37 protein-coding genes (1 of these 37 running past the window's edge) are annotated in these 57671 nt (G+C 61.8%); 15 read left to right on the top strand and 22 right to left on the bottom strand.

The features are described from left to right. From B5G16_RS05145 to B5G16_RS05125, 5 genes are all read right to left on the bottom strand, one after another. Positions 1-2347, bottom strand: the 5' portion of a protein-coding gene (locus B5G16_RS05145; RefSeq protein ID WP_087261896.1) for a SusC/RagA family TonB-linked outer membrane protein. It extends 1025 nt beyond the left edge of the window; 2347 of the gene's 3372 nt are visible here — the first part of the coding sequence; it begins with the start codon at positions 2345-2347; the stop codon falls past the left edge of the window. A 128-nt stretch (positions 2348-2475) separates the two neighbouring features. Further along, entirely contained in the window at positions 2476-3444 is a 969-nt protein-coding gene (locus B5G16_RS05140) for a FecR family protein (protein ID WP_087261894.1), read from the bottom strand. Between the two features lie 115 nt (positions 3445-3559). Then, complete coding sequence (locus B5G16_RS05135; protein WP_239405979.1) at positions 3560-4153, bottom strand: RNA polymerase sigma-70 factor; 594 nt, start codon at positions 4151-4153, stop codon at positions 3560-3562. Between the two features lie 484 nt (positions 4154-4637). Beyond that, the gene (locus B5G16_RS05130; protein ID WP_087261892.1) at positions 4638-5099 is read right to left on the bottom strand and encodes a hypothetical protein; all 462 of its coding nucleotides are present in this window, start codon (positions 5097-5099) and stop codon (positions 4638-4640) included. Between the two features lie 64 nt (positions 5100-5163). After that, positions 5164-6630 carry a ligand-binding sensor domain-containing protein gene (locus B5G16_RS05125; protein WP_162612021.1) on the bottom strand — a complete coding sequence of 489 codons (1467 nt, stop codon included), beginning with the start codon at positions 6628-6630 and terminating at the stop codon, positions 5164-5166. Between the two features lie 484 nt (positions 6631-7114). Here B5G16_RS05125 and B5G16_RS05120 point away from each other — a divergent pair, with 484 nt between their 5' ends. Both B5G16_RS05120 and B5G16_RS05115 read left to right on the top strand, forming a co-directional pair. Continuing rightward, positions 7115-8932, top strand: a complete 1818-nt coding sequence (locus tag B5G16_RS05120) for an IdeS/Mac family cysteine endopeptidase (RefSeq protein ID WP_087261888.1) — start codon at positions 7115-7117, stop codon at positions 8930-8932. 52 nt (positions 8933-8984) lie between these two features. Next, entirely contained in the window at positions 8985-9863 is an 879-nt protein-coding gene (locus B5G16_RS05115) for a fimbrillin family protein (RefSeq protein WP_087261885.1), read from the top strand. Between the two features lie 178 nt (positions 9864-10041). On the opposite strand, the gene eptA is transcribed toward B5G16_RS05115, so the two are convergent. Both eptA and B5G16_RS05105 read right to left on the bottom strand, forming a co-directional pair. Further along, on the bottom strand, positions 10042-11580 hold the full coding sequence (gene eptA, locus B5G16_RS05110; protein ID WP_087261883.1) for a phosphoethanolamine--lipid A transferase EptA: 1539 nt from the start codon (positions 11578-11580) through the stop codon (positions 10042-10044). Further along, positions 11574-12779, bottom strand: coding sequence for a hypothetical protein (locus B5G16_RS05105; protein WP_087261881.1), 1206 nt, complete (start codon positions 12777-12779; stop codon positions 11574-11576). The genes eptA and B5G16_RS05105 overlap by 7 nt, the downstream gene beginning before the upstream one ends. Positions 12780-13020: 241 nt before the next feature. Here B5G16_RS05105 and B5G16_RS05100 point away from each other — a divergent pair, with 241 nt between their 5' ends. The 11 genes from B5G16_RS05100 to B5G16_RS05050 all read left to right on the top strand — a co-directional run bounded on the left by B5G16_RS05100 (position 13021) and on the right by B5G16_RS05050 (position 32001). Next, on the top strand, positions 13021-13248 hold the full coding sequence (locus B5G16_RS05100) for a hypothetical protein (protein WP_087261879.1): 228 nt from the start codon (positions 13021-13023) through the stop codon (positions 13246-13248). Further along, positions 13245-16091 (top strand): beta-L-arabinofuranosidase domain-containing protein, encoded by a 2847-nt coding sequence (locus B5G16_RS05095; protein WP_087261877.1) that lies wholly within the window; start codon positions 13245-13247, stop codon positions 16089-16091. The genes B5G16_RS05100 and B5G16_RS05095 overlap by 4 nt, the downstream gene beginning before the upstream one ends. Before the next feature lie 9 nt (positions 16092-16100). Beyond that, positions 16101-17648 (top strand): glycoside hydrolase family 16 protein, encoded by a 1548-nt coding sequence (locus tag B5G16_RS05090; RefSeq protein WP_087261875.1) that lies wholly within the window; start codon positions 16101-16103, stop codon positions 17646-17648. A 14-nt stretch (positions 17649-17662) separates the two neighbouring features. Continuing rightward, a complete protein-coding gene (locus B5G16_RS05085) occupies positions 17663-19600 on the top strand; it encodes a glycoside hydrolase family 97 protein (protein ID WP_239405977.1) in 1938 nt (645 codons plus the stop codon). A gap of 263 nt (positions 19601-19863) precedes the next feature. Beyond that, entirely contained in the window at positions 19864-21378 is a 1515-nt protein-coding gene (locus tag B5G16_RS05080; RefSeq protein ID WP_087261873.1) for a glutamine synthetase family protein, read from the top strand. Positions 21379-22113: 735 nt separating this feature from the next. Next, positions 22114-24948: a TonB-dependent receptor gene (locus tag B5G16_RS05075; RefSeq protein WP_087261871.1), complete on the top strand. Its 2835-nt coding sequence runs from the start codon at positions 22114-22116 to the stop codon at positions 24946-24948. Positions 24949-24994: 46 nt separating this feature from the next. Beyond that, positions 24995-26179, top strand: coding sequence for a DUF4876 domain-containing protein (locus tag B5G16_RS05070; RefSeq protein ID WP_239405975.1), 1185 nt, complete (start codon positions 24995-24997; stop codon positions 26177-26179). A 95-nt stretch (positions 26180-26274) separates the two neighbouring features. Then, a complete protein-coding gene (locus B5G16_RS05065) occupies positions 26275-27840 on the top strand; it encodes a DUF6850 family outer membrane beta-barrel protein (protein WP_087261869.1) in 1566 nt (521 codons plus the stop codon). Between the two features lie 21 nt (positions 27841-27861). After that, a complete protein-coding gene (locus B5G16_RS05060) occupies positions 27862-30036 on the top strand; it encodes a HEAT repeat domain-containing protein (RefSeq protein ID WP_087261867.1) in 2175 nt (724 codons plus the stop codon). Continuing rightward, positions 30036-31580 (top strand): thiol protease, encoded by a 1545-nt coding sequence (locus tag B5G16_RS05055; RefSeq protein WP_087262091.1) that lies wholly within the window; start codon positions 30036-30038, stop codon positions 31578-31580. The genes B5G16_RS05060 and B5G16_RS05055 overlap by 1 nt, the downstream gene beginning before the upstream one ends. A 7-nt stretch (positions 31581-31587) precedes the next feature. Continuing rightward, entirely contained in the window at positions 31588-32001 is a 414-nt protein-coding gene (locus B5G16_RS05050) for an HmuY family protein (RefSeq protein ID WP_087261865.1), read from the top strand. Between the two features lie 190 nt (positions 32002-32191). Here B5G16_RS05050 and B5G16_RS05045 read toward each other — a convergent pair whose 3' ends face one another. After that, on the bottom strand, positions 32192-33013 hold the full coding sequence (locus B5G16_RS05045; RefSeq protein ID WP_162612020.1) for a helix-turn-helix domain-containing protein: 822 nt from the start codon (positions 33011-33013) through the stop codon (positions 32192-32194). 256 nt (positions 33014-33269) lie between these two features. Here B5G16_RS05045 and B5G16_RS05040 point away from each other — a divergent pair, with 256 nt between their 5' ends. Then, the gene (locus B5G16_RS05040; RefSeq protein ID WP_239405973.1) at positions 33270-34919 is read left to right on the top strand and encodes an ATP-dependent metallopeptidase FtsH/Yme1/Tma family protein; all 1650 of its coding nucleotides are present in this window, start codon (positions 33270-33272) and stop codon (positions 34917-34919) included. Positions 34920-34983: 64 nt separating this feature from the next. Here B5G16_RS05040 and B5G16_RS05035 read toward each other — a convergent pair whose 3' ends face one another. The 5 genes from B5G16_RS05035 to B5G16_RS05015 all read right to left on the bottom strand — a co-directional run bounded on the left by B5G16_RS05035 (position 34984) and on the right by B5G16_RS05015 (position 42617). Then, a complete protein-coding gene (locus B5G16_RS05035) occupies positions 34984-36204 on the bottom strand; it encodes a permease (protein WP_087261861.1) in 1221 nt (406 codons plus the stop codon). Positions 36205-36465: 261 nt separating this feature from the next. Further along, entirely contained in the window at positions 36466-37026 is a 561-nt protein-coding gene (locus B5G16_RS05030; RefSeq protein WP_087261858.1) for a helix-turn-helix domain-containing protein, read from the bottom strand. 211 nt (positions 37027-37237) lie between these two features. Next, positions 37238-38557, bottom strand: a complete 1320-nt coding sequence (locus B5G16_RS05025; protein WP_087261856.1) for a TolC family protein — start codon at positions 38555-38557, stop codon at positions 37238-37240. Further along, positions 38557-41607, bottom strand: a complete 3051-nt coding sequence (locus tag B5G16_RS05020) for an efflux RND transporter permease subunit (RefSeq protein WP_087261853.1) — start codon at positions 41605-41607, stop codon at positions 38557-38559. Before B5G16_RS05020 ends, B5G16_RS05025 begins: the two co-directional genes overlap by 1 nt. After that, positions 41604-42617 (bottom strand): efflux RND transporter periplasmic adaptor subunit, encoded by a 1014-nt coding sequence (locus tag B5G16_RS05015; protein ID WP_087261851.1) that lies wholly within the window; start codon positions 42615-42617, stop codon positions 41604-41606. Before B5G16_RS05015 ends, B5G16_RS05020 begins: the two co-directional genes overlap by 4 nt. Positions 42618-42777: 160 nt before the next feature. Here B5G16_RS05015 and B5G16_RS05010 point away from each other — a divergent pair, with 160 nt between their 5' ends. Then, entirely contained in the window at positions 42778-43707 is a 930-nt protein-coding gene (locus B5G16_RS05010) for an AraC family transcriptional regulator (protein ID WP_087261849.1), read from the top strand. A 155-nt stretch (positions 43708-43862) separates the two neighbouring features. Here B5G16_RS05010 and hutI read toward each other — a convergent pair whose 3' ends face one another. From hutI to B5G16_RS04965, 9 genes are all read right to left on the bottom strand, one after another. Next, a complete protein-coding gene (gene hutI / locus B5G16_RS05005; RefSeq protein WP_087261847.1) occupies positions 43863-45107 on the bottom strand; it encodes an imidazolonepropionase in 1245 nt (414 codons plus the stop codon). Further along, a complete protein-coding gene (hutH, locus tag B5G16_RS05000) occupies positions 45104-46585 on the bottom strand; it encodes a histidine ammonia-lyase (RefSeq protein ID WP_087261845.1) in 1482 nt (493 codons plus the stop codon). The genes hutI and hutH overlap by 4 nt, the downstream gene beginning before the upstream one ends. A gap of 15 nt (positions 46586-46600) precedes the next feature. After that, complete coding sequence (locus B5G16_RS04995) at positions 46601-48622, bottom strand: urocanate hydratase (protein ID WP_087261843.1); 2022 nt, start codon at positions 48620-48622, stop codon at positions 46601-46603. Positions 48623-48776: 154 nt separating this feature from the next. Further along, positions 48777-50477 carry a glutamate formimidoyltransferase gene (ftcD, locus tag B5G16_RS04990; protein WP_087261841.1) on the bottom strand — a complete coding sequence of 567 codons (1701 nt, stop codon included), beginning with the start codon at positions 50475-50477 and terminating at the stop codon, positions 48777-48779. 211 nt (positions 50478-50688) lie between these two features. After that, positions 50689-52701 carry a TonB-dependent receptor plug domain-containing protein gene (locus B5G16_RS04985; protein WP_087261839.1) on the bottom strand — a complete coding sequence of 671 codons (2013 nt, stop codon included), beginning with the start codon at positions 52699-52701 and terminating at the stop codon, positions 50689-50691. A 257-nt stretch (positions 52702-52958) separates the two neighbouring features. After that, positions 52959-54254 carry a cysteate synthase gene (locus tag B5G16_RS04980; protein WP_087261837.1) on the bottom strand — a complete coding sequence of 432 codons (1296 nt, stop codon included), beginning with the start codon at positions 54252-54254 and terminating at the stop codon, positions 52959-52961. Between the two features lie 45 nt (positions 54255-54299). Beyond that, positions 54300-55439 (bottom strand): carboxynorspermidine decarboxylase, encoded by a 1140-nt coding sequence (gene nspC / locus B5G16_RS04975; RefSeq protein ID WP_087261834.1) that lies wholly within the window; start codon positions 55437-55439, stop codon positions 54300-54302. A gap of 167 nt (positions 55440-55606) precedes the next feature. Next, complete coding sequence (locus B5G16_RS04970) at positions 55607-56029, bottom strand: hypothetical protein (protein WP_143260831.1); 423 nt, start codon at positions 56027-56029, stop codon at positions 55607-55609. A gap of 338 nt (positions 56030-56367) precedes the next feature. Next, entirely contained in the window at positions 56368-57558 is a 1191-nt protein-coding gene (locus B5G16_RS04965; protein ID WP_087261830.1) for a saccharopine dehydrogenase family protein, read from the bottom strand. Between the last annotated feature and the right edge of the window lie 113 nt (positions 57559-57671).

The following is a 57671-nucleotide window of genomic DNA, read 5'->3' as shown; positions in this document are numbered from 1 at the left end:
ACTGCGTCTGGGTGTTCCACGACAGGCCGCTCTCGTTCCACGAATAGAGCGGGTTGGCAATGTAGCGCTCGAAGGCCACGCCCACCGAGGCGAACGATCCGCGCAGCTTGATGTAGGAGAGGTTCTCGGGCATGTCGGGGATGATCTGCGACAGCACGACCGACAGACCCACCGACGGATAGAAGAACGACTTGGCGTTCGAGTGGGGGCCGGCCAGCTGCGAGGGCCAGTCGTTGCGGCCCGTCAGCGTGAGGTAGTAGGTGCCCTTGTAGCCGACCTCGGCAGAGGCGAAAACCGACTGCGTCTGCTCGCGCCAGCCCTCTTCCAGACGGGTGGTCTTGGTCGAATTGCTCAAATTCTGAATGTTGAAAACATTCGCCAGACCCTGCTTCTCCCCGGAAGAACCGTCCGAGATCGGACCCCGGATCTTCATGGCATCGTTCTTCATGTCGGAGAACGAACCGCCGATATTGGCCTGCAACGACCAGTCGTCGCCGAAGGTCTTGCTGATGTTCACCAGCGCATCGCCGTAGACCTGCCGGTCCATGGTCTTCGTCACGCCGTAGAGACCGTTCGACGACTGCTCCGTCAGCTGCACGTTCGATGAAGCGTACATCTTCTCGGTGTAGGTGTTGTGCGAGTTGTCGAGGCGGATGCGGCCCGAGACATTCAGCCAGTCCAGCACGTCATACGACAGCGAGGCGTTGAGCATGTAGCGGTCCTTGCGGTTGCCGCGCAGGTTGCGGTAGTTGGCCCAGTAGGGGTTCTGCATCGTGATGCTCCCGTCGCCCATCGGCCAGTACTGCTTCGAAAGCTTGTCAACTGGATCGTAGCGCTCGTACATCTTGATGTCCTCCCAGTCGCCGCTGCGCGCAAAAAGGTAGGCCCCCGTCAACGGATTGTTGTACGTCCCCTGATTGATCATGTTCAGATCCTTCTGCAAAACGTAGTTCGCCCCGACGTCGAGACGCATACGGTCGCCGAAAAACGACGTCGTGTTGCGGAACGTGAAGTTGTAGCGGTCGTAGGTGTTGTTCGGCACGATGCCCTGCGAATTGATCGCACCCGCAGACAGATAGCTCTGGTTCTTCTCCGTTCCCGTCGACAGCGAAACACTCTCGGTGTTGGCAACGCCCGTGCGGAAGTAGTCCCTGCGGGGTTCGTAGCCCTGCCGGTTGGCGCGGTTGAGACGCTTGCCCCAGCTGTAACTGTCGACGTTGATCGGAGTCGTGAGGTTGCCCGTACCGTAGCGGTTCTGGAAACGCGGAAGCACGAACGGGGACATGAGCTCAACGCCCGACGTGGCCGTCACCGTCAACTGGCCGGACTGGCCCTTCTTCGTCGTCACAACTATGGCCCCGTTCGCCGCATCAGACCCGTAGAGGGCCGCGGCTGCAGCACCCGTCAGCACCGAGATCGACTCGATGTCCTCGGGGTTGATGTCCGCAATGGGATCGGTCGTGCCCTGCGACGAAAACTCCGTACCGCCGTCCCGCGCCTTGGTGAACATCGGAACACCGTCGATCACATAAAGCGCGTTCGACGACTGTGAGATGGATTTCGTACCGCGCATGACCACCTTCGTGGCTCCGCCAACTCCCGACGACGAGGCGTTGATCGTAACACCTGCGACCTTTCCGTTGAGCGAATTGATGAAGTTGGCATCCTTGTTCGACGTGATCGACTCCGAGGTGACCTGCTGGACATTGTACGACAAAGCCTTCTCCGAACGCTTGATACCCAGGGCCGTAACAACAACGGATTCAACCTCGACAGACTCGGGTTTGAGCTCGATGTCGAAGGTCGAACGAGTGCCGACAGATAGCGTGACGCTCTGGTAACCGATAAAACTGACCTGAAGTTCGGGCTGCGGAACCGAGGACGGAAGCGACAGCGTGAAAGAACCGTCAAGACCGGTCGTCGTACCGACCGTCGTGCCTCGGACCAGTACCGTGGCACCGATAACCGCTACACCTTCGGCATCCTTCACTACACCCGAAACCGTCGTCGGACGGGAGGATGCCGGACGTTTCGAAAGCACGATGTTCGGAAGCGTGATCTTGTAGGCGATGTCCGTATTGCGGAACAGCAGCGCCAGAGCTTCGTCCAACGGACGCGAATCGAGGCGGATCGAAACCGGACGAGCCGTGTCGATGTCATTGGTATAGAGGAAGAGAAATCCGGTCTGTTTCTCGATCTCGGTCATGACGCTTTTCATCGGAACATCCGTCATGTCGAGCTTCACCGTAACTTCCCGGGTCTGCGCCCACGACACGGTTTCGCAGAAAAGTACGGCGACAAGTAGAGTAATCAGGCATTTGATTTGCCCGATACCTGTTTTTTTCATAACTTTGTTCAAAGGATAAATAGGTTAGCTTTCGTAAGACTGTTTGTCCTCGGGTCCGCAGATGTGGCAGCATCTGCGGACTTTTCGTTGCAACGGACAAACAGAGGCTGTAAAATCGGATCTCGGGTTCAATTCATAGGCAAACTTTTTCGGCTTTTGACATAAATGGTATTGGTTTCACTGTCGTGCATGTAGATGAAATCCGAAGTCATCATCTGCAACAGATCCAGGGCGTGGTCGATGCCGTAGGAGACCCGGATCTTGCCGTGATAACGCCGCTGCGAGATCGCCTCCGGATGTTCGACGTCGATCCGCACGCCGTAGTAGCGTTCGAGTTTGGCGATGACCTCCCCGAAGGTCAGTCCGTTGAGGTTCATCAGACCGTCGACCCAGCGGAAATCGTCCGGATCGGTGATCCGCTCCAAGTGCAGATGACCGTCGACGAGATGCACCTCTTCGTCGGGTGAAAGGATCAGCCGCTCGCCGGCATGTTCCAGATTCCGGATTTCGAGCCGCCCTTCGAGCAGCGTCGCCGAGAAACTCCGCGTCGCAGCATCGGCCAGAATGTTGAACTTCGTACCCAGAACCTCGGCCTCGCAGGCGAAAGTCTCCACAACGAACGGCCAGTCGGCATCGTGCTCCACCTCGAACATCGCCTCCCCGGAAACCTTCACCTGCCGCCTGCGGCTCGAAAAAAGGGTCGGATATTCGAGTTTCGAACCGGCATTGAGCCACACGACGGTTCCGTCGCTCAACGTGACGGAGATGCTCTGTCCGCTCGGAGCCGTGAGGGACATGAAGTCCCGGGCATGCCGCTCGACAGCCTGCCGCGTCAGGAAGAGTGTCGCTCCGACACAGAGCAGAACTCCCGCCGCGAGACCCGCACCCCAGTGCAGGGTGCGCTTCCAACCGGACATCGGGCGGGGAAAAACCCGGCTTCCGGCCTCACCGAAGAGAATTCCGATGTTCGACACGTAGTCGAGCCGGTCAAGCCGCTGCCGGTTTTCAGCCGAAGCGTCCAGCCAGTCGAGCACCTCGACAAGCTGCTGCTCGGAGAGCTCGTTGCGCAAGTATTTCCGAAGGGTCAGATCGTCCATCTCGTCTGCTTTGTACTATGATAACAAACAAGCGAGACGGGTAAGTAGTAAAAAAACGGATTTTTTTCAAAAAAAATGGAAAAACGCCCTCCGGAGGCCTCCGGAAGGGGGGGGGTCAGAGCCGGTGGGTGAAGAACCAGACGATCAGCGTCACGGGAAGATAATCCTTCAACGCATCCCGCAGCAGATCGAGGGAGCGGCGAATCTCGAAATTCACCCGGCTGACCGTGATGCCGAGCTCCTCGGCGATCTCCTTGTAGGTCTTGCCCTCCTCGCGGCTCAACAGAAAGACATTCCGCGTCGTGGTGCCCATCCGGGCAAGGGTCGCGCTCATCAGAATCCGGATCTCTTCCGAAAAGATCATATCCGGATCGCACGCCGTGAGCGAACGGATATCGGCCTTCATCAGCCGCTGATGCGTCGAATGCAGATCCATTTCGGCCTGCCGATGGCGGACCTCGGCATTGAGGTAGTTCAGACAGCGGTTCTTGACCGAAGTGAAAATATAGGCCGGAATATTGATCTCTGCGGGAAGGCTGTCCCGGATCTCCCAAAAGGAGACGAAACTGTCGGAGACGATATCCTCGGCTACGACCGCATTACGCACATAACGACACGCCACCGAGACGAAACGGGGCTTGAGCTCGGAAAAGAGTTTTCCAAATTCGGCGGCCGTGATGATCGGACACGGCCGTTCGTTCTCCATCATAAATCTCACAAGTTCGACACGCCCGATCCCGAAACGGCCCGGAACCCCGCCGATCCGCACGATGCGGAAAGCATACCCGGGGCCCGATGCGTTGCAACCGGCATAAATCCGTGTCCTACAACATCATTCTACCTCAACAGAAAAACCTCCGCCGGCCGCTTCCCGGAACCGGAGAGACTTTTTCATCGAGCAAAGATACTCTTTTTTCGACAATTACAACCATTTGCCGCTTTACATCGAAAAAGAACACCTGACGAGCCGATCTGTTTACCTGCACGCAAGGCCCGGATCGACAGGGAGGGAAAGCGCCGTTTTTGGCGCCTCACGGTAAACGGCCAATGCGCCGAAGCCCGGGCCGCCTCTCGCCCCAGTATCGGGTCCGACTCGCGGAAAGACGGCGGAAAACGGCCCGGAACGCCCGGGCAACAAAAGAGACGATTTGACCGTGATCAAATCGTCTCCGCACACCGAAAACCGGACTTCACTACATCTGCTCGATATCCGAGCCGTAATCGGCATACTGGACCGATTTCCGAAAAATACCCGACGAGCAGTCTGCCGTCGTGAAGGGATTGCTCGCAACCTTTTCCAGCGTATTCGTGTCCGGCATTACCGCCGATCCGCTCGCCGCAACCGCCCAGTTGACGCCCGCATCATAGAGAATATTATCGGCAACCGTCGCGGTGGAGGCATCGGATTTCAGCTTGTAGAGGTACGACGAGTAGGAGCTGTCGAGCGTCACGCAGAAAATATTCCGCTCGTAAACCACATTCGCACGGTTCAGAACCAGGAAGATGTTCGTTCCCCGCAGATTGACGAAGCTGTTGTTGCGGATCGTCACCTCCACCGGAGTCTCGTCACTCGTTACCGTGTCGAAATTCCAACCCATGAGTTGGATCCGCTCCACCGTCGTCTTGTGGTACAGCAGGTTGTTTTCCAGATACAACGATCCGAAAACCGACGGATTCGCGGTCGTCCCGATATTGAAGAAGGCGATGCTCTTTGCGTTCTCAAACTCGAAAACCGAACTCTGGAAACGGATCGAACCAATTCCAACCGTCGTCTTCGACGTATAGCAGCGACGATACGGCCCGTATAAGATTCCCGGGCGGATCCTGGAACAACTGCCGGGACTCTCCCGTATCGGGATCGAATTCGCAGACTCCGTCCTGTGTGGCAATGATCAGTTTTTGGTCATGCAGGACGATATCGCGGACTATGTCCGACGGAATCGTCCGCGGATTGCCCGGAATGGACCGGTAATGGGTGAAGCGATTCGTTTTCGGATCGAAACGATTCAATCCACCCAGGTGGGTCCCGACCCAGACGACACCCCGTTCCGGATCGTTGCAGATGGCCTTAACGTTGTCATGCGAGAGGCTGTTCGGATCGCCCGAATGGCGATAATGGCGGAATTTCCCGGTCCGGCGATCCAAAATGTTCAACCCGCCGCCCTCGGTGCAGATCCACAGGTCGTGCGATCCGTCCTCCACGATTTTCCCGACAATAGGCGACGACAACCCCTCGCCGATTCTGTCGGATGTCCCGTAACGGGTAAAGATTTCGCATTCGGGATTGAAATAGTTGACTCCCCCGAAATAGGTTCCCACCCAGACCGTACCCTGCCGGTCGCAGATCATCGCCCAGATCGAATCGTGCGAAAGGGATCCGGCCGATCCGTCGGAGACGTAGGATTTCAGACTCCCCTGCTCCGGGTCGAGACGGTTCAGCCCCAGGAAGGTTCCGATCCAGATCTTCCCGGCGGAGTCCTCGGCAAAACAGCGCACGAAATCCGACCGCAAACCCCGAGACGACGCCCGAAGGTTGTCCCAACGCCCCTCGGCACTCCGGAAGTAACAGCCCTGATTCCAGGTCCCCACCCACAGCCTATTCCGCGAGTCTTCATAGATATTCGTGATGTTGCAACCCGCAATCGGCTGCGTGAAATTTCCGTCCGGGGCGTATTCGAAAAGCCCGGTGTTCGTTCCGATCCACCACGTGTCGCGGGAGTCCCGCAGCATCCACGTTATTTCGGTGGCCTTCCCGGCGGGAAGTTCGTGGAGAAGGCTCAATTCCCCGGTCTCCGTGTCGCAACGGTAAATCCCGGTTCCGCGGGCGACAAAAAGCCCCTCTTCGTAGCAGATTGCCGAAACGTTACCCTGCAACAGCGTGCCGAACTTCTCCCGAGTGCTGTCGTAACGGGCGATTCCCTCGCTGCACAACAGGTACAGATTGCCTGCACCGTCTCCCGTTATGCGCTGTACGGCGTTGTAAAACAAACTGTTGGGATCGTCCTTATGCCATTTGAAGACCCGGATGCCGTTGCTGTTGTAGCAGTTCAGCCCTTCCCGGGTACCGATCCAGATGAATCCCCGTTCGTCGCAGTACAGGGCATTGACCGAGACATGCGAAAGCCCGTCATCCGGAGTCAGATGACGGAACGTGATATCCTGTGCGGAAACACGCTGGAAAAACATTCCCAAACAAAACAAGCAACAACACAGACGACGGAGCAAGATGGCAAAAGACATAAAACAGTGGTGTATATCGATAAAACAATCACTCTTCCGGCTTTGAACAACATCCAAATTTATCGTTTTTTTCCGAAAAAAAGCGCCGGGTCGGGTCAAAGCGCCTCATTTCTCCGAAAAATTCCGGCCATGCCGAACGGTTCCACCTTGTAACAAACTGTCCTTGAAGTCTTCCCGTTTTCACATCGGCCGGGCCAGACCCCGAGACCCCGCCTTCCTCCGCAGACTCTCGACCCGCAAAAACGGCTCCCGCCGGGCTCCAATTTGCATAATCCAAAAGAATAGCCTATTTTTGTGCCGATTTTCCGGGCAAAAAGCCGACGAGCGGACCCTACCCTCAATCCGTCGACCACCCCATACGGGTCCCGTGCCGGCCAAAAATCCAGGAAAAGACGGAGAAAACACGATCGAATGAAAAAAGTATTTATGGATGGCTGCAAGCTTTCTGACCTGCATGTCAGCAGCTTGTACGAGTGAGTTGGATGAATCGATCTCGGAACTCAACGGTATTTACCTCGATTTGAATTTTACAACGGCCGAAACACGCGCCAACTTGAATCCCGACGGAACGGGAAGTTTTTCCGAAGGCGACAAAATCGGTCTCTACATCAACAACAACACTTCCGTCGAATATCGGGAAGTAACCCTCACAAACGGAATCTGGCAGCCCCGGCTGCGGCGAAGCGATTTCGGAGAAGGTCCGCTGACGCTTTCGGCGCACTACCCCATCCTTCCGGACGACGGGTCGGAAGGAACCGAAAGGGTGATTCCGATCGCCGCCGACCAAACCGCCGAAGGGTATGCGGCAAGCGACCTGCTCTTTGCGCGCAAGGAACTCGCCGCGGGAGACAACCGCGCGGCAATGACCTTCACGCATGCCCTGCACCGGCTCCGGCTCGAATTCACGAACGGCGGGAAAGAGCTTACGGTGCAGCTCCGCAGCCGGATGGCGGGGCGTGTGAACCTGCTGACGGGAACAATTACTCCGGAGGATTCGTTCGGCGAGATCGCTCCGCGCCGGAATACGGACGGATCTTTCGAAGCGTTGATCCTCCCGCAGGCGGCCGACGACTACCGCAGCGACGAGGGGCTTCTGCGAATCACCACTCCGGAGGGCGAAAGCATCTACCGGGCCCCCGAGACGCTCGACGGCAAGGCGTTCACCGAATTCCTGGCCGGGGCACAGCTGACGATCCGCCTGTCCGTCAAGCAGAGCAACCCGGATCTGGCGAACAAGACGCTGTGGGTCTACGGTCTGAACGTCCCGGAGTTCCCGGGAGAGGAGAACCTGCCGACCTACAAGCTTTACGACAAGGTTCCGGCCGGAATCTGGTTCCGCCGGGATCGGGACTACGAGGAGGTGCAGAACCTGACCTGGGAAGCGGGCTGCGGGTGGTACGACTGCAACAAGTCCCCGAGGTACACCGAAGACGATGCCAACACGTGCTGGGCCGCTTCGGCCTCGAACCTGGTGCTGTGGTGGATGAACAACAACCGGGACTACATCGAGGCCTACAACGCCGATTACGGCACGACGGTCTCCGGAGGCGACGGGAATTATGTGTATACGTTCACCCAGCCGTCGATGGAGTTCCTGCCGCTGCTTCCCAACGGCGGAACCGGGGATGACGACCCCGACCAGGAGCAGAACCGCAATGCGGTTTTCCAGTTCTTCAAGGATTACGCCCAGAACAAAGGATCCTGGAATTCGCGGGGCGTGCGGTGGTTCATCACGGGCGACAACACGGGCATTCCGAGTGAAAACGGGAGCGTCTATTTCCCGGGGTTCTTCGCCGAGGTATTCAAACAGACGGATGTGATCGCCACGGACTCGAAGCGTTCCCCTACGGAAGAGGAGTTCAACGAATTCATGGTGAATGCCCTCCGGAACCGGCAGGCAATCGGATTCACGGCCCACGACATCGCCGGCACGAATACGGGAGCCCACGCGATGGTGATCTGGGGTGCGGAGTTCGATGCCGAGGGAAAGATCGCCTACGTGTATTTCTGCGACAACAACTATGCGGATCAGGATGTGAACGGTGCGGTCATCACCCGCCGCGGCATCTGCTATGTCCCGGACCCCACGACGTCGTCCGGGCGGAAGCGGACCTATCTGCAACACCTGCCGCCGAAGAACGGGAGTTCGGTGGAAAACAAAAAATACCTGATATCGAGTCTGTGCGCCGTGGATCTGCGGCAGGATATCTGGGCGAAGAAATACCCGTCGGTGAAGCCTGTGCAGTAATGCGGGATCCGGCGACGGAGAGAAGAGGGAACGAAAATAAAAAAAGACCATTATGAGACGAATGATATCGAGTGCGGCCCTGATGCTGGCCCTGACCATTGCTGGATGCGACAAGAACGAGGAACCGAAGGTTCCGGCAAATCCGGAGACTCCGGGAACCCCGACGGCGCCGGCCGACCGGCCAATCATCTTCACGACGGCGATTGCCGCGACCCGGTCCCCGCAGCTGGAAGCGGACGGCAGCGGAACATTCACCGCAGGCGACACCTTCACGCTCTATGCACACGACGGAAACGGAGCCTCCGCAGCGCTGGACTATACCATAGGCGCCACGGCTCTCTACTGGCGGGAAATAGCGTTCGCACAGGAGGGTGAACGGATCAACCTTGCAGCCTGCTATCCGAAGCAGACGCTCGACAAGGGGGCATTCGACTTCACGGTGACACAGTCTCCGGACGGAGACCTGCTTCTGGTCACCGGAAAGGAGGCTGCGGTCGGTTCGGAACAACCGGTGGAATTGACGTTCCGGCATGCGATGCACCGTTTGACGGTGCAGGTCGAGATCGAGGATGAATCGGTGGATGCCGCGTCGGTCGAGATACTGTGCTCGGCCCATGCCAGCGGCCGGTTCGACCTCGCCACCGGAACATGCAGCCTCCACGACTCGAAAGAGACCTTCTCGGTCACGAAGCCGGAAGGAAATATCCTCCTCTATCCGCAACCGACGGACAGAGTATCGCTGGAAGTACATGCCGGAGAGGCGACCAAGCAGTGGACGCTCTCGGAGTTGGCGCCGAAACAGGATGAATTGGAATCCGGCAAGGAACTGACGGTCAAATTGACGGTCAGGGATGGAAAAATCCTGTTTGCCGGCATGACGATCGAAGGCTGGGGCAATCAGGGCACGGTCGACGGCGAAATCATCCTGTAAAGCGAGTCCGAACACTCCGAACGGAATACGGGGACGGGAAGAGGTCCGGACGCCTCGCCCCGATCCGGCATCCGGCGGCCCGGCTCCGACAGGGCGGCAAGCCGATCCGAATCACGAACCGACGGCAACATCGGCGCCGTTGTCCGGAAACCTCCGGCCGGTTCCGCGAAGAAAAGCCCTACCTTTCGCCGCCCAAAGCGAAAATATCCAGCGATGCGTCGTAGACCGGGCTTTCGATTCCCAGAAAGTGCAATACGCTGTGGAATACATGATACTGGCCGACCTTTTCGTCGGGGTTGACCGCCATCGTGCGGTCCGACGTCCAGACGATGAACGGAATCTCGATCTGCTCCTTCGGGGCCGCGAACATCGGCACGCCGTGCATGTAGAGGTTCCCCTCGCCCAGCGACTCGCCGTGATCCGAAACGAAGATCACACATCCCCGACGTTCGGGAATCTCCCGCAGCAGGTCGATCACCGAATGGATCAGGTAGTCCGTATAGACGATCGTGTTGTCGTAGGCGTTCATGAGCTCCTCCGGATCAGCTTTCGACATCTCCACCGTCCGGCATACCGGGCGGAACACCTCGAACTCCGGAGGATATTTCTTGTAGTAGGTCGGACCGTGGCTCGTACTCGTATGGAGCACAATCAGCAGCTTGTCCTTCTCCGTCGCGAGAATCTCCTCTTTCAGCCCCGCAAGCAGGATACCGTCGTATTGCGGATCACCGTCCGGGTACAGATCCCTGATGTTCCCCGCTTTCAGGTAGCGGCCGATATGCACCGGAGGCTCGCCCCAGTTGTTCGTCCGCCAGATGACCTCCACACCGTTGCGGTAGAGGTAGTTCGGCAGGATCTCGTACAGTTTGTTCGTCGGCTTGTGGTCCAGGATGGCCTTGACGCCCGCCGTGGTGTAGGTCGCCGAAGCGTCCGCAACCAGCGCGGTGACGCTGTCCCGCTCCAACAGCGGATTGGTCGGCTTGTCGTAGCCGTAGAGCGAGAAATTCGCCCGCCGCGCCGACTCGCCGATGATCAGCACGCAGACGTCCCGGCTCTCGGACATGCGCTCCACGTCGGGCAGCAGGATCTCCTTCCGGTTGCGCTCACGCTCCGAATTGTAGTAGCGGACGGTGTTGACCGTATAGGACCACGGCATGATCAGACTGCCGAGTTTCGGGATGTGGCGGTCGATCCACGGCCAGTTCTGCATGTTGACCAGCGCCACCGCCACGATGACGGCCAGCGCAAGACCCGTCCGGGCGAAGAAGCGCCGCCAGCTTCCGTAATCGAACTTACGCGCGAAGAGGTAGATGCAGGGCACGACCCCCAGCAGGAGCAGGTACCACACGACGGCCCACGAGAAGAAGCCCGAAGCCTCGGAATACTGCGTATTGAAGACATTGCCCATCATCTTGTCGGTGATGAGCACATGGTACGTATTGATGAAATAGAGGGTCAGGGCATCGGCGAGGAACGTGAACGCAAGGATGCACTTGCCCACGAACCGACCGAGAAAAAGCACCAGATAATAGAAGAAGAAGTTGAGCCCGAGCATCACAAGGGCCAGGCTGCCGATGATCAACGCGCCGTTGAAGCCCCCCTCGATGTTGTCGAGCGCCAGCCGGAAGAACGGCACGTGGTAGGCCGCAAGCGTAAAAAGACTCAATACGAGAGCGACCCGCGTCAGATCGGTCTGCGATTTCAGGAATTTTACCATTTCACAACCACTTTACGGAATACGAGGATCACGCCTGCGCACAGGACGACGATCAGCAAATTGAAAAGTATCGTCTGCGGAATATGGACCCGATACGAGGGTTCCGCATAGGGCGTCGCCGACACCGCGGCGTCGTAGCGCGCAAACGGATTGGAGTAGATCACCTCCCCGTCGGGGAAATAGGCCGTGATGCGGGCATACGGGTCACCGGGCTTCATGACGTATTCGGCGGCCGTGGTGTCCCGCACCAGCGACAGGGTCGTGTGGTGCTGTCCCGTCACCTTGATGCTGTCGGCCCGCTGCGTCAGCGCAATGCGGATCGTGTCACCCCAGAGCCCGATCGTGCGGATCGCCGGAAGTCTTCGGTTGCGGGCATATTTCGTCTCCCAGTCGCCGTGTCCGTAGTCGGGAACCCGCATCGCATAGTAGTCGCCGCGCAGCAGCGTCGCTTTCAGATCCTCGTACCGCGCCGACGGGGTGTGCAGGAAGTTGCAGCGCACGGCAATGCAGTTCGACCGGTCGGGATGGTGCAGGTCGTCGTTCGCCAGCCCGAAGCTGTAACGCCCGGCACTCAACGCCCAGTCCCAATACTCGTTTTCGGTGCTCTTCCCGCTGTCGAGCTCCATGATCCGGTAGCCTTCGAGCCGCTGCATGATCCGCTTCGAGGTGAAGTTCGTCCGCAGGGGATGGTTCAGCTGGATGAAATCCGACTCACGTCCGAGCAGTTCCAGCTGGAACTGCCGTTGCGAGGCGAAGAACGGAATCAGGTGGTCGAAACGGTTCACCGACCGGCATCCGAACACCAGTTTGTGGTATTTGAACAGATTGATGCCGTGCTCGTAGACATTGACCTGCAACGTCGAGTCGTACGGATGTACGGTCAGTTCGTTGTGATTCGAGAAGGTCACGATGTCGTAGCCGAACCGGCGGTAGCGTTCGTCGGTCTCCGCCGGCCAGTATTCGCACTCGTTCAGCGGGCCTTTCACCCGGGTATGGGTATGGAAATTGGCGCGTTTCCAATATTGGAGCGTATCGGTCTCCGCCCTTTTGTAGGGGTTGAAGATGTCGGGTCCGCTGAACGGCTTCGCTTCGGCGAAATCGTAGATCGGGGTCACACTGGTCACCAGAAGGGCCAGCAGAAAGATCAGAAGAAGCGCCGCAAGGCTCTTGGAGAGGATTTTCGCTGCTTTTTTCAACATGTTTTTCCGCTGAATTTACGTTGTTATGCTATAAGGTCGAATCTTCGTCCGGAGCTATGGTTCTTTCATCAACAATTCGGAGTTTCGGGATTAACGGCGCAAAAATAACGAAAGGCAAGCGCCGGGGCAAACGAAAAACGAAGTTTTTCCCTTTGGCTCCGCGCGCCGCGTGCTGCTTCGTTGCGGCCAAAGATAGTGAAAAAAGAGAAAAATCGCATATCCGCGTGACCGAAATACGGAAATGGGGCGTTTTCACACCTCCCGAAGGCCGGGCATCGTGGGCACGGAGCGGCGAAAAGCCTCGCCCGAGCGGCTCGACCGCCGGATCCTCACGACCGTCACGGGGGCCTGCCGCCTTCCCGTTCCCGACGCCGACGCCGACTACTTCCTACGGATCCGCAAACGCCTCCGCTACGGCTATGCCGGCGATTGGAGTCCCGTTTATCCCGTAAAAAAGATGCTGCCATGAGAAAGATCCTGCTGCTGTTTCCCGCGCTTCTGGCGCTGGCCGCCGCGGGCGCGGACGCCGCACCCCGGGAGCCGCAGACGATGACCGTCACGCCGGGCAAAGGCTCCGTGACGATCACCAACGGCAAGGCCCGCTTCACGTTCCGGGCCGACTTCCGGCTCTTCCGCACGGAGAAGGACCCGCAGATGGAGCTCCGGACGCTGCCCGACTGCCGCTACTTCGCCCCGTCGTGGGTCGCCGACAACCTCCCGCCCGGGAAGGCCATCGCCGAGATCCGGAAGAGCCGCACGATGGGCGGCGACGGCATCGACGACTCGGCCAACGGCTCCGTACAGGGCCGCACGTTCGACCTCTTCGCCGCGGCGCCCTTCGTCGACCTCCGCCCCGAGGAGACGCTCCGCTCGGGCGACACGATCCGCTTCCGTTATCCCGAGTCGGCGTGGGGACGCCTCGAATGCCGCATCGTGCCGGTCGAGGGATCGGCTCCCTGCATGGAGTTCCGCTTCACGCCCTCGCAGCCAGGCTACTACTCGGTGGGATATCTCGGAGCCCCGGCCTGCGACCTCGCACGGGTCGACGCCCTGTGGCAGCCGATGGTCTGGCAGCGGCGCATCTTCCCCGCGCAGCCGTACATGACGCTGGCCTACACCTGTCCGATCCCCGCGACGCTCGTGCAGGTCGGCGGCGCGACGGCAGGCGTGGCGGCCGACACCTCCGAGATGCCGTTCGAGCCGCTGCCCACGCGCGACAACAACCGCTTCGGCGTGGCACTGCACAACCCTGCGGGCGAAGTGCAGCCGATGCTCTTCGCGCCGGTGCTCGGGCACGTCGGGTCGCGGATGGAGTCCGGCGGAGAGTTCGCCTTCCGGATGCGGCTCTGGGTCGGGCCGGGCCCGCTGAACATCGCCTTCCAGAGCATGGCCCGCAACCTCTACGACTTCCACGACTACCGCAGCAACGCCATCTCGACGCTCAACAACACGATCGACAACATCATCGACTACACGTTGAGTCCGTACAGCAACTTCATCGACAGCCTGAAAGGGTGCTCCTACTCGACCGACGTGCCGGGATCGACGAAGAACGTCAGTTCGCTCAACCCGCTGTCGGTGGCGCTCGTCGCCGACGACGAGGAGATCTACCGCCGCCGGGCCTACCCGATCGTGGAGTACATGCTCTCGCGCAAGAACACGCTCTTCTGTCTCGACACGACCCAGAAGGTGCAGTCTCCGTCGCGCGAGCTGGCCGGGCCGTGCGCTCCGGTGAGCGAGCTGGCCGAACTCTACCGCCTCTCCGCCGGCAGGAGCCCCGTGCTCCGCTACCTGGCCGAGGAGAAGTACTACAAGCGCAAACCCGCCGCACAGCGCACGCCGGGCGTCGGGGGCAGCTGGTACGACGCCCTCGAAATGTACCGCGCGACGGGCGACGCGGCCTACCTCGACCATGCGAAGAAACAGGCCGACATCTATATTGAAAAGTACATCCGCACACAGCCCGAGAAGTTCCAGAACGCCTTCTTCTGGAACCGCTACGCACCCTTCTACGTGAACCTGCTGGAACTCTACGAGGAGACCGGCGAGCGGCGCTATCTCGACGCCGCACATGAGGGAGCCCGCGAATACGCCATGTTCGTGTGGATGGTCCCGACCATCCCGCAGGACTCGGTGACGGTGAACCGCGGCGGGCTGGCCCCGTGGTACTGGTACCTGAAAAGCCGCGGCATTCCGCAGCAGCGCTGCCCCGAAGAGCGGGTTCCGGCGTGGCGCCTCTCCGAAATCGGGCTCGTGCCCGAGAGCTCGACGACCTGCATCGGCCACCGCGCGGTCTTCATGGCGCACCACGCCCCCTACATGCTGCGCATTGCGGGGCTCACCGGCGATCGGTTCCTGCACGACATCGCCCGCAGCGCCATCGTGGGCCGCTACGCCAACTTCCCGGGCTACCACATGAACATGGCCCGCACGACGGCCTACGAGAAGCCCGACTTCCCGCTGCACCCGCACGACAGCATGAGCGTCACGTCGTTCCACTACAACCACCCCTTCCCGCTGCTCTCCGTGCTGTACGACTATCTGGTGACCGACGCCTCGGTCCGCTCGCAGGGAGCCATCGCCTTCCCCGGAGACTACATCGAGGGCTACGGTTATCTTCAAGCGAAGTTCTACGGCAACCGTCCGGGACGCTTCTACGACCGGGAGGGGGCGTGGCTCTGGATGCCGCGCCGCCTGCTGCGCACCTCCGATGTCGAGCTGAACTACCTCTCCGCCCGCTGCGGTGACGAGCTGCTGATCGCCTTCACGAACCAGAGCCGCCGCACGGTCACATCGCAGGTCGAACTGAACCGCGAACTGCTGCCGATGCTCGCCGGGCGGGAGATCCGGGCCGAGGTCTGGACCGACAACCGCCGGAGCGGCGAGACGACCCTGACCGACGGCCGCACGGAGGTCACGGTCTCCCCCGAGGGCATCACGGCCCTCATGCTGCGCGGCGTCCGCATCGAGCCCCGCTTCCAGGAGCGACTCACGGAGCACGATGCCCGGGGCTGGGCGCACGACTACGGCGAACTGGACTTCGGTCGCGCCCGTGCCATGGTTCTCAACCTGGGCCGGGATCTGAAAAGCTGCTACATCTACTTGCAGGACGACGACAGCCGTTTCCGCCACGTCTCGATGACGTACAGCATCGACGGCAATCCGCCGCAGGCGCTGAACGACACCTCCTATCCCTATGAATTCACCGTTGCGCTGCCGTCCGACGCCCGGCAGATCGTCGTTGCGCTCTCGGGCATCACGACCGACGGACGTCTCGTGCGCAGCCAACCCTTCAAACTCTCGAAAAACTGACATACGACCATGAAACTGAAAGCATTGCTTCTGATTGCGGCCCTGCATTTCGCCGCGCTGGCCTCCTGCGCCGGAGAGACCGCGGAGAGGCCCGGGGCCTCCGCTCCGGACGGCAACTCGGGCGACACGGGCGGCGGCACGACCATCGACCTCACCGGCTACCGGCTGATCTTCGCCGACGAGTTCGACGGCCGCCGCATGAACTGGGACCTCTGGGCGGCCGACGACCCGAACAACATCAAGAACGAGACCAGCCGCGGCCCCGAAGCCGTGGAGGTACGCGACGGCGAGCTTCGGCTGAACGTGCGCCGGGTCAACCGGAGCGAGAAGGTCAAATGGATCTCCGGATACGTCTATCTGAAAGAGCCGCTGGAAAACAACGTCTACATCGAGTGCCGCTTCCGTTCGGGACAGTGCCCGGGGGTGAACAACGCCTTCTGGCTGGCCTGCAAGACGCCGCCCAACACCACGTGGTGCAACAAATATGAGGTCGACATCGTGGAGGCGCGCAAGGACGTCCGCACCGGCCTCGGAAACGGGCATCTGGCCTACCACGACTGGAAGACCTACCCCTATGCCCTCGACAAGAACGGCAACAAATGCGACATCGCGGCCGGCATCTCCGTGAAGCACAGCTTCGAGGATTACCACATCTGGGGCCTCTGGTACGGCGAGAACGAGATGATCTACTACCTCGACGGCCAGGAGATGTGGCGCCGCAAGACCAGCACGAGCTATCCCGACCAGTACTATACGGGGGTCGGCAAGGCCCCGGTCTGGAACCCGGTCGAGGAGCAGCGCGCCTACGGCAGGTACGGGCAGGAGGACTGGAACTACCAGGCCGGCTACAACGGCGACCTGATGCACGTCATCCTGGCCAACATTCCCTGGGGATCGAGCTGGTCGCCGCTCGTCGAGGAGGAGGCCGACGGAACGTGGATGGCCGTGGACTACGTGCGCATCTACAAGCCCGAATCGCTGCTCGACCCGACGCCGGAGACCGACCTTCCGCAACCCGCGGCGGAGGTGGAACTGGACCGCACGTACAGCCTCGCCGAGGAGGGTTGCAGCTATTTCAGCACGGAGATCACGCGCAAGGCGGGCGAGGAGCTGACGCTGACGTTCGTCGAGGCGGACGGTTCGGCCGTCGGCAAGGTGATCGTCGACACGGAGGGCTCGCTGCTGACCGGCATCACGCGCCTGACGTCGAGTCTGGTGGCCGCATCGCCCGTGCAGGGGACGCAGATCGTCCCCGAGAACCGGAAGATGCTGCTCGTCTGCCGCATCACGGCCAAAGCCGGGCATGAAAAGTACGACAAGGATGCCATCAGCGTCTGGTGCGTGCCGGTCGACGAGGCCCGCGAGGCGCGCGAACCCTACTTCTACCCCAACATCGACGAGAACGGCAACACGTCGGCCACGCAGGGGTGGCACATCAACCAGAAGGGATTCTCGGACGAGGTCATCAGCCGCGTGCTCTTCACCTCGACGACAGGCGACCTCTCGTCGTTCGGCCGCTTCCGCGCCGGGCGCAACTTCGTGTGTGTAACCCGATGAAAGCCGTTGCCGCCATGATGAAACCCCTGATTACACTCCTGCTGCTGTTGCCGGCGCTGACCGGATGCAGCCGGCAGACGATGAGCTCGCCCGACGGACGGCTTTCGGCCGCGGTGTTCACGACGGAGGAGGGAGCGCTGGCCTATACCGTATCGCGCGACGGACGGATGCTCTGCGACACGTCGGCATTGGGCGTGACGGTCGACGGCATGGCAACCTTCCGCGACGTCGCGCTGCGCCTTGCGGCGAGCGGCGAACGGGACGAAACCTACGCCGTGCGGGGAGCGCACGCCGAAGCCCGCGACCACGCCCGGGAGTACCGCTGGGAGGTCACGCACCGCCCCACGAACTACCGCTATACGCTCGAAACACGGCTCTACGACGACGGTTTCGCCTACCGGTTCATCCTGCCGGGCGAGGGCGACCGGCTCGTCACGGGCGAGGCGGCCCAGTGGCGGCTGCCGCCCGACAGCCGGGTGTGGTTCGCCGAGCGCAACTCGGCGTGGAAGCTGCTCACCTATGCCGGCGAATGGATCTCGGCCCCGGCCGAAGCGCTCGCCACGGTCTCGCCGCAGGGACCCGTGCAGACCATGCCGCTGCTCTACGAAACCCGCGACAGCCTCTGCCTGATGGTCACCGAAGCGGCCCTCTACGCATACAGCGGCATGCGGCTGCGGGCCGAAGCGGACGGGAGCCTGCGGGCCGACTTCACCGAGAAGGAGGGCTTCACCCTGCGCGATACCATCACCACGCCGTGGCGGGTGCTGCTCGTCGCCGAAGACCTCGACCGGCTGGTCAACACGGACCTGATCACCAACCTCAATCCGGCCCCCGATCCGGCGCTCTTCGCCGACACGTCGTGGGTGCGTCCCGGACGCTCGCTGTGGAGCTGGTGGAGCGGCATCGACGGCCGTTACATGACCGTCGAGGGCGAGCGCGCCGTGATCGACGCCGCGGCCGGCATGGGCTACGAATACTCGACGCTCGACGAAGGCTGGGAGTCCCTTCCCGACAAGTGGGCGACGCTCCGCGAACTGGCCGGCTACGCCGCCGGCAAGGAGGTGGGGCTCTTCGTCTGGCGCCACTGGGAGCGGCTGAACGACCCCGCGGACGATTACGCGGAGATGCGCCATTTTCTGGACAGCGTGGCCGCGTGCGGCGTCCGGGGCGTGAAGGTCGACTTCATGAACGGCGAAGGGCTGCGGCAGATCCGCTTCACGACGGCTCTTCTGCGGCATGCGGCGCAGCGGCGCCTGCTGGTCAACTTCCACGGCTGCCAGAAGCCTTCGGGCGAGAGCCGCACCTACCCCAACGAACTTACCCGCGAAGGGGTCCGGGGCATGGAACTCAACCGCATCACGGCCCACTACCGTTCGCGCATGCAGGCTGCGGGTCATCCGGTCGACCCACGGGCCAGCCGCCCGGGCGACGAGAACCGCAACATCCCGGCCTGTCACAACGCCGCGCTTCCGTTCACGCGCTGTGTCACCGGACCGGCTGACTATACGCCCGTCGCCTTCTCGATGCCCGGCGACGTGCGCCCGGCGCAGCAGCTGGCCTGTGCCTGCCTGATCGGCTCGCCGCTGATGACGCTGGCCGAGAATCCGTTCTACCTGCTGCGGGAGGAGCGACTGCAACCGGCCGTGGAGTTCCTGCGCACGCTGCCGGTCTGCTGGGACGAGACGGTCGTCCTGCCGCAGAGCCGGATCGGGCGTCTGGCACTGCTTGCCCGGCGGTCCGGCGAGACGTGGTATCTGGCGGCGGCCGCCGCGGAGGAGATCCGGGAGTCGGTCTCGCTCGGCTTCCTGGGTCCGGGCGTGTGGACGATGACGAAACTCGGCGACGACGGCAGCGACGGTTTCAGCCGGGAAGTCCGCCGCATCACCGGCCGGGATACGCTCCCACTCATCCTCGCACCGGGCGAAGGGCTTGTCGCCCGCTTCGAGCGGTGACGGAAGATCCCGGCGATCGGACCAACGGGGCTGCGCGAAAAACGCAGCCCCGTTTTTTGCGGGCTCCCGCCGCCGCACCTACGGACAATTCCGCCAATCCGTCCCGTTCCGGAGACACAGCCTCCATCCGGAAGGAGAGCATCCCGCGGAGAAGGGAAAAATCGGGATTCGGCTATAATTTCACAACAAAAACAGGCAAATCAATTTATTTTTTCTATATTTAAGGCGGCAAATGCTTACGAATCGAAGCACATCGACCTAAAATGAATGAAAAGATGAAGACGACACTGACCGCCGATCCGCTCGTGCGCTTTCTCGGAAAACCGCGCACATCGTTCACCCGCTCGGACATCGTCCGCTACATCCGGGAGAACGCCATCGAAATGCTCAACCTCCGCTACCCCGGCGCCGACGGACGGTTGAAGACGCTGAATTTCGTCATCAACGACGAATCCTATCTGGAAAGCATCCTCACCTGCGGCGAGCGGGTCGACGGTTCGAGCCTCTTCCCCTACATCGAGGCCGGCGCGAGCGACCTGTACGTCGTGCCGCGCTACCGCACGGCCTTCCGGAATCCGTTCTGCGAGATCCCGACCGTGGACATCCTGTGCAGCTACTACACGAAGGACGGCACGCCGTTCGACATGGCTCCGGAACAGACGCTGCGCCACGCCCGGCAGGAGCTGCAACGCACCACGGGACTCGACCTCCACGCCATGGGCGAGCTGGAATTCTACGTCGTGAGTCCGCAGGAGGAGCTCTTCCCGGCCGTCGACCAGCGGGGGTACCACGAATCGACCCCCTTCAACAAGGGAGCCGAATTCCGCACCCGGGCCATGAAATACATCGCCGAGGCGGGCGGCGAGATCAAATACGGCCACTCCGAAGTGGGCAACTTCACGCAGGAGGGGCTGATGTACGAACAGAACGAGATCGAATTTCTGCCCACGGATCTGGAATCGGCGGCCGACCAGCTGACCGTGGCCAAATGGATCCTCCGCACGCTGGCCTACGAATACGGCGTGGAGGTGACCTTTGCGCCGAAGATCACCGTCGGGAAGGCCGGGAGCGGCCTGCACATCCACACACGGCTGATGAACGGTCGCCACAACGCCACGATCAACCCGGACGGCAGCCTTTCGGACGCGGCGCTGAAAGCCATCGCGGGCTATCTGTCGCTGGCCCCCTCGCTGACGGCCTTCGGGAACACGAACCCGACCTCCTACTTCCGGCTGGTTCCGCACCAGGAGGCTCCGACGAACATCTGCTGGGGCGACCGCAACCGTTCGGTGCTGGTCCGCGTGCCGCTGGGATGGAGTGCCGGCGCCGGACGCATGGCAAGCGACGCCAACCCGCAGGAGGAGCCGTCGAAGATCGACACGGAGTTGAAACAGACCGTGGAGTTCCGGTGTCCGGACGGCTCGGCGGACGTGTACCTGCTGCTGGCAGGGCTGGCGGTGGCCGTCCGCCACGGATTCGAGATGGAGGAGGGCATCCGCTATGCGCGCGAACGGTATGTGGATGTGAACATCTTCGACGAGCGCCACAAGGAGGTTCTTTCGCGGTTGAGCCATCTGCCGGGTTCCTGCGAAGAGTCGGCTCTGCGGTTGGAGGAGCAGCGCGGAATCTACGAACGCGGCGGCGTCTTCCCGGCGCGCCTGCTGGACGGTCTCATCGCCCGTCTGCGGGGCTTCGGCGACGCAACGCTGCGGCAGGAGATCGCCGGCGACGAGGAGCGGACGCGGAAACTCGTCGCAACGTGGTTCCACTGCGGCTGACGTTCCTATTCCACATTCCATACCAAGAGAAGAGTCCCGGACCGGGTTCTGCATGATGCGGAGCAGTCCGGGACTCCTCTTTTCTGCCTACTTCCGACCTCCGGTACCGGGGTTTCACTTTCCGGGTTCTCGCATCGACACCCTCTTCCGAGAACCCGGCCGACTCACTCCTGGCGCGTTTCTACCCTTCCGCCCCCAATGGCAATTTCCCGGTCTCCCGGCCGAAATATACCTACTTTTGGCGATTGACGCCCCGGCGGCAAGTCTCTACCTTTGTCCAAAAAATTTTCCGACCGCCAATCGCCATGAAAAACCACTCGACGACACACGCTCCCGGGCTCCGTGTCCGTTCCGGCATCCACCAGATCCAGCGCACGTTGCCGATGTCGGAATATGTTCCGAAAAGACGTTTTCACACGCTGAATCACCTCATGAAATAATATTTTCAGACGCATTTATACCATAAAATAGATAATTGCAATAACAAAAAAAGTTACAAACTCCGAATCAATTCCTGAATTTATCTCTATATTTGTCATCGGATGATCGAAACTTTCACGATTCGAACCGAGTTGGATAAAATATTCAACAAAGGCTATTTGCTTACAGAAATTTCATATTAAGGCAAAAATGATTCCACAAAATCATCGAATCGCCTTCAAAAGTTACAAATCGAATCCACCCTCACAAAACAAGAACGACAGATTCACCCAGAAACGCAAAGACGTCCCGACCATGACACGATTTTTCCGCCTTCTCTCCCTGCTCCTGCTCCTGTCGATACACGCCGTCCGGGCGCAAAAGAGCAACGCACCGCTCTATTCGATCTCGGGTCGGGTCGTCAATGCCGAAACGGGAGCGCCGGTCGCCCTCGCCTCGTTCGTGGTCAACAACACGATCGGCGTGGTCACCGACGAAGCGGGCCGGTTCCGGCTCGAACGGCTCAAAGGAGGAGAAATCACCTATCACGTGTCGTTTCTGGGATTCAGCGCCGTGGAACGCCGGATCGTGCTCGACGCCGACATCAAGGATTTGCAGATCGCCCTTGCGCCGTTGAGCCTCGGGTTGGAGGAGGTCGTCGTCACGGCACAGCCCACCGAAGCGGGCTCCACGTCGAAGATCGGCGAGGAGGCCATCCGCCACATCCAGCCCATGAGCATCGGCGACATGTTCCAGCTGCTGCCGGGAAGCCTGTCGTCGAATCCGAGCCTGAATGCCGCGGGTCAGGCGTCGATCCGCGAGATCGGCTCGAACGCAAACAACTCGATGGGCGCCGCGGTGGTGGTCGACGGCGCCCCGCTGTCGAACGACGGAAACCTCCAGGCGCTGTCGCCGTCCTATGCCGGCAGCGCCTCGAACCAGTCGCAGAACGGCATGAGCGACCAGACCACGGCCGGCAAGGGCGTGGACCTGCGGTCGGTATCCCCGGACAACGTGGAGTCGATGGAGGTCATCCGCGGCATACCTTCGGTGGAGTACGGCAACCTGACGTCGGGCGTGGTGATCGTCAAGACGAAGGCCGGAGCCACGCCGTGGGAGGCCAAATTCAAGGCCGATCCCTACTCGAAGATGATCTACGCCGGCAAGGGCTTCGCGCTCCGCAACGGCGGCGCCGTCAACGCCGGCATCGACTGGTCGCAGTCGTTCGGCGACACGCGCAAACGCTACCTGGGCTACGACCGCATCACGGCGACGCTGGGCTATTCGCACAACGCGGAGGTGGCGGGACGCCCGATGCTCGTGCGGCTGAACGGCACGTTCTACTCGAACGTGAACAACAGCAAGACCGACCCGCAGATGCAGATAACGAACAGCACCTTCGAGAACCGCGACATCGGTGCGCGTTTCAGCGTCGAGGGGAGCTGGAAGCTCAACGGAGCCGTGCTCTCGGCACTCGACTACAACCTGATGGTCTCGCAGTCCTACCAGAGCGACCGTCTGCACGAATACGTCGCCTCGCCGAGCGGCGTGGTCACGAACACGACGACGCCCGGCGTGCATGAGGCCATCTTTCTCCCGACCTCCTACTATTCGGACTACGAGATCGAGGGCAAGCCGCTGAACATCTACCTGCAAGTCAAGACCAACAAGATTATCCAGTTCGGGGGGGGGAATTTTACGAACTTCCGGCTCGGCGCCGACTGGCGGTATGACGCCAACTACGGCCGCGGGCTGATCTTCGACATCCAGCAACCGCCGCAGAGCACCTCGAGCCAGACACTCCGCCCGCGGTCGTTCCGGGACGTCCCGGCGCTGAACAACCTGGCGTTCTTCGCCGAAGACCGGCTCAACCTCGAACTCGGGTCGACGACGCTCGCCCTGCAAGCGGGCGTGCGCCTGACGAACATGTTCCTCGATCCCGAGGCGCGTCAGGACGACATCTTCACCGTCGAACCGCGCTTCAACCTCACCTATACGCTGCTCGACCGGCCGCAGGGTTCGCTGGCCGTCACGGGCGGCTGGGGTCTCTCGTACAAATCGCCGACGCTGCTGTACCTCTATCCGGACGACGTCTATTTCGACCGCGTGAGCCTCGCAAAGGTCTCGAACAACGACCCGAACGGCACGCTCGCGGTCATGACGACCGACATTCTCACGGGCCTGTCGAATCCCGACCTGCAACCGGCCCGGAGCCGCAAGTTCGAGGCGGGGATCAACTTCCGTGCGGGCGGCGTCCGCGGAACGGTGACCTACTTCCGGGAGAAGCACACCCATGAATTCGGGTTCGCAAGCCGTCCCCACTACATGCACTACAACACGTACGACGTGCCGTCGGATGCCACCGATCTGCGTTTCGGCGACGGAAAGGTCACCTACACCGACCCGACGGGCGCCACCGTGGAAGCCGCCACGCAGGAGGCCTCCTACATCGGCACGTACTATACGCCGACGAACAATTCGCGGAGCGACAAGCAGGGTATCGAATACAGCCTCGACCTGGGGACCTGGCAGGCGTTGCGCACGTCGCTGATCATCGACGGCGCGTGGTTCCACATCCGCCGCACGGACGAGCAGAACTACTATTCGAAGGTCACCGAGAACGACTCCTACATCCGTCTGATGCCCTCCGGAAGCGGGACGATCCAGGACCGCGTGAACACCAATTTCCGCTTCATCACCCACATACCGCAGCTGAAACTGGTCTTCTCGACGACGATGCAGATCGTCTGGTACGAGAGCCAGCAGAACATCTGGCAGGACGCCGCGGGAAACGACCGTTTCCGTCTGTCGGACGACGGGAAGTTCATGCTCATCGAGCCGCTGGGCTTCTACGATACGCAGGGGGTCTATACGCCGTGGCAGCCGGAGTTCACCACCGACGACCGCTATTCGCAGATGGTCAGCAAATCGCTGTCGACGGCCTACGACCGGGAGACGTTCCGCCCGTGGGTGATGTTCAACTTCCGTCTGACGAAGGAGATCGGACGCCTCGTGGAGCTTTCGTTCACGGCCAACAACTTCACGCGCACCTCGCGCTGGCACTACTACGACACGCGGAGCGGTTACAGGCAAATCTACCCCGACATGTACTTCGGCGCGGAGTTGAAGCTGCACATCGGCCGGAAATGACGACAAAACAAATACCCAACGATAAACCAGACAAAAAAGAAGTGAAATGAAAAAGATGAATTTGCGGGCAGCAGCCCTTCTGCTCCTGGTATCGGGAGCTGCGTTGTCGACGGGATGCGACAACAGCGACGACAACGGCAATCAGGGATCGAACAAGTATACGCTGACGGTCATGTTGAGCGTTCCGTCGGGATACGAGGCCGCGGAGATGCCGCAGATGAGCGTCACGGCGACCAATTCGGACAAGGACCTGACCTACACCGAGACGCTCGCCGCCGGAGGATCGAGCGTGACGTTCGAGGTGTCGTCGGGCCAGTACCAGATCACGGCCACGGGACAGTTCTCGAACACGATCACCTTCACGGGAGCGACGACCGCCGACGTATTCGCCGACAAGGCGGTCACGATCGCACTGGCCGAGGTGAACGAATCGCCGCTGCTTTTCAAGGAGATCTATTCGACGTCGAACCCAGCCTACAAGTTGACAGACACCTATTTCGAAATCGTCAACAATTCAGATGAGGTACAGTATCTCGACGGTCTGATCGTAGCCACAATCACCCCGCCCGTCGGGTCGATCAATCCCTGGGAGTCCGCCTACCCGCGCTATCCCGTCTACGGCGTAGCCGCCGCATTCCCGGGTTCCGGACAAGAGCACGCGCTGCAACCGGGAGAAAGCGTCGTAATAGCCAACGACGCCAAAGATTGGAGCGGCGAACAGGGTGCCGACCTTTCGAATGCAGATTGGGAGATTTATGTGCAGAATGTCACGATTCCGACTGCCGACGTGGATTACAATGCGTCCAATCTGACGATTCTCTTCAACGAGAACACCCAACGCGCCTTGAATCCCGGGTACATGAAAGGGGCATTCCTGCTGGCCAAATTACCGGCGGGCATGACTCCGGACGTTTTTGCCGGAGATGCGGACAACTACATGACCGAGCCGAATACGACAAAAAGCCAGCGTAATCTGATGATTCCGAGCGAATACCTGCTGGATGCCGTCGAGATATTCGATGCCTCCGAGACCGAACAGGCCAAGTTAGTGATGGCACAGGATGATTCAGGCAATGCCCAAGTGACCGGATTCAGCGGCAAGAGCATCCGCCGGAAGGTCACCCGCGTCGAGAACGGACGCGCCTACTACCAGGATACGAACAACTCGACGAACGACTTCCTGACGGACCAGCCGCTGACGCCGGGCGTACACCCCTCGCAGGCCGACTGACGCCGCACGGCATCCGACAAACGACCGGAACGGTGCCTTCCGTGACGAAGGGCCGTTCCGGTTTCCCAAAAGAAACCACCAAACGGAAAAGAACCATGAAAAAAATCCCGACGAGTCTACTGTGTCTGTTTTACGTGCTCGGGAGCGGTGTGTCCCTGCGGGGGCAGGAGAAGGTGCAGCTGCCGGTCTGCCGGGAGATGGAGCAGAGCGGCAACCTCTACGCCGGGAGCCACAATCCGACCTCCCTGTGGTTTTCGCCGCTGGACGACGTGCTCGAATTCCACGCGGACTACAAGCTGGAACGGGGCGACTGGCACGATGTGGACGAATCGTCGAAGACCGGGCATTTCGGAGTCGGCATTTCGGGACAGCGGCGCTTTTCGAAGGTCGTCTGCTCGGGGAGCATCGTCTACGACGACGGCAAGGAGTACGGACGCCGTTGGAACTCGACGTTGCAGATTGCCGACGACAACCCCTTCATTCTGGGCGACTCGATCGCCTCGGACTTCAACATCCAGCGGTTCCGGCTGTCGGGAAACGTGGCCTACCATCCGTTTGAACGGCTGACGCTGGCCTTGCAGCTCGACTACGACACGGGAAGCTCGGCCAACCAGACCGACCCCCGGCCGAAGACCGACGGCATGCACTTCGTCATCACGCCGGGCATCCATTACGGACTGGGCAGCGGCTTTTCGCTGGGGCTTTCGGGGTCGTTCGACCTGATGAGCGAGTCGATCACGCACGATGTGATCGACCCGCGGGAGTCGTACGTCTATTTCCGCTTCAACGGGCTGGGCGATTTCAGCACCATCTCGACAGGCACCTCGTTGAGCTATCCGCGCGACTACAACGGCACGGAGTACACGGGTGCGATGCAGTTCGCCTGGGACGGCGGACGGGGCGTATCGAACCTGCTGGAAGCGCGCTATGCGTCGAACACGGAGAAGGCCCGCGACGGAGGCGCTGCCTTCACGTTTCTCGGCGGAGACTACACCCGCACGGGCTTTTGCGTGACGGACCGCATCCGTCTGGCCACATCGCGCCGGGTCCACACGCTGACCGTAGGCTGGGAGCACAAACTCGGGAAGGGCATCTGGTATGAACAGACGGCCTACACCGACCCGGACAAGAACAACCAGCTTTCGTACAAGGTCCAGAGTTCGGGGCTCAAAAACCGGGAGACGCAGACTGCCGTGCGGGGCGAATACCGTTTCGACCAGTTGCGTGAAGCACTCCCCCGCTTCACGCTGGACGTCGCGGGGCGGTTCGAGCAGTCGGAGACGCTCCACTACGAGGGTGACGGCTACAACCGGCGTTACAGCCGCGTGACGGCAGCCGTCACGGCGTCGAAATACTTCTACTTCGGGCGGAACCAGCTCACGGCGACGCTCGGCGCGGCAGGAGGATCGGCATTGAGCTCCTCGCAGAATGCCCCGGAGCGCCTGCTCGAAGGCTACACGGCTCCGGCCTTCGAATACCTGACGGGCACGTGGCTCGGCGGTCAGGCGCAGGTCCGCTACCGGCGGCTGTTCGGCAACCTCTGGGTCGGGCTCTACGCCCATGCGGCTCTGGCCTGCTATCAGGGCGACAACCGGTACTCCGCACGATTCGAGGGAAGCAACCGCCAGCGGTACACCTTCGGAGCCGAAATTCTGTTCTAAACCTCACACACCCATACAAACATGCAATTATTGAGAAAGACGCTGCTTGCGTTTGTTGCCTTGTTGTCCCAGGCGGCGCTCTACGGAGCGGCACGCAGCGGTTTTGCCGTCGTGATCGACGCCCGGAGCTACACCGAGGCCCGTCGACAGGTCGACGCCTACATCGGAGAGATTGAAAAGAGCGGGTTGCAGGTCGATCTGGTCATCGACCGCACGGGACAGCCCGATTCATTGCGTGACATACTGCGAGGGCTTCACGCCCGCCGCGAAGCCCCGATCGAGGGCGCGGTGCTCGTCGGCGACATTCCGGTCGTGCTGGTGCGCGACGCGCAGCACCTGACCAGCGCCTTCAAGATGGACCAGCAGGCCTTCGACCGCTGGGAGTCGTCCGTGCCGTCGGACCGTTTCTACGACGATTTCAGCCTTCGGTTCGAGCCGCTGGGCGCCGACTCGCTCCACCCGGGGTGCCATTACTATTCGCTGACGGCCGAATCGGCCCAGCAGACGCGCCCCGACATCTACTCGGGGCGGATCCGCCCGACGGACTGCGACGGCAGCAGCCGTTACGAGAAGCTGCGCCTCTATCTGGAAAAGGTCGTCGAGGCGAAACGCCACCCCGAGGTTGTCGACCAGATTCTCTTTTTCAGCGGCAACGGCTTCATTTCGGAATCCATGGTGGCGCGCATCGACGAGAAGGCGACGCTGCTGGAACACTTCCCGTGGCTGAACCGTCAGACGAACGGCATCAGCTACATCGACCACAAGCGGGACGCCCACATCAAGCCGCGCCTGATGAACGAGATGCGCCGCCGGGATCTGGACTTTGCGGTGCTGCACCACCACGGCGATTGGAATACGGAGTACCTGAACAACCTTCCGCTGACGAACGACACGAAGGAGCAGGTGGCCCAGATCCGCATGTATCTGCGTGAGTCGCTGCGCCACGCCGCCGAGCACGGGATTCCGGCCGACAGCGCCCGGGCCCGGATCGCACGCCGTTACGGCGCCTTCCCGGATGCGTGGTACGAGGGTGCCGAGGATGCGGAGCTGCGGGCACGGGATTCGCTCTACCTCCGGGATCTGGATCTCTACCTGTCGGACTTCGGCGCCTACGCGCCCGAATGCCGGGTGGTGTCGCTGGATGCCTGCTTCAACGGATCGTTCCACCGGGAGAACTGCATCGCCAATGCCTATCTGTTCAGCCCGGGACGCACGGTGGCCGTGCTGGCCAACTCGGTGAACGTCTTGCAGGACAAGTGGGTCGACCGCTACGTCGGACTGACGGGTCTGGGGATGAACGTAGGCAATCTGGTCAAATACGCCCCCTATCTGGAACAGCATCTGATCGGCGACCCGACCTTCGCCTTCGCCCCGGCGGATGCGAAGATCGACGTGAATCGGCTGCTGCGCGAGGACAAGCCGTCGACGTGGCGGCGCCTGCTCAACGAGGAGCGCTACCCGGCGTTGCAGGCGCTGGCCGTCGAGAAGCTCTTCCGGAGCGGTGCGCTGACGTCGGAGGATCTGCTGCGGATCTTCCGCGAGAGCCCGAGCCACCAGCTGCGCATGCAGGCGTTCATCAACCTTGCGGAGTGCCGCGACGATGCCTTCATCGAGGCGGTGATCCTCGGCATGTCGGACAGCTACGAGATGGTCGAGCGCTTTGCGGCGAACATGCTCGCCCGGATCGGGGATGAGCGGCTCATCCCGGCGATGATCGCCGCGGCGATCCGCAACAACACCTCCGAACGGGTGGAGTTCGCGCTGAAACAGGCCATGCCGATGTTCGAGAAGGAGAAGCTCCTCGCCGAGTTCGAGCGCCAGTTCCCCGGTACGAACTACATGGACTCGGAGCGGGTCCACGACCAGATCCGCCATGCCATCGAGGTGAATGCCGACCGGTGGATCGCCTCGATGAAGGCGGTTCAGGACACGACGCGGACGAAAAAGAGCCGCATGCAGGAGATCCGCGCGATGCGGAACTACCACGTTCATTTTCTGGTTCCGGAGCTGCTGACGGCCCTGCGGGCGAGCGACGATCCGGAGATCCAGCGCGCCATGCTCGAAGCCTTCGGTTGGTTCACGCACTCCGTGCACCGGCAGGAGATTGCGGCGACGGCCGCCGCGATGAGCCGCGACACGAGCCTGTGTCCGGAGGTGCGAGCCGAAGCGTTGAAAACCTGTAACCGCCTGCAATGATGAAACGCCTGTTGTTCATGCTGCTGTGCGCGGCGACGCTCGCCAGCGCCGCGGCACAGCCCTACCGCAGGAACTATGCGGTGCCGCAACTCACGGACGAGGTGCGGGAGATCCGGCGGGCCGGAGCGTGGAAACCCGCCTCGACGGATGAGGTCACCCTCCCGTCGAGCGTCGACAACTCGCGCCTGAAATACTTCCCGGCGGTATTCAGCCAGCAGGGCGGCTCGTGCGCCCAGTCGTCGGGCATCCGCTACCTGTTCACCTACGAGATGAACCGCCTGCGGGATCTCGATGCACAGGCCTCGGACGAGAACACATACAGTTACTTCTACACCTGGAACTTTCTGAACGAGGGGATCGACCAGGGCGGCTTTGCCGAACAGGGGCTCAACATCGCCCGGCGACAGGGAGTCATGTCGCTGGCCGACTTTCCGGACCCGACGTTCATTTCGGGGTATCTGTGGCAGAGCGGCTATGACAAGTACATCCGGGCGATGCACAACCGGGTGAAGGAGATCATCACGATCGACGCGACGACGCAGGAAGGGATCGACCAGGCGCGCCGCTACCTCTACGATGCGGGCGACGGAAGCGAGCACGGAGGCATCCTCTCCTACTCGGCGCTGGCTTCGGGCTGGACCTTCGACGAGAACTACGCGGGTCCCTCGGAGACGGGATACGGCTACCTGCTGACGAAACTGGCCACGGACGGCGCGCATGCGATGACCATCGTGGGTTACGACGACACGGTCGAATACACCTCCGGCGGCCAGACCTTCCGGGGCGCGTTCATCGTCGTGAACTCCTACGGTACGTGGTGGGGCGACGAGGGGCGTTTCTACCTCCCCTACCACTTTTTCCTGACCGACCGCGAGCCCTCCGTATTGAGCCACGAGTTCACGGGATGCCGGTGCATGGAGTACACGCCGCAGGTGGTCTTCTGCGTGCGGGTGAGCTACGATTCGCGCAACGACCTGGCCTTCACGATGGGTGTGGCCGACAAGCCCTACGCCACGACGCCGACGCTGACCTTGCAGCCGGTCATTGCGGTGAACCAGGGCGGCGACCACCCCATGCAGGGCGAATACGTCGACAACGGAAACACGATCGAACTGGCGTTCGACTTCACGGAGGCCGTGGAGCGCTATGCCGGTTACGGCGAGCCGAAATACTTCCTGACGGTGACCCGCTCGGAGCTCGGGAAGCTGGGCAGCGGGACACTCGACGCCTTCTCGGTGATCGACATGCGGGATCCGTCGCAGAAGCGGGAATATGTCTGCGATCTGCCGTCGCCGGTCACGCTGGCCAAAGGCGCCAACACCTTCACGATCGCCACGACGGCGCTGCAAACGACCTCGGCATCGCCGGTGTCGTGGCTCGACTCGTTCGGGAATGCCCTCACCACGCCGTACGCGCTGCGCACGGCAGGCGGGAAATACGCCAAGTTCGCCGTGACGGACTACGATCCGGGGGCGGGGCGCGTGACGATCAAATACCTGTACCAGCACGACGGATCGCGCAATTTGAACTCTCTAACGGATTGACATCATCATGAACAGAAAGCATACGAACATCGGATTGACGCTTGCCGCGGCTCTGCTGCTCGGGTTTGCAGGGGGATGCAGCCGGGACAACGGCACGGATACGCCGCCCACGACGCCGGCACAGGTCGAGACACTCACGATCGAAGGACTCGACGATCAGACATGGGTTTATGTCTCTCTCGAAGAGGGGCGTACCGTCGGGACGAGCCCGCTGGGAGACGTCGAGCAAGATGCCGTCTGGAAGGCGCGCACGGATTGGGATATTGCCATCTGTGGAGAGTTGTTGCGCACGAACAGCGGGACCTCGGGCAACGGCTCCGGAGGGATCCAGTCGGTGACGAACAAAAGTTTCAATGCGCTGGACGAAGCTCCGGCCGACGGTTACCTAACCGACACCGACGACCGGATCATCCGGCAATAACCGTCCCACATCGGCACGAAGAGCGGCGGGAACCCCCTTTTTCGGGGTTTCCGCCGCTCTTTCATCGTCCCGGCACGGGGCGGGGTCATCGTCCCGCCGCCGGATCGAGGCTCCGGCCGCACACCGAGCGACAAGCCGTCGAAACAGATCCGTCCCGAACATCGTGTCCGTTGCCGAAGCGGACGAAAGGTCATCTGCCGTTGCGGTCCGGCAGGATAACAGCTCGCGGGACTCCGTTCTTGCGGTAGTCCAGCGGCGTAGAGCCGGTATGCTGCCGGAAAAACCGCACGAACGACGTCGACGTCGCAAAATGCAGCGATTCGGCGATCTGCTGAATCGATCGGTCCGTGGTGCGGATTTTCCGTTTGGCCTGCATGACGACCGCCTCGTTGATCCAGGTGTGGGGCGCATAGCCGGTGACGGATTTCACCACGGCGGAGAGGTACTTGGCCGAAATGCAGAGTCGGTCGGCGTAGAAGGCGACGCCGTGCTGTCGTTCGTGGTGTTCCAGCAGCAGGGTGAAAAAGTCCTGTGTCAGCTGTTCCTGCCGGGTCACGGGACCTTCGCCGCCCTGCGGAGGCTGCTCCTCGACGAGCGAGGTGATGATCAGCAGCAGCGCCGAAGTCAGCGCCTCCCGGATCTGTGCAGCACGTCCTCCGCCCGATTCATACGGAGCGAGCAGTTCCCACACGGCGGTAATCCGTTTCAACTGCTCCCCGTCGGGTGTCAGACAGGGACGAGCCTCGGTTCTGCGCAGCAGGTCGAAATCCGGAATGAGTGACGAGCGGTGAATCTTGTCGAGAGGAACCGTGAGGATGCGGACGTCGGACTCCTCCGAACCCGAAATCGGGGTGAAGAGGTGCCGCGGCAGCACCACGAACAACTGCCCGGCCGAGACGCAGTGCTCCCGATAGTCGATCCGGAAGCGGAATCCGCCCCGCAGACAGAGCCCGAAGGCCACGCCGTCGGAGAGATTCAGGCGGTCGAAGGCTTCCGGATCCGGAATCCGCATTCCGTTTTCCCGCACAACGGTCCGCGTTGCAGGATATTCGGCATGTTTTTCAGAGTCAATCAGACGATTCATGGATCAAATATACGAAATATTGCACATTTCTGACGTATCTCCGGTTATTCTCTTTCGGACACAATCGGCTACCTTTGTTGCGGAAAACAGTTCATATCAACCGCGCCCTATGTCTCATGCCGCCCCGCATTGCCGGCAACAATCCGTTTTGCAGCAAAACCTTTAATTTGTATCGAATAACAGCATGAATCCGGAAACGCAAGCCCCTTCGCCCCGCCGCGCCAATCCCTTCATGGGGATCCTGTGGGGCATTCTGATCGTATTATTTCTGAACGGTTTCATCTTTCCGCTGTTCAGCCCGGGCCGGATCACGACGACCGACTACGGAACCTTCATCGAACGGGTCGACAGCGGCCTTGTGAAGGAGGTGATGATCAAAAACGGACGGATCTACTACACGACGGACCGGGACGGCCGGAACATGACCTGCCAGACGGGCGCCGTGGAGGATCCGGGGCTGGTGGACCGCCTGCTGGAAGCGGCGAGCCCGAACGAAAACGGAAAGATCGCCTTCACGCAGGTCGTTCCGCAGGAGAATTCGCCGATGCTGAACCTGCTGCTGATGTGGATTCTTCCGGGGCTGCTCATCTACATGCTGTGGAAGCAGGCGAGCCGGAGTTTCCAGACCCGGACGGGCAGCGGCGGGAACTTTCTCTCGTTCGGCAACAGCGGGGCGCGGATCTACGCCGACTCGGACGTGAAGACGACCTTCGCCGACGTGGCCGGGCAGGACGAAGCCAAGGAGGCTCTGACCGAGATCGTCGATTTCCTGCACAGTCCGTCGAAATACGCCGAAATCGGGGCGTCTCTGCCGAAGGGAGCGCTGCTGGTCGGACCTCCGGGGACGGGCAAGACGCTGAACCAGCTGCTGACCGAGATGGACGGCTTCGACGGCCGCAAGGGAGTGGTGATTCTGGCGGCGACGAACCGTCCGGACAGCCTCGACAAGGCGCTGCTCCGTCCGGGGCGTTTCGACCGCCGCATCCAGATGGAGCTGCCCGACCTGGAAGGGCGCAAGGCGATCCTGCAAGTGCACCTGTCGAAGGTGAAACACGAGTCAATCGACCTGACGCTCGTGGCGCAGGCGACGGCGGGGTCGTCGGGCGCCGAGCTGGCGAACATCGTGAACGAGGCAGCGCTGCGGGCCGTGCGGCAGGGGCGGCGGAAGGTCACGACGACGGACCTCGAAGAGAGTGTCGAGACGGTCATGGCCGGGGCGCAGAAGAAGCACTCGGTCCTCTCCGCCGAACAGAAAAGGATCGTCGCCTGCCACGAAATCGGACATGCGCTGGTTGCGGCGATGCAGACGGCCTCGGCGCCCGTGCACAAGATCACGATCATTCCGCGCACGTCGGGGGCGTTGGGCTACACGATGCAGGTCGACGAAGGGGACCAGGTGCTGTTGAGCCGAGAAAGCCTCTTCAACCGGATTGCGACGCTCACGGGCGGGCGGACGGCCGAGGAGGTTGTCTTCGGCAGCGTGACGACCGGGGCCTCGAACGACATCGAACAGGCCACGAAACTGGCGCGGGCGATGGTCACACGCTTCGGGATGAGCGAGAAGTACGACATGATGGGGCTCGAAACGGGCAACAACGCCTACCTGGGCGGGGACAACGCGCTGACCTGCTCGGCGGAGACGGCGGCGGAGATCGACCGGGAGGTTTTGCGGATCGTGAAGCAGGCACACGAAAAGGCGCGCGGAATCCTCACCACCCATCGGGATATTCTGGACGAAGCCTCCACGTTCCTGCTGCAACGCGAAACGATCACGGGCGAGGAGTTCATGACGATCGTGCGCCGCCATACCACCGTCTCCGCCGCGACGGCGTGACCCGCAATCCCGATTCACGACAAACGCCCGGCCTTCCTGAAAAAAGGCCGGGCGTCGCACGTCCCTACTCCGAGCAACCGTAGCCAAGTTCCCGGACGGCCGCCACGATCTGCCGGGGATCGTACACGCCCTCGATGCGGGCGGTTCCGGCCGCAAGGTCGACCTCCACGGCGGTCACACCCTCCACGGATGCCAGCGTACGTTCGACATTGGCCTTGCAGTGGCTGCACATCATGCCTTCGATTTTAAAGGTATTTTCCATAGGTCTGTTTTTTGAGGATTTCCGGAATCGGCGGACAAGCGCCGCAGCAAGCAGGAGGAGGAACAACACGCTCGAAGCCGTCTTCCACCAGGAGAGCCCGGCATCGGCACAATGCCCCGCACAGAAGGCTCCGGCCCGGGGTTGGAACCATGCCGCGGGCAGCAGCGTGTTGATCGCCAGACCGAAGCCCACGGCACCGGCAATGATGGCAGCCAGATAGAGGAGCAGGGTCTTCCGTCCGAGGACCTTTCCGATGACGAGCATCGAGGCGATGTTCGTTGCCGGCCCGGCCATCAGCAGCACGAGGGCGGCCCCGGGCGACAAACCTTTCAGCATCAACGCCGCGGCAATAGGCACCGAACCCGTGGCGCAGAGATACATCGGGATCGAGAGAACCAGGACCAGCAGCATACCTGCCAGAGGATGCGCCCCGGAGACGGCGAAGAAGTCGTCGGGGACGAAGATCGTGATGGCTCCGGCGAGCAGCAGCCCGATGACGAGCCAGCGTCCGATATCCTGCATCATCTCACCGAGACCGTAGCTGAAAACCGCGCGGATCTTCCCGGCGAACGAGCGTGGGCGCAGTTCGCAGCCGGGCGCGGCCGAAGCGCGGTCCGCATCGGGGAGGAGACGTGCGGCGAGCGTACCACCGGCGAGTGCCGTGACGAAAGCTGCCGCGGGGCGTATGAGGGCAAAGGGCAGGCCGAGGAGTCCGGCCGTGGCGAGGATCGAATCGACGCCGGTCTGGGGCGTGGCAATCAGGAATGAGACGACTGCGGCACGCGAAGCGCCTTCGCGCCGCATGGCCATGGCCGTCGGGATGACGCCGCAGGAACAGAGCGGCAGCGGCACGCCGAAGAGTGCGGCCAGTGCGGCGGAACGGGCGTCGTTCCGGGCCAGATAGCGGGCATAGAACCTCCCGGGGACAAAGGCATGGAGGATTCCGGCGATGAGGAATCCCAGCAACAGATAAGGCGACATTTCGTTGAGCAGCGCAACGAACGGCAAAAGATGCTCCTGCATGGCGGTATTTGTTTTCCACTGCAAAGATAGCCTCCGGACGAAGCCCGTCCATTACGGAATTCCCGGAATCCGTTACAGGATTTTGCAGAAAACGACAAACTCCGCACAGCCGGATGAGACGGTTGCGAGCGGCCAAAAGGGATGGGAGGTACAGGCGGACGACCGGAAGAAATGGTCAGGGCGGATAAGGCGGACGGAAAAGATGAACGGAGCAAGCAGACGGCCAAGGCAGGCGGAGCGGTCGAAACGAAAACAGTGCCGCTATACCGCATCGAGCGGACGGCGTCTGGCACCGCCGGTTTGTTTGAAGCAGCCGGGCGTCAGACCGGTGACCTGCTTGAACTGTGCACAAAGGTGCGCCACACTGGAATACCCGAGCCGGAAGGCAATCTCGCCGAGCGGGAGTTCGTCGTAGACGAGCAGTTCCTTGACGCGTTCGATCTTCTGGGCGATGAAGTACTTTTCGACGGTGCGCCCTTCGGTTTCGGAGAAGAGGGCGCTGATTTGCCGGTAGTCGACCCGCAGGCGCTCCTGCAAGTAGTCCGAAAGCCGCACGTCGGGCATGACCTCCGACTCCCGAACCAGCCCGATCACGGCACGCTTTACCTGCTCGATCATGCGGGCCCGGCGGTCTTCGAGGAGTTCGAACCCGAGGGCTTCGAGACGCCGAGCGAGCTCCTCCTTGCACTCCGAGGATAACTCGCCCTCGATCTCGGCCTCCCCGAGCTGTACAGCGGCGACACGGCATCCGGCGCGCTCCAACTCGGCGCGGACGACCATCACACAACGGTCACAGACCATATTTTTGATGCGCAGTACCATTCCCGCGGCAAATATAGTGAAAGGTGAGCGCAGAGGCAAACGAAAACAAAGTTTTCAGGTTTGACTCTGCCGAACCGCATCCTATGTTCTGTAAATATAGTGAAAGGTGAGCGCAGAGGCAAACGAAAACAAAGTTTTCGGGTTTGCCTCTGCCCCCCTTCGGGTCAGGCTTCCGCACGGCCGGCTCACCGCCGCACAGACGACACGCGGATCAGCGACCCGTCACCCGCATGTATCGGGCCAGCGACGTGCGATAGGCAGCGCAGGCCGACGTAAGGTTGTTGCGGCTCTGCGTGTAGAGGGTTTCGGCATCGAGCAGTTCGGAGAGCGGTGCGGTGCCGGCCCGATAGAAGTTCTTGTTCTGCCGGAGGTTCTCCGTTGCGGAGGTCACCGACCGCCGTGCGATGAGAATCCGGGCATAGGCCTCCTGCACCTCGCACCAGGTCTTCTCGATCTCCACGGCCAGCATTTCGCGGGCCTGCTCACGGTCGTTCTCGGCCTGTTGCTCACGGATGCGGGCCTTTTTCAGGGCATGGGCCCCGCCCCACCACTCGGAGATCGGCACCGAGACCTGAGCGAAAACCAGCCCATCATCGACATCCTTGTCCGTCATGTTGTAATAGAGATACCCGGCGCCGATGCCGACCGTCGGCAGACGCTTTCCGCGCTCCATGCGCTTCTGATACTTCTGCGCCTCGACGTTCTTCTCGGCCAGCAGATACTCGGCCCTGCGGTCCAGCGCCTCCTCGACCGGGACGTAACAGCTCTCGGGAGCTTCGGGATCGGCAAACGCCGCCGTCCGGACATCGAACCCGTGCCAGTCGACACCGATATGCTGGGCCAGCAGGAGCTTCGAGACCTTTAATCCGTTCTCGACGGTCAACCGGTTCGCGGCGATCTCCTGCTGCCGCAATTCGACGCGCAGCAGGTCGTTCGTCGTCACGAGCCCCGCCTTGACCGACAATTCGACCTGCCGGCGGATCTCGGCCAACTGCCGCTCGACGGCCTCGATGGTCGAGAGGTTGTCTTTCAGCGAGACGATCTGCCAGTAATAGGTATCGGTCTGTTCGCGGACCTCGCCTTCGGTCTTCCGGAGCTGAATCTCCCCGACCTCCTCGCCCAGCCGGGCGAGCTTGTTGCCGTTGACGATCTTCAATCCGGCAAAGAGGGGCTGCACGGCCGTGACGCTTCCGAACATGCCGCGCCTGACCATCGAGATCGGGAGGTTCATCGTCCCGAGCTGGGGAACGGTCAGCCCGAAATCGGCCTGCACGAGTCCGTGCTGGGCCTGGAAGAGCCCACCCGACGCGGAGATCTGCGGGAAGTAGTTCGTAAAGGCCTCGCGGCGGCTTTGCCGTGCGGCTTCCAGATCGAAGCGGCTGTTGCGGAGCGTGCGGTTATGTTCGAGGGCGGCCTCGCGGCACTCTTCGAGCGAGAGCACCCGGTCGTCCGATTGCGGTGTCCGGGCCCCGGCCCGCAGGAGCGGGCAGAGGAGTCCGAGCAGGAGCAGCGGGATGATGGTCTTTTTCATCATTTGTAGATTTTGGAGTAGAGAACCGGCAGGATCGTCACCACGAGGATGAGCGAACCGATCCCTCCGGCGAAAATCGTGACGCCGACGGGCGCCCAGAAGGTGCTGCCGCCGAACATCATCGGCACGACACCCACGGCGGTCGTCGCCGTCGTGAGGAAGATGGGTACCATGCGTCGTTTTCCGGCGTCATAGGCGGCCAGCCGGGCGGTCCAGTGGCAGGTTTTGCGTTTGTCCTCGGCGTGCTGGTACATGAGGATGACGTTGCGCACGATCATGCCCAGCAGCGTGATGAACCCCAGCACGGAGGTCAGACCGATGGTAAAGCCGGCGATCCACAACCCGAGCATGGCCCCGAACAGACAGAGCGACATGGCGGCCATGATGACCAGCGAGATGCCGAACTTTCGGAAGTTCACGAGGATGAAGAAGAAGATGATGACCAGCGAGATAGCCAACCCCGAAGCGATCGGCGGGATGGTCTCGGCATCGAATTCGTGAGCGCCGCCGATTTCGGGCGTGACGCCGGCCGGCAGGACCAGCTCGTTGTCAAGGACGTTCCGGATCTTCGAGGTCATGCGCATGGCATTCTCTCCGCGTTTGAGGTCGGCCGAAACGGAGATGCAGCGCACGCCGTTGCGGTGGACGATCCGGGTTTCGCTCCACCGTGCCCCGACATCGGCAATCTGCCGCAAGGGCACGCTCACGCCCGGGACAAGCGATGAGACATAGGTATCCCCGATGTCCGCCAGCGAGCGTTCGCCGTTGCGGTCATCGTTTTTCAGCACGACGGGGAGTTTGTAGTCCCCCTCCCAGACGGAGCCCACCGGCACATCACCGGCCGCCAGTGCAAGGTTCGCAGCGGTCATCGTCCGCGTGATGCCGAGCTGCGGTGCGGTCACGGGATCGAGCGACACCTCGACGATGCTCCGCGGCTCCTCATAATCGGAGTGCACCCACAGCAGCTCGGGCATCTCCCGCATCCGGGCCATCAGCCGCTCTGCGGCCGTGTGCAACGAATCGAGGTCATCACCGTAGAAGCGGAATTCAAGCGAGGGAACGTTCTGGTAGTCGAGCTGCTTGAACTTGACGTAGGCCGCGGGGAAACGGTCGGCCCACTTATCGGCATAGTCGTCGAGGATGGCCTCGGTATCGTCGACCGAGGAGGTGTTGACGATGAACTGCGCGTAGTTTTTCCCGGCGATCTGCGGGGCGTAGCTCATCTGGAAGCGGGGCGACGAGCACCCGACGAACGACGTCACGGACTTCACGCGCTCATCGGCCCGCAACAGGCGGTAGACCGAGTCGGCGACTTCGGCCGTGCGCCCGACGGGCGTATCGGGCCGGAGGTAGATCTCCACGGCGAACTGGTCACGGTCGGCAAAGGGCACCATACGGAATTTGAGCTGCGGAACGATCACCAGCGCAATGACGACCGACGCGATGCCCATCGAGATGGTGAGCCACCCGTGGCGGAATGTCCACGCGAGGACGCGGCTGTACAGCGTCTGCACGCGGTCTGTGAAGGCGACCTTTCCCTCCCGGCGGGGCTGCACGGCGGGGATGATGAGGATTTCGAGGAAGGGGATGATCAGCACGGCCAGCAGCAGCGAAACCATCAGGTTGATCGTAATCGTCCAGGGGAAGAAGTTCAGGAAGTCGCGGAACATGCCCGTCATCGTGAAGAGCAGCGGATAGAAGATCATGCAGATGCAGACCGTTGCCAGGAGCAGCGAGGGGAAGAATTCGCGGGCGCTCTCGACGGCGGCATACCAGCGTGAATGTCCGCGCCCGAGGTGGTCGAGGTAGCCGTCGATGACGACGATCGAGTTATCGACGATCATGCCGAGGACGACGATCAACGCGGCGAGTGTCACCGTATTGAGGGGTATCCCGAAAAGGTACATCACCCCGACGGAGATGAACGTCGAGACGGGGATGGTGATGGCGGCGACGAGCGCCGAACGGAACGGGAAGAGAATCATCATCACGACGATGATGATGGCCATCGAGACAAAGAGGTCCCTCAGGAACGAGTGTACGGAGTCGCCGACGACCTTGGCCTGGTCGGCGATGCGCTGCACGGAGACATCCCCGGGCAGGACCTCTTCGATGAAGCGGTGCAGCACCCCGTCGACCTCTTCGCCGTACTCGACGATGTTGTTTCCGGCCAGCATCTCCATCGAGAGCAGCACGCAGCGATGCCCGTTGTTGCGGATGTAGCTGTCCGGGTCGTCGTATTCGCGGACGACGCGCGCCACATCCTTCACCCGCAGGAGATGCCCGTCGGGATCCGACCAGACGATCTGTTCGGCGACCTCCTGCTCTCCGGCCAGCGTCGCCGCGATGTGGATCGGGGTCTCGGTCGCGGCGTTGCTCACCGTGCCGCCCGTCGGGGTAAGGCCCTGGGCGGCGAGGGCCGCGGAGACGACCTTCTCGCCGATGCCGTATGCGGCCAGCCGTTCCCGGTCGACATAGACGGAGATCTGCTCCTGCTGCACGCCGTAGGGACGGATATTGGAGACCGATTCGATGCGGCGCAGGCGGTCGCTCAACTCGTCCATGTAGGTTTTCAGCTCGCGGTAGGAGCGCGTATCGGATTCGAGCGTGATGAGCAGCGCGGAGGTATCCCCGAAGTCGTCGTTGGCCGTCAGGGCGACAACCCCGGCCGGCAGCTGGGCCTTGAACGAAGCGAGGCCGTGCTTGATTTTCGACCACACCTCGTCCTTGTTGTTGACGTCGTCGTTCAGCTCGACCATGACGTAGCACATGCCGTTCTGCGACGTGGAGGTGGTTTTGCGGCGTTTGACCTCCTTGTAGGTCATCAGGAACTGTTCGAGGGGTTTTGCCAGCTGCTCCTCGACCTCCTCGGTCGTGGCGCCGGGATAGATCCCGACGACGACGCCCTGCCGGATCGTATATTCGGGGAACTCCTGCTTGGGGATGTGCACCAGGGCGTAGACCCCGAACAGGAAGAGACACCCGACGATGAGGAAGGTGATGCGGAAGTTCCGCATGGACCAGGCTATGATGTTGTTCGAGGCTTTCATCGCAGCGAGACTTTGGAACCCTGACCGATTTTCTGCATGCCGTCGACGACGACGCGGTCACCGGAGCGGAGCCCCTCCTCGATGACGATCCCGTTGCCGACGAATCCGCCGGTGCGGACCCGTGTGCGGACGACCGAATCGCCCTCGACACGCCATACGAAGCGGGAGCCGTCGCCGGCCTGCTGCACGGCGCGCACGGGCAGGGCGATCTGCTCGACGGCCGCGGCGGGCGCCACCGTCACGCGGCAGACCATCCCGGGGAGGAGCACCTCGCCGCGATTGGGCACTACGGCGCGCACGTCATAGGTGTGGGCGGCGGGATTGGCCGCGGCACTCTTCTCGACGGCTCCGGCGACGAAGAGCGAGTCGCGCAGAGCCGGCACACGAAGGCTTACGCGGGCATCGGCGCCCAACGCCGCGATCTCCTGTTCGGGGACCGAAAAGCGGACCTTGACGCTCTTTATTTCGAGGAGTGTGACGACCGGCACGCCGGGCAGCGCGGTCTCGCCGACAGCGGCGCGTTTCTGTCCGACAACGCCGTCGAACGGAGCCACGATGCGGCAGTCGCCGAGATTCTTTTCGGCGATGGCGCATGCGGCTTCGGCCTGTCGGAGTCTGGTCCGGGCCTCGACCCACTGGATCTCGGGGAGGCTGTTCTCGTCGTAGAGTTTTTTCAGCCGGTTGCAGGCGTCGCGCGCCTGTGCGAGGGAGGCCTCTGCGGCCTCGAAAGTCTGCCGGGCCGACGTCGGGTCGAGTTCGGCGAGCAGGTCGCCCCGCCGCACGCGCTGGCCCTCGCCGACCGGGATCCGGGCGACGGTTCCGGCGAGCGGGAATCCGAGCGCCGCGGAGTTGAACTCCTCGATGACGCCGACGTAAACATCGGCGTCGAGATCGGCGCGGGGTTCGACGACGAGGGTTCCGACCCGCAGGGGTTCCGCTTCGGTGCGGGTTCCGGACGAGGAACAGCCGGTCGCCAACAGCAGCACGGCTCCGAGAAAGGCAGATTTCATAATAAAAAGTTCGCTTGGTTTCGAATGCAAATATCCTTTTTTCGGAGGCTCGGCAAAAGGCCATGTCGTCGGAGGAGTTCGCCGAAAGGTTCGATTTCATACTTTTCGGCGAAAAAGCAACCGCAAAAACCCTATATTTGTAGCACAAACCCGCATTACAATGAACGAAAAGGAGATTTTGAGCGTTTCGTTAAGCTCCCTGCTGAAAATCTACCCGCCCACAGCGGACGATCTCTGCTACGACGGGTGCGTACTGGGGCACCGGGAGGCCCTCGACGATGAAATTGCGATGGACATGTTCCGTTTTCCGACGCGGATCAATTCGTTCGGAGCGTTGCTTTGTTCCAAAGGTTCGCTGACGGTCTCCTCGGACCTGCAACGTCACGCCATCGGTCCCCGGACGTTGTTCTTGTGTCCTCCGCAGACGATCGTGCAGGTTCTGTCGCACGACGACAACGCCTCGGTCCATTTCATTCTGTGCGAGGAGGAGTTTCTCAACCGGGTGCAGATCGACCTGAAACAGGTCCTGCACCTTTTCATGGCGGTCCGGGAAAATCCCTGCCTGCAACTGGACGATACGGAGTGGACGGAAATTCTGCGGTCCCAGGAGGAGATTTTCATCGAGGGCCGCAAGAATCGTCAGGATGCGTTTTCGACAGAGATCCTGTATTCGTTGTTCCGGACGCTGGCCTACCGGGTCTACCGGGTCCTCGACAGCCGCATCAGCCGCCATTCGGAGGAACATGCCGACGACACGCCGTCCCGCAACCGGAACAAGGCCTATTTCAGCGCTTTCATGGAAGAGCTGCTGAAACACTACATGCAGGAGCGCTCGGTGGGGTTCTATGCCGAGCGACTGCACCTGACGCCGAAATACCTGACGACGCTCCTGCGCACGACGACCGGCCGCACGGCATCGGAGTGGATCGACGCCTACGTGATTCTGGAAGCGAAAAACCTGCTGAAATATTCGTCGATGAACATCCAGGAGATCGCCTACTACCTGAATTTCCCGAATCAGTCGTTCTTCGGACGTTACTTCAAGGAGCACACGGGAATGACCCCCTCGGCCTACCGGTCGATCAAGTGAGGGGCAGGGAATCCTGTCCGGCACCCGCGCCCGCCGGACAGAAACGCGGGAGCGCACCCGCGCCGTCCGACACTCCTCCGCCCAGAGACTCCGGCTTTCAGCCGAACGGATTCGGATTCAGCCGTCGGCACCACCCTCCTCAAAAGCCCGGACGCCTATAAGAGCCTCCGTTCAGAGCGGAGGAAGACCTGCCGGATGAGCGGCGTCTGGTAGGCGTAGGAGAAGAATTCGACGGAGGGCATCGGCCGCGTGATGAAGAAGTTGGCGACCTTCCCGGGCGTGATGCTTCCGAAATCGGCACTCAACCCCATGGCGCAGGCTCCGTTGAGCGTTGCGGCATGGATGGCCTCCGCGGGGGTCATCTTCATGCGGATGGAGGCCAGGGAGACGACCATGCGCATGTTCCCCGAGGGCGACGAACCGGGGTTGTAGTCCGAAGCCAGTGCCACGGGCAATCCCGCGCGGATCATCGCCCGGGCCGGGGGATAGCTCATCCCGAGGAAGAAGGCGGCTCCGGGCAGGAGCGTAGGCATCGTCTCCGAGCCGAGCAGGGCCTCGATCTGGGGCTCTCCGGCGCGTTCGAGGTGGTCGACCGAGAGGGCCCCGCAGGCGACGCCGACCTCCACGCCGCCCGAAGCGGCCAGTTCGTCGGCATGGATCTTCGCCCGCAGACCATACTGCCGCCCCACGTCGAGGATGCGGCGCGTCTCGCCGACCGTAAAGAAGCCCTCGTCGCAGAAGACGTCGACGAAGTCGGCCAACCCTTCGCGGGCCACGGCGGGGATCATCTCGCGGCAGACCAGATCGACATACTCCGACTGCCGGCCGCGGTAGGCGCGGGCAACGGCATGGGCGCCGAGGAAGGTGGACCGCACTTCCAGCGGTGCGGTCTGGCGGATGCGGCGGATCACGCGCAGCATCTTCAACTCATCCTCGGTCGAGAGGCCGTATCCGCTCTTGATCTCGACGCAGCCGGTTCCCATCGCCGCGATCTCCCGGACACGCTCCATGGCCTGCCGGTAGAGCTCCTCCTCGGAGGTGTCGTGCAGCCGGTCGGCGGAGTTCAGGATCCCGCCGCCGCGGCGTGCGATCTCCTCGTAGGAGAGGCCGTGGATCTTGTCGAGGAACTCCTGCTCGCGGCTCCCGGCATAGACCAGGTGGGTGTGCGAGTCGCAGAACGACGGGAAGAGCATCCCGCCTTCGGCGTCGGCCACCTCGTCGGCCGTCACGCCGTCGAGCGACTCCATGCGTCCGAAGGCGGCGATCCGCTGGCCGTCGGTCAGCAGCCAGGCGTCGTCGAGCGTTTCCAGACGGTCCATCTCCGCGCCGCAGACGCGCAGACGCCCTGCGGGCTGAATGCCGACGATGCGGCCGATATTCTTGACCAGCAGCCGTTTCATCGTTCACGCAGGAATTCGACCGACGCAGCGATATGGGGATACATCACCTGATCGTTGTCGATGAAGGGGACCCGTTTGCGGTATCCGGCAAGCATCGCTTCCAGGGCGGGCGACGTGCGGGCCGGACGGCGGAACTCGATGGCCTGCGCGGCATTGAAGAGCTCGATGGCCAGCACGCGCTCCGTATTGCAGACCACGCGCCAGAGCTTCGTCGCGGCGTTGGATCCCATGCTGACGTGATCCTCCTGCCCCTGCGACGAGGGGATCGAGTCGACCGACGCAGGCATGCACAACCCCTTGGTCTGGCTGACGATCGACGCCGCGGTGTACTGCGGGATCATGAAGCCGCTGTTCAGCCCCGGATTGGCCACGAGGAACTTCGGCAGCTCGCGGGCTCCGGAGATCAGCTGATAGGTCCGCCGTTCGGAGATGTTGCCCAGCTCGGCCAGCGCGATGGCCAGAAAATCCATCGCCAGCGCAATGGGCTGTCCGTGGAAGTTCCCGGCCGAGACGACCATGTCCTCCTCGGGGAAGACCGTGGGGTTGTCCGTCGGGGAGTTGATCTCGGTTTCGAGCACCCCGGCCACGTAGTCGATCGTATCCTTCGAGGCGCCGTGCACCTGCGGGATGCAGCGGAACGAGTAGGGATCCTGCACGTGCTTCTTCGGCCGGGCGATCAGCTCGCTGCCTTCGAGCCAATGGCGGATGGCGCGGGCCGTGGTGAGCTGTCCCTTGTGGGCGCGGATCCTGTGCACCTCGTCGCAGAAGGGCTCGATGCGGCCGTCGAAGGCATCCAGCGAGAGGGCGCCGATGCGGTCGGCCCACTCGCTCAACCGCTGCGCGGCAATCACCGACCAGACGCCGTAGGCGCTCATGAACTGCGTGCCGTTGAGCAGCGCCAGCCCGGCCTTCGACTGCAATTCGATGGGTTCCCAACCCAACGCTGCGAGCACCTCGCCGGCGGGCCGCACGCGCCCCTCGTACTCGACCTCGCCGAGTCCCAGCAGCGGCAGGCTCAAATGGGCCAGCGGCGCCAGGTCGCCCGAGGCTCCGAGCGACCCCTGCTGGTAGACGACCGGCAGGATGCCGCGGTTGAAAAACTCCACGAGCCGCTCGACCGTCGCCAGCTGCACGCCCGAATAGCCGTAGGCCAGCGACTGGATCTTGAACAGGAGAATCAGCCGGACGATCTCCGACGGGACGCGCTCGCCGGTTCCGCAGGCGTGCGACATGACCAGATTGCGTTGCAGCTGCGCGAGGTCCTCGCGTCCGATCGAGATGTCGCACAGCGACCCGAATCCGGTCGTGATGCCGTAGATCGGACGGTCGGGATTCTCCATCTTGCGGTCGAGATACTCGCGGCAGCGGACGATACGCCGTTTGGCGTCGTCGCTCAACGCGATCGGAAGATGCCGTTCGAGGATTTCGCGGACACGGCCGATGGTCAGCCGTTCGGCGGATATAAGGTGACGTTCCATATCGAATGATCGTTGTTATTCGTTCGTGTTCAAAGCCTTGCGCACCAGTTCGTCATCCGCGGCGTTGGGCATCGTCACCCGCAGTTCGGGCGTACGCTCCATTTCGCGGAGAATGGCGGCCCGGGCGCCGTCGTTGCGGGCCCAGCTGCGGCGCGCAATGCCGTTGTTGACGTCCCAGAAGAGCATTTCGCGGATGCGCCGCTCGGCCTCCTCCGTGCCGTCGACCACCATGCCGAAGCCGCCGTTGATCACCTCGCCCCAGCCGACGCCGCCTCCGTTGTGGATCGAGACCCACGTGGCGCCGCGGAACGAATCGCCGATGACGTTCTGCACGGCCATGTCGGCCGTGCGGTTCGAGCCGTCATAGATGTTGGCCGTCTCGCGGTAGGGGGAGTCGGTACCCGACACGTCGTGGTGGTCGCGCCCCAGCACCACGGGGGCCGACAGACGACCGTCGGCCACGGCGCGGTTGAAGGCCATGGCGATCTTCGTGCGGCCCTCGCAGTCGGCGTAGAGGATCCGGGCCTGCGAACCCACGACCAGATGGTTGCGGCCCGCCTCGCGGATCCAGTGGATGTTGTCATCCAGCTGTCCGCAAATATCCTCCGGAGCCTCCTTGCGGATCTCCTCGAGCACCTCGGCGGCCAGCGCATCGGTCGTGGCGAGGTCCTCCTCGCGGCCCGAGGTGCAGACCCAGCGGAAGGGCCCGAAGCCGTAGTCGAAGAACATCGGTCCCATGATGTCCTCCACGTAGGAGGGATAGCGGAACCGCCCCTCGCGCCCCATGACAGCCGCCCCGGCGCGCGAAGCCTCCAACAGGAAGGCGTTGCCGTAGTCGAAGAAATACATGCCGCGTGCGGCCAGCTTGTTGATGGCGTCGACCTGCCGGCGCAGCGACTCCTGCACGCACTCGCGGAAGCGCACCGGCTCCTCGGCCATCATCTTGTTCGAAGCCTCGTAACTCAACCCGACGGGATAATAACCTCCGGCCCAGGGGTTGTGCAGCGAGGTCTGGTCCGAACCCAGGTCGACCGGGATCTGCTCGGCGGCAAGCCGCTCCCAGAGGTCGACGACATTGCCCACGTAGGCCAGCGAGACGACCTCTTTCTCCTTGACGGCCTGACGGATCCGCGGGATCAGTTCATCCAGCGATTCATGCAGTTCGTCGACCCATCCCTGCTCATAGCGTTTCTGCGCCGCCTTGGGGTTGATCTCGGCGATCACCGAGACCACCTTCGAGATGTTGCCCGCCTTGGGCTGGGCTCCCGACATGCCGCCCAGACCCGACGAGACGAACAACATGCCACGGGCATCGGTCTGCCCCGGCGCGAAGCGTTTGCGCGCGGCGTTCATCACCGTGATGGTCGTGCCGTGGACAATGCCCTGCGGGCCGATATACATGTACGACCCGGCGGTCATCTGCCCGTACTGCGAGACCCCCATGGCATTCATGCGCTCCCAGTCGTCGGGCTTCGAGTAGTTGGGGATCACCATGCCGTTGGTCACCACGACGCGCGGCGCCCACGGATGCGACGGAAAGAGCCCCAGCGGGTGCCCCGAATACATGACCAGCGTCTGACGGTCGGTCATCTCCGAGAGGTATTTCATCGTCAGCCGGTACTGCGCCCAGTTCTGGAACACGGCGCCGTTTCCGCCGTAGGTGATCAGCTCGTGGGGATGCTGCGCCACGCGCGGGTCGAGGTTGTTCTGGATCATCAGCATGATGGCCGCCGCCTGACGGCACCGCGCCGGATACTCGTCGATCGGACGCGCATACATCTCGTAGTCGGGACGCAGGCGGTACATGTAGATCCGCCCGTAGCGGCGCAGCTCCTCGGCGAACTCCCGGGCCAGCACGGCGTGGTGTTTGGCCGGGAAGTAACGCAGGGCATTCTTCAAGGCCAGGACCTTCTCCTCGTCCGTGAGGATCTCCTTGCGCTTCGGGGCGTGGTTGATCTGTTTGTCATAGGGTTTCGCGGCGGGCAGCCGGTCCGGGATTCCCGCGCGGATGTCGTTCTGAAACTCTTCCCGTGTCATATTTTTCGCGTTTTTCGTATTTTTCCGTGATTTTTCGAGAGATGTCGGGGGCTTTCGGGGAATATCCCGTTTCCCGCTCTCCGCGTCCGTCGGATGACACGGCGCTTGCCGCCGGGACCATCCGACCTCCGGAGCCTGCGGGCACCGCAGGACGCTACCCTATCTTCTGCCCGACGATCTCCAACACCTCCGCTTCGAGCCGGGCTGCTTCGGCGGCTATGGCATCAGCCTCGGCCGTCAGCGCATCGGCCTTCGCACGGTCTTTCAGCCCGGCGGCATTGATCCGCACGTTCAGCCGCGCCCCGAAGACCGCACTCCGGGCCGCCAGCGCCCCGACTCCGGCATCCGACACCGAGTTGGGATTCCCCTCTTCGGCCATCGCCTGCACAATCGGGAAGACGGCCAGCGCCGCCCGCATCGTGCGCAGCGGCACCTCCGTGGCGTAGAGCGTCGCCTCCTGCAACGCCGCGCTGCGGGCCGCCCGCTCCTCGTCGGTCGACTTAGGCATGGCGAAGACCGCCATGATGCGGTTGAAGGCCGCGGTATCCTCATCCACGAGGTGCAGCAGCTCCTGCATCACCGTCTGCCCCTTCTCGGCCCAGTCGGAAAACTCCTCCCAGCGGTCGTCCCACCCCGCCTTGTGCGACGAGAGGTTCGCCACCATCGTGCCGAGCGCAGCCCCCAAAGCACCCATGTAGGCCGAGATCGACCCGCCGCCCGGAGCCGGGGATTCGCTTGCGGTCTCCTCGGCAAACTCCTTGCAGGTCATGTCGATCAGCCGCTTCTTCTCAACCTGCGCTTCAAGCAGATATTCGATCACCTTCTCCTCGGGCTTGAAGGGTTTCAGGTCATCCAGCCCCATCGACTTCACGGCCAGCCGCACGATCTCCTCCTCGGAGATCCCCACCGAGCGGTGCTGCTTGCGCAGGAAGTATTTCCCGGCCTCGACCAGCGCCCGTTTCGGGACCAGCCCCACGATCTCCGTGCCCGTGACGCGCACGCCCCGTGCATCGGCCTTGCGGCACACCTCGTCAAAGGCCACGTGCAGCGGCGTGACCGAAATATCCGTGATGTTCATCGAGACCTGCGCGATGCCGTACTCCTCGATGAACCACCCGATGGCCTTCGTAGCCTTCAGGGTGCCGGGACGCATCACGGGATTGCCGTCGGCATCCTTGACGACCTTGCCCGTGATGGGATTCCCCTCGCGCACCGGGCGTCCCTTCTCGCGCACGTCGAACGCAATGGCGTTGGCCCGCCGCGTGGAGGTCGTATTGAGGTTGAAGTTCACGGCAATGAGGAAATCCCGCGCCCCGACGGTCGTGGCGCCCGTGCGGGCCACCCCTTCGTCATAGGGCCGCGCCCCGAAGTCGGGAGCCGTCTCCGCATGGGCCAACTTCTCGGGCAGCGCCTCGTACTCCCCGGCGCGGCAGACCGCCAGGTTCTTCCGCTCGGGACGGAAGGCCGCCGCCTCGTAGCAGTAGGTCGGGACGTGCAGTTCGCCGGCGATGCGTTTGGCCAGGTCACGGGCCAGCGCCGCGCACTCTTCGAGCGTGATCCCCGCAATCGGGATCAGCGGCAGGACGTCCGTGGCGCCCATGCGCGGGTGCGCCCCCTTGTGGCGGCGCATGTCGATCAGCTCCGCGGCCCGCTTCACGCCGGCAAAGGCCGCCCCGACGACCGATTCAGGGTCGCCGACGAAGGTTACGACCGTGCGGTTGGTCGCCTCGCCCGGATCCACGTCGAGCACCTTCACACCTCCCGACGACTCGATGGCCGCCACGATCTGTCGGATCACCTCCTTGTCGCGTCCCTCGCTGAAATTGGGCACGCACTCCACGATACGTTTCTGCATAAATTGCTGCTTTTAGGGTTCTTCTGCTTCAAATATACGAATTTTTTCGGAATTTTTCCGACAGAGCGTAACAAAAAGGCGCTATTTTCCGAAAAACAGAAAGGACCGCCCGGTCTTCCCGGGCGGTCCTGAATTGCAGCCGGAGACAGGGAATCGAGGCGCCGGCCTCCGCCGGAAAACCCGACGAGCCGAATCCTGTTCCCCGGAAAAGTCACTTGCCGAAGGTCAGCACCACACCGCCCGTACACCAGATGCCCGGCAGCGGGATGCCCCCGATGTCGAAGTGACGGGTATCGGTGAGGTTCGTGGCGTCGACATAGAGGCGGCAGCACCCCTTCTCCCACGAAAGACGACCGTCCAACAGGAAATAGGGCTTATAATCGCGCGTCTCGGTCGTCGACGCATCCCCCGCAACGGGATAGGCCGTATAGCTGCCGTTGCGGTCGTAGAACGATCCGGTGAGCGTGAGCGACAGCCGCCGCAGGAAGTGCACGCCGACGGACAGGGCCGCCTTGTGGCGCATGAAGTCCATGGCGCTCCTGGCGATGATGTCGGCGTTGCGGTCATTCGTGATGTAGCCGTACGAAAGCGTCACGCGCCGCAGGAACCCCTCCTCCGCGGCATAGCCGCCCGAAATCTCGGCCCCGAAGGTATTGAGCCGGCTCGACTGCTCGGAGTGCCACTTCCCGCGCCATGCGGCGGGGCTCTCGTCCGAATCGGCGTACCAGACCCAGTCGATGATGTCGCGTCCGAAACGGTAGTAGACCTGACCCGACAAGTTCCAGCAACGCTTCATGTAACTAACTCCGATGCGGTATGTAACAGCGTGTTCTGGCGTCAGGTCGAGGTTGTTGATCTGCGCCGGGGATTTGTAATAGAGGTCGGTGAAGGTCGGCAGCCGCATCGACTGCCACGCCCCCGCCTCGATCCGCAGGTCGTCCGTCGGCGCATAGCCCGCCGAGACGTTCCACAGGGCCGACGTTCCGTAGGGCGTCAGGCTCACGCCGCCCGACAACGCCGCGTCGAAGCGCCGCCAGCGTTTGGCGTGCCGCAGCCACAGGTTTCCCGTATGGCGTTCCGTGGCGTGCGTGTAGTCGCCGTGCGGCTTCGTGAGCGGCTCGCCGAGGTTCGTGCTGTACAGGTGGTTGAAGGCCCAGTCGCCCCCGAGGGTCGTCGTCCCCCACTGCCAGTCATAGTCGGCCCACAGCTTCGCCCCGCCATTGTCCGTCCGGTGGCGGTTGAGCGCCGTGCCGCGCGTCCAGTCGTAGCGGTCGCGGTTCCGGCGGTAGCTCACCGCCGCACCCAGCGAAATACGCCCCGCACGCTTCGTCCAGCGCAGCGACGTCAGCGTCGTGCCCGTATGCTCCCACTGTTCGGGATTGTAGGCCGCATAGAAGCCGTTCGAGCCGAACGCGCGGTCCTGCCACCCGGCCTGGAAGTCGAAGAAGCCCGCACGGCCGCCGTCGCAGGTCGCCCGCACGAAGGCGTTCCAGTTCGTGAAATCGGTGTTGTGGCGGTAGCCGTCGCTGCGCCGGTACGACGCAGCGCCCAGCACCGAGAAGCGTCCGGAGGTCACCGCACCCGAGAGGTTGCCGTAGCCGTAGCCGTACTGGCCGCCCGAACCCTCGAAGCGGATATAGGTCGGGCGCAGGGGTGCCGTGCGGATGTTCACCGCCCCGGCGTAGGCCCCCACGCCCGGAACCCCGTCGATGAGTTCGACGGAAGAGATACAGTCGAGATCGACCGGCAGCGAATGGGACTGGTGTCCCGTTCGGGCATCCGTGAAGTCGATGCCGTTGAGCAGAATCATGGTCTGGTCGAATGAGCCGCCCCGGACGGAGATGTCGGCCTGCGCTCCCCTTCCCCCGCGTTCGCGGATGTCGACCGAAGGCGTCAGGCGAAGGGCGGATTCCAGTGTCTGGACTGGCGCCGCGGCCTGGGCTTTGCGGTCGAAAAGCGGAGTGTGCGACTGCGCGTTGCGCGCGGGGGCCGTCTGGCTCCCCGTGACGCCGACCTCGCGGATCCGCAGCGTCTTCATGACGGCGGTCGTGTCGGAAGTCTGCGCCGATGCGCCTTGCGTCGCAAGCAGCAGGATCGACATCCCCACGGCGAGCACCCCGATCGTCACGCTCCGGTGAAGGCTCGCAAAGGCCGACCAGCCCTTGCGGTTCCATCGCCGCCAGCGCATCCCGGTGGGGAACCGGCGTGTTTGGATGTGTTCCATAAGTGTTGAAAGATTTGGGTTAATAAAACTGTTGTCGCGGTCCGCATCGGGTCCGGCTGCTTCGCCCCGGGCGGACCGCCGACAAAGGTAATCATTTCGGGGAAATAAAAAAGCGGCCCGAAGGTCGCTTTTCCTGAATTCGGTCGGATTGCACCGGGACCGAAGTCCTCCGCGCCGCATCCGCCGGGGCCTGGGGGGGGTCGCCCCACCGGCTGCACACCGCTTGCCGTCCTACGTTCACCGCCGCGTTCGACCGCTTACTCGGCAAACAGCGCCTCGACCTTCGCCACCACATCGTCGGTGTCGGGGTCCAGCGGGAAGACATGGCTCGGTTTCAGGTACCAGAGGTCGTTCCGCTCCTTGAAATACTCCTCGCCGCCGCCCGTGATGTTCAGCATCACCGTAGCATCCCGGGCGATCTTCCCGGCATTCACGGCGTTGACGAGCGACGCCAGCGCCACACCCGCCGCCGAGTAGATATCCACGCCCTCCGTCTCCTTGAAGAGCTTGCGGGCCTTGCGCGCCATGGCGTTCGTCACGGCGAAAACCTCGCCGCCGGTGGCTTTCAGCGCATCGTACAGTCCGCCCGTGATGCTGTAAGGCGGTTTGCGGTTCGAGAGCACCTTCGCATCGATGATCTCCGCATCGCGGCGCGCCTTGTCGCTGTCGTAGGGCAGCATGGCCCGCGACGAAGCCTGCCAGGCATCGTACATCGGCACGAACGGCGCATTCTGCGAGACCATCAGCTTCATGAGGTTCGTGCCGAAACGGCCGTCCCCGATCAGGCGCATATTGGCCTCCCACGCCGCAATGGCGCCCGTACCGCTGCCCACGGCCTGGAAATAGTAGTCCGGAATGCGGCCGATGGTCGTCACGGCCGACAGCACCGTACAGGCCATGCCGTCGCGGCGCGCGATGTTCTTCGCACCGCCTTCGGCATAGAAGCCCTCGCCCTTGAGCGCCAGATCGCTCAAATGGATGGCATCGAAGTAGTCGCCGCCCGCGGCGCACGAAATCAGCTTCACGCACGGATTCAGCGGCTTCTCGAACCACAGCGCGTCGATGTTGTCATACGGCACCGACAGCAGCAGCCGGATGTTGTTGTCCGAGCAGACCTTGGCGAAGGCCCGCGCCGTATTGCCGGCCGAAGCGACCACCAGCACCCGTTTCTCATCCTCGGCGGCGCGTCCGCACACCGAATAGGCTTCGGTCTCCTTGAACGAGCAGGTCGTCATCGTCGCCCCGATGGCCGGATAATAGCCGTTGAACGTGATCCAGAGGTTTTCCAGTCCGAGGCGCTCGGCAAGGCCCTTGCTGCGATAGGTAACCGGGGCCGACGAGCCTTTCAGCATCCGGCGCACCGGCATCCAGTCCGCAAAGCGGTAGAGCCCCCATTCGGCGGGCTTCACCTCGATCTGCTTCTTGGCATACCGTGCGCGGATCAGCGACGGCTCCTTGCACTGCGGGTCGGAGAGCATCCAGCCCGTATCCTCGAACTCGCGGCCCGTGGCCACGCATTCGAGCGTATAAGCGGTAGGTTCGAATTTTTCCATCTATCTTGGGTTTCTTGTTTGTATTCGTATGGCTTGCGGGCCCGGTCAGGACATCCGCGTCTTGTAATCCTCGTAGCCGAATTCGCGCACGACCTCCACGCGCCCGTCGCGCCGCACGATGACGATCGACGGGTGCTGCACGCCGTTGAACATCGTCGTCTTGACCATCGTGTAGTGGATCATGTCCTCGAAGACGATGCGCTCGCCGACCTGCAACTCGTGGTCGAAGGCCCAGTCGCCGTAGAAGTCCCCGGCCAGGCAGCTCGTGCCGCCCATGCGCCAGCGCTTCTCGCCGTCGGCGGGCTCGTGCGCCCCGAGGATGGCCGGTTTGTAGGGCATTTCGAGGCAGTCGGGCATGTGGCAGGCGAACGACACGTCGAGCATCGCCGTGCGCACATCGCCGTTGACGACCACATCCTCCACCGTCGAGACCAGGTAGCCCGTGCGCCACGTGAAGGCGCTCCCGGGTTCGAGGATCAGCCGCAGGTGCGGGTGACGCGCCTTGAAGGCCCGGAGCAGGGCGATCAGTTCGTCGCAGTCGTAGTCGGCGTGCGTCATCAGGTGCCCGCCCCCCATATTGAGCCATTTCACACGATCGAGGCATGCGCCGAAGCGTTGCTCGACGGCCTCCAAAGCCAGCCGCAGATGCTCCGGGCGCGACTCGCACAGCACGTGGAAGTGAAGCCCCTCGATCCACTCCGGGAGCCCGCCGCGGGCCGCCAGCTGTTCGGCCGTGACGCCCAGCCGCGAACCCGGCACGCAGGGATTGTAGAGGTCGGTCTCCACGGGCGAATACGCGGGGTTGATGCGCAGGCCGCACGAGAGCCCGTTGATCAGGGCCCGCTGTCCGAAGCGTTCGTACTGCGTGAGGGAGTTGAAGGTGATGTGGCTGCTGCAACGCAGGATTTCGTCGATGTTGCGATCCGTATAGGTCGGGGCGTAGGTGTGCGCCGGGCTGCCGAACTCCTCCAGCACAAGCCGCGCTTCGGCAGCCGAACTGGCCGTCGCACCGTCGGCATGAGCCGCCAGCTCCGGGAAGATGCTCCACATGGCGCAGGCCTTCAAGGCGACGATGATCTCCACGCCCGATTCGCGGCGCACGCGGTCGATCACCGCAAGGTTCCGGTCCAGCAGCTCCTCGTCGAGCACGTAGCACGGAGACGGCAGTTTCAGAAAGTCAATCATCGCGTCGTTTTTTGATCAAAACTGGGACAAAAATAACAAAATCATCGGCACGGAGCGACGCCCGGTCGATGATTTTAGTCAAAATAAGTATTTATGCGTAATCGCCTGAAAAATACCTAAGCATGTTCAGGTATTCATGATCAAGCCTCTTAATCCAAATTTTACCATCATTCTCTACTCTTTTCAATTATGGATATAAAGGCCTGTATAATGTTGAGCACAGACCAACCTGCGGTAATAATAAGCAAAACCAATGAAAATATGTAGGTTATAGAAGATTGTTCATCAGGTTCCAGCCAAAGAATAAAACCTAAGGGCATAATAAAAGCAATTGTACAGATAATAGACCCTATTAGCCTATTCCATGAGGACAAAATAACGCCAAGCAAGGTAACCGGAAATGATAGAAAAAACAGCACAATATATTCTTTAATATAATATCTTGGGCTAATTGAGCCCCAATATTCAATATACTCTTCGATCATGTCCCAACCAGTAGCCTCTGAGTATTTAAAACAGGGTAAAAACAAGAATAAACATACACCTAACGAGTACAAGGCAAGTTGCCACCAAAAATCATTTTTTTTCATTGCTCAGTAATTTTATAAGATAAAAAAACGTGGACATATCATTATATCCACTCGCGGGGTATTGGACGACCCAAAGGTAAGATATAAGACAATGCCCACGCTAAAAAACAGCGCGAGCATCAACCTTTGTTCCTTACCTTTTTCGAAAGTGTCCAATTTCCGCGAGTAAGAAAAAAGCCAATGCGCTTTTATATGTTCGACGCCTATGTCCGGGCGTCCCAATTGAAATTCATTTGGGTTATATCATAGGCTGAAATGAGTTGGTTTCCAAGGCAAATATAATGAAAATTGCGGACACGTAAAACGCATCCGCGATTTTTTATTCGAGAACCGGAAAATCAGACCTCCAAGTCGACGTCGAACAGCTCGTGCCACGGAAGACCCTGCTCGCCCAGTTCGGCCAGGAACGGATCCGGATCGAACTCCTCGACGTTGAAGACGCCCGCTCCGCGCCACAGCCCCTTGGCCCACATCGAAGCGCCCAGCGCCGCCGGAACGCCCGTCGTGAACGACACGGCCTGCGTACCGGTCTCCTTGAAGGCCTGTTCGTGGTCGCAGTTGTTGTAGATATAATAGGTATGCTCCTTGCCGTCCTTCACGCCCTTGATCCGGCAGCCGATCGAGGTCTGGCCGTGGTAGTTCGCGCCCAGCGACTTGGGATCCGGAAGCACCGCTTTCAGGAACTGGATCGGAACGATCTCCACGCCGTTGTAGATGATCGGGTCGATGCGCGCCATGCCGATGTTCTGGATCACGCGCAGGTGCGTCAGGTACTCCTGTCCGAAGGTCATCCAGAAGCGCGCACGCCTGATCGAGGGGTAGTTCTTCACCAGCGATTCCAACTCCTCGTGGTAGATCACGTACGACTCGCGCTCGCCGATGCCCGGGTAGTTCAGCGGCTTGTGAATCTCGTGCGGCTCGGTCACGACCCACTCGCCATTTTCATAGTAGCGGCCCTTCTGGGTCACCTCGCGGATGTTGATCTCGGGGTTGAAGTTCGTGGCGAAGGCCATGCCGTGGTTCCCGGCGTTGCAGTCCACGATGTCGAGGTAATGGATTTCGTCGAAGTGGTGCTTGGCGGCATAGGCCGTGAAGATCGCCGTCACACCCGGGTCGAAGCCGCAGCCGAGGATCGCCGTCAGGCCCGCGGCCTTGAAGCGGTCCTGGTAGGCCCACTGCCACGAATATTCGAAATGCGCCTCGTCGCGGGGTTCGTAGTTGGCCGTGTCGAGGTAGTTGCAGCCGCATTCCAGACAGGCATCCATGATCGTCAGGTCCTGATACGGGAGCGCCACGTTGATGACGATATCCGGCTTGAAGGCCCGGAACAACTCGCACAACTGCGGCACGTTGTCGGCATCGACCTCGGCGGTCTTCACGCGGTTGCCACCGATGGCCGCCGCCACGGCATCGCATTTGGATTTGGTACGGCTGGCCAGCATCACGTCCGTGAAAACGGGGTTGGCGGCGATCTTCTGCGTCACCACCGTTCCGACACCTCCTGCTCCGATAATCAGCGCTTTACACATAGATATAAAGGGTTTTAAAAGTGAACGTTCGGGTTTAACGACTACAAAATTATCTTTTTATTTCGGCAAAACAAAATCGGAAGAGGAATTTTCGCAATCGGGAGGGCGGGGGC

This window comes from Alistipes sp. An66 (genome assembly GCF_002161445.1).
Lineage (GTDB): Bacteria > Bacteroidota > Bacteroidia > Bacteroidales > Rikenellaceae > Alistipes > Alistipes cottocaccae.
Note: the sequence above shows the minus strand (reverse complement) of the source record. Positions and strands in the feature narration are given on the sequence as shown.

Bases quoted from the DNA above. Each gene is read 5' to 3' on its own strand.
- B5G16_RS05070 (WP_239405975.1), top strand. From the start codon at position 24,995: ATGAAAAAGATGAATTTGCGGGCAGCAGCCCTTCTGCTCCTGGTATCG.
- B5G16_RS04970 (WP_143260831.1), bottom strand. From the start codon at position 56,029: ATGAAAAAAAATGATTTTTGGTGGCAACTTGCCTTGTACTCGTTAGGT.
- B5G16_RS04995 (WP_087261843.1), bottom strand. From the start codon at position 48,622: ATGACACGGGAAGAGTTTCAGAACGACATCCGCGCGGGAATCCCGGAC.
- B5G16_RS04980 (WP_087261837.1), bottom strand. From the start codon at position 54,254: ATGGAAAAATTCGAACCTACCGCTTATACGCTCGAATGCGTGGCCACG.
- B5G16_RS05020 (WP_087261853.1), bottom strand. From the start codon at position 41,607: ATGAAAGCCTCGAACAACATCATAGCCTGGTCCATGCGGAACTTCCGC.
- B5G16_RS05010 (WP_087261849.1), top strand. From the start codon at position 42,778: ATGAACGAAAAGGAGATTTTGAGCGTTTCGTTAAGCTCCCTGCTGAAA.
- B5G16_RS05090 (WP_087261875.1), top strand. From the start codon at position 16,101: ATGAAACTGAAAGCATTGCTTCTGATTGCGGCCCTGCATTTCGCCGCG.
- B5G16_RS05120 (WP_087261888.1), top strand. From the start codon at position 7,115: ATGGCTGCAAGCTTTCTGACCTGCATGTCAGCAGCTTGTACGAGTGAG.
- B5G16_RS05015 (WP_087261851.1), bottom strand. From the start codon at position 42,617: ATGAAATCTGCCTTTCTCGGAGCCGTGCTGCTGTTGGCGACCGGCTGT.
- B5G16_RS05135 (WP_239405979.1), bottom strand. From the start codon at position 4,153: ATGATGGAGAACGAACGGCCGTGTCCGATCATCACGGCCGCCGAATTT.
- B5G16_RS05125 (WP_162612021.1), bottom strand. From the start codon at position 6,630: ATGTTTTTCCAGCGTGTTTCCGCACAGGATATCACGTTCCGTCATCTG.
- eptA (WP_087261883.1), bottom strand. From the start codon at position 11,580: ATGGTAAAATTCCTGAAATCGCAGACCGATCTGACGCGGGTCGCTCTC.
- B5G16_RS05060 (WP_087261867.1), top strand. From the start codon at position 27,862: ATGCAATTATTGAGAAAGACGCTGCTTGCGTTTGTTGCCTTGTTGTCC.
- B5G16_RS05045 (WP_162612020.1), bottom strand. From the start codon at position 33,013: ATGCGGATTCCGGATCCGGAAGCCTTCGACCGCCTGAATCTCTCCGAC.
- B5G16_RS05055 (WP_087262091.1), top strand. From the start codon at position 30,036: ATGAAACGCCTGTTGTTCATGCTGCTGTGCGCGGCGACGCTCGCCAGC.
- B5G16_RS05105 (WP_087261881.1), bottom strand. From the start codon at position 12,779: ATGTTGAAAAAAGCAGCGAAAATCCTCTCCAAGAGCCTTGCGGCGCTT.
- B5G16_RS05025 (WP_087261856.1), bottom strand. From the start codon at position 38,557: ATGAAAAAGACCATCATCCCGCTGCTCCTGCTCGGACTCCTCTGCCCG.
- B5G16_RS05115 (WP_087261885.1), top strand. From the start codon at position 8,985: ATGAGACGAATGATATCGAGTGCGGCCCTGATGCTGGCCCTGACCATT.
- hutI (WP_087261847.1), bottom strand. From the start codon at position 45,107: ATGAAACGGCTGCTGGTCAAGAATATCGGCCGCATCGTCGGCATTCAG.
- B5G16_RS05030 (WP_087261858.1), bottom strand. From the start codon at position 37,026: ATGGTACTGCGCATCAAAAATATGGTCTGTGACCGTTGTGTGATGGTC.
- B5G16_RS04985 (WP_087261839.1), bottom strand. From the start codon at position 52,701: ATGGAACACATCCAAACACGCCGGTTCCCCACCGGGATGCGCTGGCGG.
- B5G16_RS05100 (WP_087261879.1), top strand. From the start codon at position 13,021: ATGGGGCGTTTTCACACCTCCCGAAGGCCGGGCATCGTGGGCACGGAG.
- nspC (WP_087261834.1), bottom strand. From the start codon at position 55,439: ATGATTGACTTTCTGAAACTGCCGTCTCCGTGCTACGTGCTCGACGAG.
- B5G16_RS04965 (WP_087261830.1), bottom strand. From the start codon at position 57,558: ATGTGTAAAGCGCTGATTATCGGAGCAGGAGGTGTCGGAACGGTGGTG.
- B5G16_RS05095 (WP_087261877.1), top strand. From the start codon at position 13,245: ATGAGAAAGATCCTGCTGCTGTTTCCCGCGCTTCTGGCGCTGGCCGCC.
- B5G16_RS05065 (WP_087261869.1), top strand. From the start codon at position 26,275: ATGAAAAAAATCCCGACGAGTCTACTGTGTCTGTTTTACGTGCTCGGG.
- hutH (WP_087261845.1), bottom strand. From the start codon at position 46,585: ATGGAACGTCACCTTATATCCGCCGAACGGCTGACCATCGGCCGTGTC.
- B5G16_RS05035 (WP_087261861.1), bottom strand. From the start codon at position 36,204: ATGCAGGAGCATCTTTTGCCGTTCGTTGCGCTGCTCAACGAAATGTCG.
- B5G16_RS05085 (WP_239405977.1), top strand. From the start codon at position 17,663: ATGATGAAACCCCTGATTACACTCCTGCTGCTGTTGCCGGCGCTGACC.
- B5G16_RS05075 (WP_087261871.1), top strand. From the start codon at position 22,114: ATGACACGATTTTTCCGCCTTCTCTCCCTGCTCCTGCTCCTGTCGATA.
- ftcD (WP_087261841.1), bottom strand. From the start codon at position 50,477: ATGCAGAAACGTATCGTGGAGTGCGTGCCCAATTTCAGCGAGGGACGC.
- B5G16_RS05050 (WP_087261865.1), top strand. From the start codon at position 31,588: ATGAACAGAAAGCATACGAACATCGGATTGACGCTTGCCGCGGCTCTG.
- B5G16_RS05040 (WP_239405973.1), top strand. From the start codon at position 33,270: ATGAATCCGGAAACGCAAGCCCCTTCGCCCCGCCGCGCCAATCCCTTC.
- B5G16_RS05140 (WP_087261894.1), bottom strand. From the start codon at position 3,444: ATGGACGATCTGACCCTTCGGAAATACTTGCGCAACGAGCTCTCCGAG.
- B5G16_RS05080 (WP_087261873.1), top strand. From the start codon at position 19,864: ATGAATGAAAAGATGAAGACGACACTGACCGCCGATCCGCTCGTGCGC.